We start from the raw sequence: 56605 nt of genomic DNA, 5'->3' as shown, positions 1-56605 counted from the left end.
TGCCCGCGAGGTGGCCGACCACGTGGTGTTCCTCTGCGACGGCCAGTTGATTGAAGAAGGCCCGCCCGAACAGATTTTCCGCCAACCGCGACATCCCCGCACTGTGGCCTTTCTCGGCAAGGTGCTGTAGTTCAAGGAGTGACTGCCCATGTTTATCTCTACTGCCCGCGTGGCCCTGCTGGCGCTTGCCGTCAGCACCGCGCAACACGCATTCGCCGTGCAACAGGTCGACCTCAGCCCCGACCGCCCGCGCATCCATGTGCCGCGTAACGAGGCGGCCATCGCACAGATCCCGCCGGGCTTCAAGTTCGCCCAGCCGGGCAAGTTCACCGTGGCCGTCTCCGGCGTGGCCGGGCCGCCCCTGGCGCTGCTGGCCAGCGACGACAAGACCACCATCGGCAGCGAGGCTGACACCGCGCAGCTTGTTGCCGATAGCTTGGGCCTGCAACTCAATGTGGTGCAGACCAGTTGGGAGGACTGGCCCCTGGGCGTCAGTTCGGGCAAGTACGACGCGGTGATCAGCAACGTCACCGTGACCGAGGCGCGCAAGAAGCGCTTTGACTTCGCCACCTACCGCCAGGATGTGCTCGGCTTCTACGTGAAGAGCACCAGCAAGATCAGCGAGATCAAGCAGGCGGCGGACATCGCCGGGTTGAAGATCATCGTCGGTTCCGGCACCAACCAGGAAAAAGTCCTGCTGGCCTGGAACGAGGCCAACGAGAAGGAGGGGCGCAAGCCGGCGCTGTTGCAATACTTCGACGACCAGGCTGCCGCCCAGTTGGCCGTGCAGTCCGGGCGCAGCGATGCGCTGTTCGGGCCTAACTCGGTGTATGCCTATTCGGCGGCAATCACCGGCGGTATCAAGCTCGTCGGCACGGTGAATGGTGGCTGGCCGTTGAAGGCCGATATCGCGGTGACCACGCGCAAGGACAACGGCCTGGTCAAGCCGATCCACACCGCCCTGGAAGGTGCGATTGCCGGCGGCCAATATGAGCAGGTGCTGCAACGCTGGGGCCTGGACATCGAGCGGGTCGACACGTCGCTGATCAACCCACCGGGCCTGCCGGATTAAGGAGCATCGAGCATGGGACTGACACGACGTGAAGCGCTGTCGAGCATCGCTGCGGTAGGGGGCGAGCTGGCGGTCAAGGACGCGCTGGCGGCATTGGGCCTGGGGCCGTCGTCACACCGCCGTCCGCAACCGTTGAAACTCAAGGAAGGCCTGGGGCAGGGCACGCGTGTGCTGGTGCTGGGCGCGGGGATCGCGGGGCTGGTCACAGCCCTGGAACTGACCCGCGCCGGCTTCGAGGTGCAAGTGCTGGAGGCCCGTGAGCGGGTGGGCGGCCGCACCTGGACGATCCGCAACGGCGACCGCGTGGACTACAAGGACGGCCGCACGCAAACTGCCGCGTTCGACCCGGGGCATTACTTCAACGCCGGGCCGGCACGGATTCCCAGCCAGCACCGCACGATTCTCGACTATTGCAATGAGCTGGGCGTGCCGCTGGAAGTGCTGGTCAACAGCAGTCATGGCGCCCAGGTACGGCCTGATGTGGGCAAGCCTGCATTCACGGTCGGCCAGGCCATCAACGATGCGCGCGGGCACCTGTCCGGCTTGCTCGCCAAAGCTGTGCAGCGCGATGCCCTCGATGATCTGTTGAGCGGTGAAGAGCGTACGCGCTTGCTGGCGTTCCTGCGGGTGTATGGCGACCTGTCCCAGGAGCTGGCTTTCGAGGGCACGATCCGTTCGGGGCACCTGGAATCGCCAGCGCACCCCGGCGCCTTGCCCGCCAGCCGCCGCCCGTTGGCGCTGGACCAACTGCTGCATCCGGAACTGTGGGGCGCGTTGCTGCACACCGAATTCCCGGAGTTCTCTGCCACCATGTTCCAACCGGTGGGCGGCATGGACCGCATCACCGACGCCTTCTACCAGCGCGTCAGCGGTCATGTACAACTGGGCGCCCAGGTGCGCCGTATCCGCCAGTTGGAAGACGGCGTGGCGGTGACCTATCACGACCAGCGCAGCGGCCGCGAGCAGGTCGTGCGCGCCGACTACCTGATCTCGACGTTGCCGCTGCCGTTGCTGGCCAGGCTCGACACCGACTTCAGCGACCCGATCAAGGCCGCCCTGCTCAGCACCCGCAGCGACCAGGCGACCAAAGTGGCGTGGCAGTCGCCGCGCTTCTGGGAGACCGACTACCGCACCTACGGCGGCCTGTCGTGGATCGAACACCCGGCGCGCCTGCTGTGGTACCCGAGCAATGACCTCAATACTCGCGAAGGCCTGCTGGTGGCGGGCTATGTGACCGGGGAGGGCGCCGATGTGTTTGGCGCGCAACCGTTCGACAAACAGTACGCCACCTCCAGGGAGGCCGTGGAACTGCTGCATCCCGGGTATTCCAAGCACCTGCGCAATCCGCTGGCGGTGTCCTGGGAGCAGATTCCCTACAGCGAAGGCCCGTGGCTGCAGCGCGAGCATTTCCCGGCCGACGCCAGCGCCTTGCTCGAAGCCGGGCATGGTCGGGTGTATTTCGCCGGCGACGGGCTGGTGCAAAGCGGCGTGGGTATCTGGCAGGAATCGGCGGCCAACTCGGCGCGCCATGTGGTGGGGCAACTGGCTGAACGGGTGACTCAACACCGTCATAGCGCGGCATTGGCCGCTTCATAAGGAGATTCATCATGAGCGACAGCATTCAACGTACCAGCGTCGGCGACTTCCCGATTTCCCAGACCGTCACGGTGCCGGCATCCGCCAGCCTGATCTTCATCAGCGGCACCTTGCCCGACCTGCACGATGCCAGCGCCCCGGCGGGCACACCGGCGGCCTATGGCAATACCGAAGTGCAGACGGTGTCGGTGTTCAATAAACTGCGCAAGATCCTGCGCCAGCAGGACCTGGACCTGGGCGATATCGTGCAGTTGCGGGTGTTCCTGGTGGGGGCCGATGAGACGGGTGGCAAGCTGGATTTCGCCGGCTTGCAGGCGGGGTACACGCAGTTCTTCGGTACACCTGAGCAACCGAACAAGCCGGCACGTACGGCGCTGCAAGTGGTGGCGTTGCCATTGCCTGGTGCGTTGATTGAGGTCGAGGCGGTTGCTGCAAGAGCGGTGTGAGGCTCAACGAGTCTTGGCAATCACACCGCTCATGTATTGATTCAAATCGCGGAAGTCGCTAACCCTCCATGCGAACGGCGCTAGCTTCACGCCGTTCTCTCGCAACGTCCTTGGGATCAGGTCGCCATTGGGGCGAAGTATGATTGAAGAGACGATAACGCCTGGGTAGTCATTCAGGCGTTTTTTGAACGCGGCGGTGGTCAGGTCAGGTGTGGGGGGATTGCTCTTGTTGGCCAGGGGGCCAGTGCCTTTGATATCGGCGCCGTGACACATCGCACACCGCTGGGAAAAGAGAGTTTTCCCGTTGAGGTTATCCGCGAAGGACAGTGAGGGTTGGGTCAGCGATAACAGGCCGAGCCAAGCGATAAGTGCCCGTTTCATATCCATATGACCTTGTGGCTTGAATCAGATTGGATCGAGGGAATAACCTGATGCCAGCGCGTTGAGTTTGAAAGGTCGCCATTCTCCTTGTTTTCTCATGACCGTGTCCAAAGCCGCTTCAACGGCCCGCGACAGCGCTGTTGTCTTTTATGCCTGTTGCGGAGTTTCTTGCTTGGTTTATATCAGTAATTTTAATAATTAGCATATATCTACAAAGCCTTTCACAAGCCCCGCTCGCGGGCATTAACGTCGATCTCTACAGGCCAGCACCGCGGCCACCCACGGAGGAATACCCTGATGCCCACCTCACCCCGGCAACTCAAATTCGGCGCCATTCTCACCGGTGTAGGCACTGCACAAAACGGATGGCTGCACCCGCAGATCCCCGGCGATGCCAGTGTGGATATCGACTGGTACCGCGCCCAGGCCCAGCAGGCAGAAGCGGCCAAGTTCGACCTGGTGTTCATCGTCGACAGCCCCTACATCACCCCGGATTCCGCGCCGCATTTCCTCAACCGCCTGGAGCCCTTGACGCTGCTCTCAGCCATCGCCGGGGCGACCTCGAAAATCGGCCTGGTGGCGACGCTCACAACCTCCTATACCGAACCCTTCAACGTGGCGCGGCAGTTTGCTTCCCTGGACCACATCAGTGGCTGCCGCGCCGGCTGGAACGTGGTCACCACCGGCTTGGAAGGCGCGGCCGGTAACTTTGGCCGCGCACAACACATCGACCACACCGAGCGCTATCGCCGCGCGGCCGAACATCTGGAGGTGGTGCAGGGCTTGTGGGACTCCTATGAAGACGACGCCTTTGTGCGTGACAAGCAAACCAAGGTGTTCCTCGACCCGCAGCGCCAACACCGCCTCGATCACCACGGCGAGTTTTTCTCGGTCACCGGACCGTTGAATATAGCCCGTTCAGCCCAAGGCCAACCGGTGATTTTCCAGGCGGGAATCTCCGAATCCGGGCGCAGCCTGGCGGCGAACTATGCCGAGGGGATTTTTGCCGGCGTGGGCAATTTCGAAGATGCCCAGGCGTACTACAGCGACATCAAGAAACGCACCGCCGCCGCTGGACGTAACCCTGACCACGTAACCATCCTGCCGGGTATTTCTCCAATCATCGCGGATACCGATGAGCAGGCCCAGGCCATCGACCGCGAGCGCAATGGCGAGCTGGATCTGCACAAAGCGCTGGTGCAGTTAGGCCGGCCATTCAATTACCACGACTTCAGCCAATATCCGTTGGATGAGCCGTTCCCGGAGTTGGGTGACTTGGGTAGCAATGGCTATCGTGGGCATGCGGAAAACATCAAGCAAGTCTCCCGTGAACAGGGTCTGACGTTGCGTCAGGCGGCGCTGCGGTTTGCCAAGCCGTTTTCCAGTTTCGTCGGCTCGCCCAAGACCGTGGCGGATGAGATCGAGCGCTGGTTTGTGGAGGGCGCGGTGGATGGGTTCAACATCCATGTGGGCGCGCCGGAGGACTTTGCGCGGTTTACCGATCAGGTATTGCCGCTGTTGCGCGAGCGCGGGTTGTTTCGCGGTGAGTACAGTCACAGCACGTTGCGCGGGCACCTGGGGTTGCCGGTGCCGGTGAATCGGCATACGGCGGCACGTGACGTCGCGGCATGACGGGTTACCACCACTTCCAGCGACCCTGTTTTTTCAGGGTCGCTTAGGTTTTTCATACCTCTTGTTTTTTCTGCTTGTTCAATCGATCAACTCTTCGTAAAGGCCGATCGCAAGTGTTTTGACGTTTCCGGACATAGCGCTACTGGTAAAGCTCAGAGTTGCTGCCAAGCTCTCCGTTAGGTGGTGAAGGGTGGTCTGATGCATTTCTGTAGCACTGATGCGTTTGGGCAGCCGGCCTGCCGCCTGTTCCAATTTGAGCAGTTTCGTTGTGAGTCGAGGGTCACGGATTCTGAGTAACTCGTTGTTCAGTTGTGCTCGCTCTGGTCGTGAAAGACCTCGCAGGACTTGGCGCAGTGATTTTCCTGTCACTCGCGTAGCAGTGCTAACCGCTCTGATTGTCACGAGTGTTGAAGTAACTACACCTAGCAGCGCAATGCTATCCAACACCACCATTGCCGCCTGGTACCAAGCTTCATTGTCCAGATTATCGTTAGATTGAGGGCTGTAAACCTCAAATGCCGTTCGAACAGTGCCAGCGATGCATTGAACTGTACTCGCTACTGCAGCAGCCTTTCCTACAAAGGAAATCACTGTACTTGCTCCCGCAGTGAAGGGCATGAACGCAATCCCGCTCCAGACTACCACCCAACTCAATAATGCCCCTGCACAAGTCATTGTGGTGTTGGTCGCCTCCGCGACCAACCTGGACTCCCGCGTCTCATGTTCCAGCATCCGCTTGAACTCCACTGGCCCCACGTACCTTGGCGCCTCCCGCAGTACTATTTTGATCGGCTGTACCCTGCAAATCGCCTGAAACTCACGCAGGACCACGACATTGAACTCCGCATCGATATACACCACGCCAGCACCAATCACTGACGGGTCGGCGTCGATGGCTGAGAACAATCGAGGCAGATCAATGCTGCTTTCAATACGTTGCCGTGTGGTGCGATGGGCCGAGGGAAATCCATCCTTGAGCAGTGAGGCCGTCATTCCTTAACTCCTGGTTTTGGAAGTCGAGAGAGTAAAGGCGCGGTTGCGCAAATTAATGTCGGATGTTTCGTCTTTTCGAGACAGGCGCGTCCCAATACCGGTTTTCAATCTTGTCGGCGCTTTGTCGAATAAGGAACAGTTCGCCCCGCGTCACTTCCGACGCTGACAAGGACAAGGAGCCAATATGGCCGTCGATATGTTTTTGAAACTGGGCGATATCAAGGGTGAATCACGCGACCACGCTCATCTCGACGAGATCGATATCACCGAGTGGGCGTGGGGAGTGTCTCAGGCAGGATCGATGCACTCCGGGAGAGGTGGCGGCGCCGGCAAGGCCGATTTTGCCAACCTCAATCTGACCAAGCCGCTGGATAAATCCAGCCCAAATTTGATGATGGCCTGCGCTAGCGGCAAGCATTACCCCGAAGCACGGCTTGTGGTGCGCAAGGCGGGTGGTTCCAGCCCTGTGGAGTATCTGGTGATCACCTTCAAGGAAGTGATGGTGGTGTCCTACGGCACGAGTGCCGGAAATAAGGATGATGTGCTTTACGACAGAGTTGCGCTGAATTTTGCCACCGTCGACGTCAGCTACCAGCCACAGAAAGCCGATGGTGCCAAGGACGGTGGCCCAGTGAAGTTCGGTTGGAATATCCGGCAGAACGTCAAGGTCTGAGGCTTCTAGGAGAAATGCTATGAGGCTGTCGGACAGCCGATCGCTTTGGTGTATCACAGCCGCTCTCATCTTTGTTGTAGGGCTTCATGGCTATCTCATTGTCGACGGGTTAATTCGCGGTGTGGCGATTTCTTACAGTCGCGTGGGGCCTTCCATCACCTACACGCTTGTAGGGCAGCCGAAGCTGTTCTGGTTCACGATCATCTGGAACGTAGTATGTGAAGCCGTATTCATTGCTCTGACCCTTGGTATGGCTTGGGCCGCCAGGGCGATGTCTAAAAACGAGCGCCCCAAAAAACGTTGATATCCAGGCACCATCGCTACTCCTGCAACTGCAACGCCCGCTGCTTGAGCTTGCGCTTTTGCTCGAACGGCAGCTTCTCATCATCCCCATACGGCGCGCTGTACCAGTTGCCATAGGTCGGGTTGGGCAACAAGAACCAGCGTTGCCCCAACCAGTTCACATAGGGCTCCACCGCCTTGCGCTGATCCGCGAGGGTGTTGTGCTCGGCCTGCACGAAATCCCCCAGGGAATCCCCGGCCATCAATAACACGCGGGCATGGGCGGCGACCCATTGGCGGCGGCAGTTCTTGCCGTAGCCGGCGCTTTCGCAGTGGCCGGTGGGAGTGCTGGCGGCCAGGACCTGTTGGTCGCTGTCAACCGGGAAACCGCGCAGGCGCAGGTTTTTCACGGTGGCGGCGACCTGGCTGTGTTCGCGGTTGGTCAGGTAATACACCTTGATGCCTTTTTGCCGGGCTGCCTGCAGGAACGCCACGGCACCGGGCAAGGCCTGGGCCCTGGCCTGGTCGACCCAGGTGTTCCAACGGTCGTAGGAATAGACCTGGTTGTTGACCACATCGCGGGCGTTGAGCGGTACGTTGTCCAGCAGGGTTTCGTCGATATCGACCACCACCGCCGGCGGTAACCCGTTCAGGTTGCGTGGGGGAAAGGGCAGGGCATCCCAGGTGGGATCGGCCAACGCCACGTCAAGTTGACGGGTGGCATTGGCGAAGAGCTGGCGGTAAATCAACTCATGCTCGATGGAGGTCTGGGTCCAGAGCACGGCATCGAGTTGGTCATTGGCCGGCGGCGTTTGTTGGCAGCCCGCCAGCAGAAGCAGGCTGGCGAAGATCAGGTTGCGCATGGGCAGTCTCGCAAGTGAGGGTTGAATGGGCAGCACGTTAGCGTAATCACGGGCGCCATACAGGCATGATGTGTTCATCAATCGCCCAGTGGGGTTGGCGAGGTCGCAGGCATATGCCACCCACCCATCGCACATGGCTGGCGTGATCCAGCCAGTTGGCGTCACCGTTCAACACGGCCTGCCCCAGCGCAGTCAACGCCAGCACCTGGCGTGGCCATTCCAGGTGCGTCTCGGTGGCTGTCAGTAAAGGGTTGTCGCCATCGATCAGCGGTCGCAACAGCACATGAAACATCATGTCCCCCAGGAACGGCAGCGGTTCACGCTTGGCCATCAGTTCGGCAAACACCCGACCGAATGGCGTTGGCCCGTTTTCGGCGAGGTACGTCAGGGCCAGGCGCTCGGTCAGCGACAGGCCGTCGTGCAGGCCGGGCAATTCCTGTAATTGACGCAACAACGCCGGGGCAAGCAACGGCAAGGCGGTGTGGCTGTCGTGGGCTATTTGCGCCCATCTGACTGGCGAGCTGTCGCAGTACGCCGACCAGGCCTGTTTGGCCAGTTGCACGGCGTCCTCCTCGAGCAAGCGCCGTTGCGGCCATAGCCACGCCAATACATCCGGCGCCAGTTGGCCGATGCCGATAAAACGCTGCACGCCGGGAATGCGGTCCACCTCGATGAGCTCCAGTTTGTGCGGCACCTGTTCAAGACCGGCGAGTGCGCGGATCAGGAACAGCTGGTCATAGGCATCCGCTTCGCACCACAGCACACTGTGGTCGGCGCTGGCCAATGCGTCGAGGTGGTCATATTCAACGTCGACGCGACGAGCTGCATCGGCTTCATCGATGGCGAAGGCCTGGCTGATAAAGGCACTGCGCAGGGCGCGGAACGCCTGGCGGGGCAAATCGCGGACCGGGCCCATGCACAGCGGGTCGGCGAGCATCCGGAACTGCCCTTTGAACCCTGCCAGTTGCAGGCTGTGGGCAATGTCATTGCCGCAGCGCCAATGGGTGGTACGGGCTTCATCACTGGCGGCAAAATCGGGGTGGCGGGCGGCGAAGTCGATGGCATCGATATGGGCCTTGAGCTTTGGCCAACTGCTGAAACCCAGCTGCCTGGCGATTTCCCATTGGGCCAGGGACAGGGTAGCGTTCGGGTTTTCGGCTTTCAGGCGTGGCAGCAGTTCCTTGGCACGCTTGCGCTGTTGCTCAAGGTTGAGACGGCCATCGGTGTTGAGTGGTTGGGACATACGATCTCCTTGCACAAACCTTTTCCGCTTCAAGGTGGGGAGTCGTAGAAAAAGAGGGTGTTGCAGTGTCCTGGGCGCAGCCCTTTCCGCGGAAGGTGGCGTAGAGAGCGCCAGGCGGGAAATATAGGCAGTGCCGCGCTCGTTTGCAAATCAGTGTTGCGCGTCTGGCGTGTGATCAACCCAATGGGTCTTGATCCCCTTCGCCCACGCCACCGTGTAGAAACAGCTCAGCAATACAATCCCCCACTGTTCGGCATTGATGGATGACCAGAACCAGAACGGCTGGCCCGCCATGCCGAACAGGCAGGCGTAGCGGCGCACTTTCAAGCGTTTGCTTTGGCTGAACCAGATGGCAACGACGCCGAGGGCGGCGATCATGATTTGGGCAATCACGGGGGCTCCTTGAATGGGAAAAGGCAGCCTTGGCGCAAGGCTGCCAAGGCATTACTTGTCCTTGCGCGCATCCATGGTCTTCTGATGCTCAGCCAAAAACGGCTGCTCCGCCGGATCAAAGCGGTCGATCCCGGCGGTAAAGCGATGCCAGTATGGGTATAACGGCTGGCGGCGCGTCACGGCTTCGATGCGTGAAGCTTGTTCCTGGGTCAGTTTCAACTCAGTCGCCGCGAGGTTGTCGCGCAGGTGCTCTTCGGTGCGGGCGCCGACGATCAGCGACGTGATGCCCGGTCGGTCCTTGAGCCACGCCAGACACGTGCGGGCTACCGACACGCCGTGTTCGTCACCGACGGCGGCAAGGGTTTCGATGATGTCGAGCGCACGCTCCTGATCGTGCACATAGGGTTCCGGCCAACCGCTGCCCTGGCGGGTGTTGGCGGGCGGCTTGTGACCCCGACGGGTAGACCCGGTCAACAGGCCTTCGCCCATCGGGCCCCACACCAGTGTGCCCACCGACTGGTCCAGTGCCAGTGGCAGCAGTTCGTACTCGGCTTCGCGGGATTCCGGGGTGTAGTAGATCTGCTGGGTGACAGGTTTGAGCATGCCGTGCAGTTCGGCCTTGCCCAGGGTCTTCATCATCTGCCAGGCGGTGAAATTGCTGGTGCCGAAGTAGCGTATTTTCCCCGAACCTACCAACAGCCGCAGCGCTTCGAGGGTTTCCTCGATGGGGGTCATGCCGTCCCAGTTGTGCAGTTGATAGAGGTCGATATGGTCGGTGCCCAAGCGTTTCAGGCTGGCTTCGCACGCGCGAATCAGATGGTAGCGCGAAGAACCGGAGTTGTTGGGGTTGTTGTCCACCGGGCTGCGGCCCTTGGTGGCCAGCAGGATATCGTTGCGTTTGGCGCCCAAGGCTTTGCCGACGACTTCCTCGGCCAGGCCATGGGAATAGAGGTCGGCGGTGTCGACCATGTTCACACCCGCGTCGAACGCGATATCGAACATGCGTTTGGCCTGGGGGACGTCCACCGATCCGCATTGTTCAAACTCGGCGCGACCGCCGAAGGGCACGGTGCCCAGGATGATTTCGGATACCAGCAGGCCGGAATGGCCCAGTTGTCGGTATTGCATGTCGCCTCCTCGGTAACGTTGAATCTAAAGCTCTGAGCCACACCGGATGCGATAGTTTGAATTTTTTGCATGAAATCCTGGCGAGTGTGCCTCACCATTGCATCATCCGGATTGAGAGGAACACCGCGTCCATGAGCGCACTGATTGAAACCCGCGCCCTCACGCGCCTGGACGAGCGTCGCCAGGTGCCGTTGCTCCAGCCCACCGATTTCAGCCTGCAGGCCGGCGACCGGGTGTCGATCACCGGCTCATCCGGCTCCGGCAAAAGCGTATTCCTGCGCGCACTGGCGCTGCTGGATGCGCCCACGTCCGGGCAGATCCTGTGGAACGGCGAGCCGATCGGCAACGCGCAGATTCCTCACTACCGCTGCCATATCAGCTACCTCTCCCAACGTCCGGCGCTGCTCGACGGTACGGTGGAAGACAACCTGCGTTTTCCCTACAGCCTCAAGACCTCGCGCAAGCGCAGCTTCGACCTGGCGACGGTGACCGCACTGCTGGGCCACGCCGGCAAGACGCCGGACTTTCTGGCCAAACACGCCGCCGACCTCTCAGGCGGTGAGTCCCAGGTGGTCTCGCTGATCCGCACCCTGCAACTCAAACCCGAAGTGCTGCTGCTGGACGAGCCCACTGCCGCCCTCGATCCCACCTCGTCCCGCGAAGTGGAAGCGCTGATCGACGCCTGGTTTGCCGAGGACAGTTCCCGTGCCTGCATCTGGGTCTCCCACGACCTGGACCAGGCCCGGCGCATGAGTGACATCCACTTGCAGATGAGCGCCGGTGTACTGAGCGGAGTGGCCCAGCCATGAATTACCAGAACCTCACCGCGCTGGACATGGGCATTGCCGCCTCGCTGATCCTGATCAATGGCGCGCTGTCGCTGCTGTTGCGCCTGGGCCTGGGCCGCCAATTGCTGTGGGCGGCGGTGCGCACGGTGGTGCAACTGCTGGCCATCGGTTACCTGTTGGGCTGGGTCTTCGAGTTCGCCTATTGGTACGTGGTGCTGCCGCTGATGTGCGCCATGACCCTGATCGCCGGTCTCTCCGCCGCCGGGCGAGGACGGCGGACTTACCGGGGCCAGCGGGTCGACAGCATCCTGTCGGTATGGGGCAGCTCATGGCTGGTCACCGCCGTGGGCCTGTTTGCGGTGATCCGCATCCACCCCTGGTACGAGCCGCAATACGCGATCCCGATCCTTGGCATGATCCTCGGCAACACCCTGACTGGGGTCTCCCTGGGTATCGAACGCATGACCCAGGAACTGACCTCGGGGCGCAACACCATCGAAATGATCCTGGCCCTCGGCGGCTCACGCTGGGAGGCCGCGCAGGATGCCATTCGCCAGGCGGTGCGCGCCGGGATGATCCCGACGCTGAACCAGATGACGGTGGTCGGCATCGTCAGCCTGCCCGGCATGATGACCGGGCAAGTGCTGGCGGGAGAAAGCCCGGTGGACGCGGTGCGCTATCAGATCGTGATCATGTTCCTGATTGCCGCGTCGTCGGCGTTGGGTACGGTGGGGGCGGTGTTGCTCACTTACCAGCGGTTGTTTTCTGCGAGCCATCGGTTTTTGCGGGACAGACTCGAGGAACGCTGAGCGGTATTGTTTCACTGGGTGAAATGCTCGATTGTAGAGCGTGGTGATTCCAACGTCAGGGGCCAGCGGTAGAGCATGTGCGGCGTTGCCATCCCATTCTCTTGGAGCCTTTCATGATCAAACTCTATGGTTTTCCGTTGTCCGGCCACTCTCATCGGGTCGAGCTGATGTTGTCCCTGCTGGGCTTGCCCACGGAATTTATCCTGGTGGATCTCAAGCAAGGCGCCCATAAGTCCTCGGACTATCTGGCCACGATCAACAGCTTCGGCCAGGTGCCGGCGATTGATGACAACGGCGTGGTGTTGGCCGACTCCAATGCGATCCTGGTCTACCTGGCCAACACCTACGGCAAGGGCCAGTGGCTGCCGGGTGATGCTGTGGGGCAGGCGCGGGTGCAGCGCTGGCTCTCGGCCGCCGCCGGTCAACTGCACGTCGGGCCCGCGTCGGCGCGGTTGGCCACGGTGTTTGGCGCGGATATCGATACCTGCGTCGCCATTGCCCGTTCCCACGCCTTGCTGAAACTGATGGAGACGCAACTGAGCCAAAACCGCTTCCTGGCCGGCGAGCAACCGACCATCGCCGATGTCGCTTTCTACACCTACACCGCCCATGCGCCGGAAGGCAATGTGTCCCTGGCCGACTACCCTCAGGTGCGTGCCTGGCTCGCCAGCATCGAAGCACTGCCGGGATTTGTCGGCATGCCACGCACAGCCGTGGGCTTGCAATCCCACTAACGCGAACCCCGGTTGTGGTCAGTGAGCCTGTTGTGGCAGGCGAGCTTGCCACAGGGGAATAGCAATATGCAGTTGCTCGAGAGGAGTGCCGATGGACCGATTTCATGAAATGCAGGTGTTCCTGGCGGTGGCCCAGGAGGAGGGTTTTGCCGCCGCCGCACGCCGCCTGAACACCTCGCCACCCAGCGTGACCCGGGCCATCGCCGCCATGGAGGAACGTATCGGCACCCAACTGCTGGCGCGCACCACCCGCAGCGTGCACCTGACCGAAGCCGGCCAGCGTTACCTGGAGGATTGCCGGCGTATCCTAGCAGACCTCGATGAAGCCGAAGAAGCGGCGGCCGGCAGTTACTCCATCCCCTGCGGCCACCTGACGGTCACGGCGCCAGTGCTGTTTGGCGAGCTGTATGTGGCGCCGGTGCTGGGGGAGTACCTGGACCGCTTTCCGTTGGTGAACATCAATGCCTTGCTGGTCGACCGCGTGGTCAATCTGGTCGACGAAGGCGTCGATGTCGCGGTGCGTATCGGTCATCTGCACGAGCCGGGTCAGCAGGCGATCAAGGTCGGCGAAGTGCGCCGGGTCGTCTGTGCAGCGCCAGCCTATCTCGACCAGCACGGGCGACCGGAGCACCCGTCGCAGTTGCGTGAGGCCAAGATCGTCACGTCATCGTCGAGCCAGCTGGTGAGTGGCTGGGAGTTTGTCGACGCCGGCCAACCCTTGTCCGTGCCCATCGAACCGCGCCTGGTCGTTACGGCAAACAATGCCGCGATCAACCTGGCGCGCCTGGGCTGGGGCATGACGCGGGTGCTGTCCTACCAGGTCGCAACGGCGGTGGCGGCGGGCGAGTTGGAGATCGTCCTTCAAGCGTATGAGGCTGAGCCGTTGCCGATCCAGGTGGTGTTCCAGAAAAGCGGCCGCGTGCCGGCCAAGATCAACACCTTTGTCGACTTTCTCAGCCATCGCCTGGGCCAGGACGCCGCCCTGAACCCTGCGATGAAACGGCGCGGTTGATGGAGCGCTATCGCGATATGCAGTTGTTCGCCGCACTGGCCGGACACTCGAGCCTGGCCGGCGCAGCGCGCAGTGCGCAGGTGTCCGGGCCGACACTGGTCCGTGCGGTGGCCCGCCTGGAAGCGCGCCTGCGCGTGCCATTGCTTGAACGCAGCACGCAGGGCGTGAGCCTGACCAACGCCGGCAACGCGTACCTGGCCGATTGCGTGCGCCTGCTCGCCGCCGTGGACGCCGCCGAAGCCTCGGCCAAAGGCTTGCATGTGCAGGCCCAGGGCAACCTGCGGGTGTTTTTGCCCTTTCTGTTCAGCGCTCATGTGATGGCGCCGGTCTTGGCCGACTACCTGGACCGTTATCCCGAGGTGAGCCTCGCGGCGCACTACCACGACTATTATCCCAACCTGCACGAAGAAGGGCTGGACGTGGCGATTCTCGTCGGTGAGTTGCCCGACTCGTCGTTGATCGCGCGGCCGGTGGGGCAGGTGCGGCATATCCTTTGCGCCAGCCCCGGTTATCTGGCGATTCACGGTGAGCCTCAACGCCCGGACGACCTCCAGCACCATCGGCTGATCGCCACTGCCGACCAGGTGCATTGGGATTTCCAGGGCTACCCACTCAAGGCCCGTGCGCGCCTGGGCTGCGCCACGGTGCAGGGCGCGATCAATGCGGCGGTGCATGGGGCGGGGGTGATTCGCTGCCTGAGTTACCCGGTTCACGAGCATGTGCAGAGCGGGCAATTGCGTCGCCTGTTGCCGGGTTTTGAACAGCCACCATTGCCCGTGCACGTGGTGTACCGCGAAGGCCGCAACGCACCGATGCGCGTGCGCAGCTTTGTCGACCACTGCGTGGCGGCGCTGCGTGAACACCCGGCATTTCAACTGGCGTAACAGTGGATTGCCTGGCGTGGTGATTCCCTCGGTGGCGGGCAGGGCGCAGCATCGGGCTATCCAACATGAGGTGCTTGCCATGAACCTGATCGAACCATCGCCCTGGCATGCCGGTGAACGGCACATGCAACAAGCAGTGGGGGTCGCCGAGCGCATGGCCGTGGTCGGGCCCAAGGTGATCCGTGATCATTTGCCCGAACAGCATCGGGATTTCTACCCTTTGTTGCCGTACCTGATGCTGGGTGTGGTGGACGAGCAAGGCATTCCCTGGGCGACGCTGCTTGAAGGCGCCCCGGGCTTTGCCCACTCGCCGGACCCGCAGACCTTGCAGGTCGACAGTCTGCCGTCGGCCAACGACCCGGCTCGCAACGGCTTGCGTGAGGGGGCATCCATCGGCCTGCTGGGCATCGACCTCAACACCCGCCGCCGCAACCGCATGAACGGACGTATCGGTGCGCTTGATCACGAAGGCTTTTCGGTCGACGTGGTGCACACGTTCGGCAACTGCCCCAAGTACATCCAATTGCGGCCGGTGGATGCCATCGCACGCAAACCCGGCAGCGTGGCCGAACGTTCCAGCAGCCTGGATGACGCGGCCCAAGCGCTGATCCGCAATGCCGACACCTTCTTCGTCGCCAGCTACGTCGAGGTGGATGGCCAGCGCTCGGTGGACGTTTCCCATCGCGGCGGCAATACGGGTTTTGTGCGGGTCGAAGGCAACGTGCTGACCATCCCTGACTTTGCCGGCAACCTGTTCTTCAACACCCTGGGCAATCTGCAGGTGAACCCGGTGGCGGGGTTGTTATTCATCGATTTTGAAGCGGGGGATGTGCTGCAGATGGCCGGGCGCACTTCATTGATCCTCGACGGCCCGCAAGTGGCGCTGTTCGAGGGCGCCCAGCGCTTGTGGACGGTCACCGTGGAACATGTGGTGCGGCGCCCGGCGGCGTTGGCGTTGCGGTGGCAGTTCGCGGAGTTTTCGCCGTTCAGTCTGGCGATGGGGAGTTGGTAGCCAACACCCCTCGATGATCCCGATATGTTGCGGGATGTTGAACCGCCGGATTGAACAATTGCTTTGGTGGGTTTTCTGTGGCGAGCGGGCTTGCCACAGTTGCAGTGTCCGCCCCAATTGGGAGGGTATCAGCCAGATATGGCCGGTTTTCAAAGGCCTTGAAAGAGCTGACCCTCAGTACCGAATCATCACCGACTTGAGCTCGGTGTAATCCTCGATGAATGCACTGCCAAACTCCCGGCCAACCCCCGAAGACCGACTGCCCCCAAACGGCACGGCCGGGTCGAGCAGTGTGTGCATATTCACCCACAATGTGCCGGCCTTGATCGCCGGCACCATGCGCAGGGCCTTGCCCAAGTCGTTGGTCCACAGGCTGGCGCTGAGGCCGTAGGGGCCGTTGTTCATCAGCGCGAGCAGCTCGTCTTCACTGTCGTAGGGCAGGAAGGTCGCGATGGGGCCGAAGGTTTCTTCGTTGAGCAGGGTGTCGTTGATGCTGTTGGCGAGGATCACCGTGGGCTCGACGTAGCAGCCGGGGCGGTCGATGAGTTTGCCGCCGTGGATGATCCGGTTGTTTTCGGCGCGGGCCTGGCTGAAATAGCCGAGCAGCTTGAGTTGGTGCTGATGGTGGGTGACCGGACCGAATTCGGTGCTTTCGTCCAGCGGCGAACCGATGGTGAGGCGGCTGAGGCGCTGGCTGAGTGTGTCCAGCACCGCGTCGATCTGCGAACGGTGCACGAAGAAACGTTCGGCCGCTGCGCAGATTTGCCCGGCGTGCAAAAAGCCGGCTTCGATGATGCCGTCCACCGCCTTGTCCACCTCCACGTCGCGCAGGAACCCGGCGGCGTTCTTGCCGCCCAGTTCCAGGGTCGCACGGGTGAGGCCGGCGCCCATGGCACTGCGGCCCACGGCGATGCCGGTGGGCACCGAACCGGTGAAGGACACCTTGTGCGTGCCGGGGTGTTCCACCAGGCCTTTGCCGACATGGCCGCCGCCTGTCAACACGTTGAGCACACCCGCCGGCAACCCCGCTTCGATGGCCAGCTCGGCGATGCGCAGGATCGTCAGCGGCGTGAATTCGCTGGGCTTGATGATAATGCTGCAGCCGGTCACCAGTGCCGAGGCGAGTTTCCAGATGGCGATCATGGTCGAGAAATTCCACGGCACGATGCCCACCACCACGCCCACCGGTTCGCGCAGGGTGAACGCGGTGTAGCGTTCGCCATTGAACGAAGGCAGCGACGGGGTGAGCGTCTGGCCGCTGATCTTGGTCGCCCAGCCTGCGTAGTAACGCAGGAAGTGCGCCGCCTGGTCGACCTCGAACGCGCGGGCAATCTGGATGATCTTGCCGGACTGACAGGTCTCGATCTGCGCCAGTTCTTCGCGGTTGCGCTCCAGCAGGTCGGCGAGTTTGTGCAGCACATTGCCGCGTGTCGCCGGCGCAGCCTGGGACCACAGTTCAAAGCCCCGGTTGGCGGAGTCCACCGCTGCATCGATATCCGCCAGGTCGGCCTCCGCCACGTGGGCGATCACTTCACCGGTGGCCGGGTTGGTCACCGCCAGCGTCTGGCTGGAATGGCCGTGGACGTTGACGCCGTCGATGAACAGCCCATGGGGGCGACGTAAAAACGCTTCGACGTGAGGCAACAGCGGGATATCACTCATGGCGGGTTCCTGGGAGTTCACAAAAGAAAACCCGAGGGTATCCAAGCCGCCCGCGCCTGGCTTGACTGTGCCTGCCAGGCGTCATGCCTGTGGCTGCCGCGCCTGTGAAAAGTACAACCTTGCCTGTGGAACGTGCATTTTCCACGCGCCCGACCCGTTCGATACTGGCCCTGCATCCAGCGCTGCTCCTCGACTTGGAGCGGCTGCCGGACTTCCAATAATAAGCAGGGCCGTCCATGAAAAAGCCAAATCCGCTCCTCGAAGACCTCAAGCCCCTCCTGCCCCAGATTGCGGCAAATGCCACGCGTGCCGAACAGCAACGCCAGGTGCCGGATGAGAACATCGCCTTGCTCAAAAGCATCGGCCTGCACCGTGCCTTTCAACCCAAGGCCTTTGGTGGCCTGGAACTGTCGCTGCCCGAGTTCGCCGACTGCATCGCCTTGCTCGCCGGCAGCTGTGCCAGCACCGCCTGGGCCATGAGCCTGCTGTGCACCCACAGCCACCAACTGGCGCTGTTTTCGGCCCGGTTGCAGCAGGAAATCTGGGGCGAAAACCCGGATGCCACCGCCAGCAGCAGTATTGCGCCGTTCGGGCGCGTGGTGGAGGGCGAAGGCGGTGTGCACTTCAGCGGTGAAATGGGCTGGAGCAGTGGCTGTGACCATGGCGAGTGGGCGATTGTCGGCTGCCGCCGACAGAACGCCGAAGGCACCCAGGATTACTGCTTTGCCGTGCTGCCGCGCAGTGACTACCAGATCCGCGATGACTGGTTCGCCGCCGGCATGAAGGGCAGCGGCACCAAGACCCTGGTCATCGACAATGCCTGGGTGCCCGAGCACCGGATCCAGAAGGCCAAGGACATGATGGAGGGCAAGTCCGCAGGTTTTGGCCTCTACCCCGATAGCCAGATTTTCTACGCGCCGTACCGGCCGTATTTCGCCAGTGGTTTTTCCACCGTCAGCCTTGGCGTGGCCGAGCGCATGCTGGAGGTGTTCCGCGAAAAAACCAAAACTCGCGTGCGCGCCTACACCGGTGCCGCCGTGGGCGCGGCAACGCCGGCGTTGATGCGCCTGGCCGAGTCCACCCACCAGGTGGCCGCTGCCCGTGCGTTCCTTGAAAAGACCTGGCAGGACCACGCCGAACACAGCGCCGCCCAGCGTTACCCGAGCCGCGAAACCCTGGCCTTCTGGCGTACCAACCAGGCCTACGCCACCAAGATGTGCATCGAGGCAGTGGACCGCCTGTTCGCCGCCGCCGGTGGCAATGCCTGGTTCGAACACAACGAAATGCAGCGCCTGTTCCGTGATTCCCATATGACCGGCGCCCATGCTTACACCGACTACGACGTCTGCGCGCAGATCCTCGGCCGTGAGCTGATGGGCCTGGAGCCGGACCCGAGCATGGTGTGACCCGTTCTTCCACTACAACAATCAGGGCGTCCGTTCGAGGGCGCCCGGGAGTCTTGCATGCCTGACAACAGCCTTTTCGACCCACGGGCCTTTCGTCGCGCCCTGGGCAACTTCGCCACTGGCGTGACCGTGGTCACCGCCGCCACCGCGTCCGGGCGCAAGGTGGGCGTGACCGCCAACAGTTTCAACTCGGTGTCCCTCGACCCGCCACTGGTGCTGTGGAGCATCGATAAACGCTCCAACAGCCACGAAGTGTTCGAGGAGGCCAGTCACTTCGCAGTGAATGTGCTGGCGGCGGATCAGGTGCACCTGTCCAACAACTTTGCGCGCCCGCGTGAAGACCGCTTCGCCCTGATCGAGTACGAACCGGGGGAGGGCGGTTCACCGGTGTTCGCCGATTGTTCGGCACGGTTCCACTGCGAAAAATACCAGCAGGTGGACGGTGGCGACCACTGGATCATGATCGGCAAGGTGGTGGCCTTCGATGATTTCGGGCGTGCGCCGCTGTTGTATCACCAGGGCGCCTATGCCGAGGTCCAGGCGCTGCGTCCCTGCGCGCCCGAGACGGTTCAGAACGGTACGGCGACCACCAACTGACTGTAGACATTGGTGCCGTTGCCACCGACCTGGTTGCCACCGGTCTCTGCATCCTTGTCGGGTGTGTAGAGACCCAGCAGCGGCGTGATGATCAGGTGCTCGTTCACCGCCCACTCGGCGTACAGGTCCAGCTCGCGACCGTCCAGGTTCAACTGGCCACGGGTGCTGACGGTCTTGTAGTCGAAGAACAGCGCACCCAGGGTGAGGTTCTCCAGCGGCTTGACCTTGAGCGCCAGGTGTTGCACGGAGGTGTTGGTGTTGTACGGGCCGGAGTAGTTGCCCGCCACTTCGCCCTGCACCCAGGTGCCGTAGCCACGGTTCAAACCGGCGAACATCGCATCCCAGTTCTTTGAATAGCGTGCGTAGCGGTAGGTCAGGTCCGGCGACCAGGGCAGGTCGGCGAAGGTGTAGCCGCCTTCGGCGTAGCCGGCATTTTCCTGGCTGTCGCGGCGGTCCTGGCGCGCCAGTTCAAAGGCGAAGTGCGCGTTGTCGATACCGGCATTGCCGGCGCCGCGCAGGCTGTACAGGTTCATGCCTTTGCGCTGGCGCTGCACGTCGCTGGCGAAGCGCTCGTCCACATCGATCCCATGAATATACGTGAGCCCCAGGGTGCCCGGCGCGGCGCTGTACTCCAGGGTGCCGGCGGCCATTTCGGTCATGGCCTGGGCGGGGTTGTCGGACTTGATCCACATCAGGCTGCCATGCACGCCGTCCTTGCCGCCGAGGCGGATCACCGCGGTCTTGTCGAAGGCATGGCGCGCGGCGATGTAGTAGGCGCCACCACGATTGAACTCGCCATCGCCCACGCCCTTGCCGAGATTGGGGCCATCGTCGTTGATCAGGAAACCGTCGCCCAGCATGATGATCTGCCGACCGAACGACAGGTCCACGCCGTCCTTGCCCAAGGCCGGGAACAGCTCGCCCGAGCGCCAGCCGGCGAAGGCTTCATCGAACTTGGTGGTGCGCTCCTTGCCTGTGGTGACCCCGGAGGCATCGCCATCGCCCCAGGTGCCGGAACTCACCAGGTTGGCCGTGCCATACACGCCACCAAAGCGGCCCAGGCTCTGGTCGACGCTCAGGCCGTACTTGATGAAGGCTTCGCGCCAAGTGGAACCGCCGCTGCGCCCATCGTAGTTCTTCGGGCTGTTGAACATCCCGTACACGGCGAGGAAGTTGCCGGTGACGTGGGTGTCGGCATCGGCGTACAGCTCGACCGCCTGGGCCTGGCCCACCAGCAACGCAATCCCCAGGCCGACCGCCTGGCGCAGGCCGCGATTTTTCAGTGTGTGCTCCATTGTCATTGTCCCCAGCTTGGTTAAGAGTGAGGGCGCATTAGGGCGAGTGACGGGGGCCTGAGTCTTTTCTCTGCGTGCCAGGGAATTGACCCTGGCCGCCACGCCGCCCGCTGTGGCAGGGAGCAACAAAAGCGGCGGCAGACAGGGGCAAGACGAGCAATTGGAGTGGGGCGCAGAGTACCGACACATTAAAAAAACCGTCTTCGAGGACCCCACCATGTCGATCAACGACCGACTCACCGCGCACCTCAACCGGGGCACGGTAGGTTTCCCCACCGCCTTGGCCAGCACCATTGGCCTGATCATGGCCAGCCCGGTGATTCTCACCGCCACCATGGGGTTTGGCATCGGCGGCAGTGCGTTCGCCCTGGCAATGCTGATCGCCGTGGTGATGATGCTGGCCCAGGCCACCACCTTTGCCGAGGCGGCGTCGATCCTGCCCACCACCGGCTCGGTGTACGACTACATCAATTGCGGCATGGGGCGGTTTTTCGCGATTACCGGCACCTTGTCGGCGTACCTGATCGTGCATGTATTTGCCGGCACCGCCGAAACCATCCTGTCCGGGGTCATGGCCCTGGTGAACTTCGAGCATCTCAACACCCTGGCGGAATCGGCGGGTGGCTCGTGGTTGCTCGGCGTGGGCTTTGTGATCGTCTTTGGCGTGCTGAACGCGTTTGGCGTCAGTGCTTTTGGCCGAGCGGAAATCATCCTCACCTTCGGCATGTGGATCACCCTGATGGTGTTCGGCGTGCTCGGCTTGATCGCCGCGCCCGCCGTGCAGTTGGACGGCTGGTTCGGCGAGTCGCTGGTAGGCACCGACCTGATCACCGTGCTGTCGCTGGTGGGCATGGCGATGTTCATGTTTGTCGGTTGCGAGTTCGTCACGCCCCTGGCGCCGGACCTGCGCCAATCGGCCAAGGTGATGCCGCGCGCAATGATGCTGGGGCTGATGGGCGTGGCCACCTGCATGTTCATCTATGGTGGGGCGATGAAACGCCAGGTGGAAAACGTGGTGCTCGACGCCACGTCAGGCGTGCACCTGCTGGACACGCCCATGGCCATCCCCAGGTTCGCCGAGCAGGTGATGGGGCAGATCGGCCCGCTGTGGCTGGGCATCGGTTTTCTGTTTGCCGGCGCGGCCACCATCAACACCCTGATGGCCGGTGTGCCACGGATCCTCTACGGCATGGCGGTGGACGGCGCGTTGCCCAAGGTTTTCACCTACCTGCACCCACGCTTCAAGACGCCGCTGCTGTGCATCCTGGTGGCGATGCTGATTCCCTGCCTGCACGCGTTGTACCTGGGGGGCAACACCGACAACATCATGCACCTGGTGCTGGCGGCGGTGTGTGCGTGGAGCTTTGCCTATCTGCTGGTGACGATCTCGGTGGTGAGCCTGCGTATCCGTCGGCCGGACTTGCCACGGGCCTACCGTTCGCCGTGGTTTCCGCTGCCGCAGATCGTGTCGAGCATCGGGATCCTGCTGGGCATGTGGTTCATCACGCCTCCGGGCATGAACCCGGCAGACATCTATGTGCCGTTTGGCGTGATGCTGGCGGGCACGGCGGCGTATGCGCTGTTCTGGACCCTGGTGGTGCAGAAGGTCAACCCCTTCAAGCCGGCCTCCGTGGAGGAAGTATTGGCAAAGGAGTTCAGTAACCAACCGGAGCAGGCTGATGACGGTTATGGCGACTTTGCGGCAAAGACTGTTTGAGCTGTGGCGTGCCGATCGTGCGCCATCGGGATATCGACCGGGGGTGACCCTGGCGCACCTGCGGCGCAACCTTGGGCTGGCAACGCTTGAAGTGGACGGCGTGGGGTTCGAGATTGTCGAGCGCACCGAATCGCAATGGTTGATGCATCTGGTGCTGACCGAGTTTGTCCTGTGCGTACCGGCAGCAACGGGGGGCACGGCGAGCTTCGCGGTGCACCATGGCGGCGCGATCCGGCGCCATGGAATTCGCGTGCGGCGCTGTGCCGGCAACCAGGCGCTGGGGCGTGAGTTGCAGGCACGCTTGCTGGCCGACGAGGCCTTGTTCCAGGCGCTGATGCCGCTGGATTTCAAGCGTCTGCGCATCGAGCTGCACGACCGGCAATGGTGCGTGCGCCTGGAGCATATGGGGGGCAGCGAGGTGGTCAATCGTCTGCCAGCGTTTCGACGTTATATCGTCCTGAGCCCGGTGCAGCGCAGTCATTTGCTCGCGGCGTTGGTCGGGTTGAATCGGGTGTTGTCGAACCTCTGATTGGCATCATTAGTGCTTGCGCAATGGGTACACAGGTTGTTGTTGCGTGCATATAGATAACATGTTAACTATTGCATCAGAACAACAAAAAGAAGCCATTGCGGAGACACCCCATGAGCATCCCACAGCATGCACACGACGGGCTGGACACTTGGAACCGCGAGCTGCGCGCGGCGTGCGGTTATTTCGAGACGGAACTGGCGTTCAACCGCTCGCTGTTCATCGGCGAGATCCGAGACTTGCCGCGCGGCGTGGCCATCCTGCGCACCAATGCCGGGCTGATCAAACGCCCGGCGCACCACGCCGACCATGACAACGACCAGGACTGTTTCCTGGTCAGCCAGCGCAGCGGCTATTCGCAGATCGCGCAGAACGGCCAGACCCTGCACCTGGCGCCTGGCGAGATGTTGTTGATGGACTCGGTGGGCTCCATCGAAATCACCCCCTTCGGTTTGATCGAACACGCCTCGTTGTCACTCTCGCGCCCGCAGGTGTGCAAGCACCTGGGCGGCGACGCACGGGCTTTCGCCAAGATCTCCTCGACCAAAGCCTGCGGACGCATGCTGCATGTGCTGATGGATCAACTGTGCAAGGACGACACCGCAGACGGCGCGGGTGAAGTGGAGGCGCTGCAAACGGCCTTCGTGTCACTGCTGGGTTCGGCCCTGGAGCAGGGCGACGAGTGTCGCGAGGGCCTGGCAGCGTTGCAGGGCAGTAACCTGCGCAGCTATGTGCAGAAGGTCATCGATGAATCCCTGAGCCAGCCGGGGCTCAGCCCGATCGGTCTGGCCAACCGGCTGAATATCTCGGTGCGCCACCTGTACCGTCTGTTCGAAGAACAGGACGACAGCGTGTGCCGCTACATCCAGCGTGCGCGGCTCAAGCGCAGCGCGGATGACCTGACCAACCCGTGCCTGCGCAGCGAGTCGATCACCTCGATTGCCTATAAGTGGGGCTTTACCGACTCGGCGCACTTCAGCCGGTCGTTCAAGAAGCAGTTCGAGGTGTCGCCGAAGGATTTCCGCTCAAGCCGGATGCAGGCGGTGGGGGCATAAACGGGATCTTCAAAACAAAGGAGATCAAATGTGGGAGGGGGCTTGCCCCCGATAGCGGTGGTTCAGCCAAGCCTGTGGTGACTGACACACTGTTATCGGGGCAAGCCCCCTCCCACATTTAGACCGTGCGCGGCTCAGTCTTCGGGGTACTCCGTGCGGTTGAGCACCTGGCAATACGAGCTGATGGGGAAGTTCGACAGCGCATCGAAGGATGCACCGGCATAGCCGAAAATCTTGCCGTCGCTGCGGTGCTGCTGCAGGTCGATCAGCACCAGGCCGAGGGTCGGTACGATCTTCTCCTGCCACACGAACAGGTACAGCTGGTCGGCGATCTTGTAGTAATGGCAGCGGTCGGTGTCGCACAGGCCTTGCTCCACGCCTTTGAGGCATTGCCAGGCGTAGAAGCGCTCGTTGAGGTAGATGTGCTCGTAGACTTCGCTGGGGCTGTAGCGGTATTGGTTGCGCAGGCCCACCAGTTCGGCGGTGGGCGCATGCAGGCAGTGGCCGGCCTGCCACGGGCGGTCGAGGCTGCCGTGGAGGAAGTCGACCTCCACCGAGCTCAGCGGCTTGCCGGCCAGGGCGCGGTGGTAGAGGCCTTCGTGGGTCTGGGCCTGATCCGGCAGGCGCCCGATCACGGCAGTGAACGAGGCGTTCGGTGTGTCCAGCACCAGGCTGATCGACCAGCTAGGCCCGGCCTCGTGCTTGATGAAGTCCACCAGGTACAGGCCCGGGCGAATCGAGGTGGCGCGGTAAGGCGCGTTGCCGCTGGAGTGGCCATCGGTGGCGTGCCAGGCCAGGCGTTCCTGCTCGAAACGATGCTCGATCTGCCAGCCATTGGCGAAGTACAAGGTGAAGGCCTGGCCCGCCAGCTCGGCCAGGTTGGGCAGGATAAAGGCGTCCGGGGCGAAACCGTCAGCCAGTGCGCCTACGGTGATCCAGTCGGGAGAACTTGTCATGCCAACCCCTCCCTTACACGACGGCGAAGTAATGTTTGACGAAGCTTTCGCTGAGCACTTCCCACAACACCGGCGTGCCCTTGGTCACGAACCAGCTGTCACCGGCCTTGTAGCGCGTGGACTGGCCGGTGGATTCGTCGGTGAGCAGCACTTCGCCGGTGACCACCGTGGCCTGCTCGGCGAACGGGTAGACCATGCGGAACTTGCCCTGGGTGGTGCCGAAGTAAGCGCTGCTGACCGGGTCGGTGGGCGCGCCGAAGGTCATCTTGCCGAAAGCACGCACTTGGCCTTCGAGGATCTCGGAGCCGAGGTCGGCCACGGTGCCCCAAGGGTCGAGTTCCGAGAGTTGGACGTTATGCTTGAGGGTGGTAAGGGGCATGGCAGTTCTCCAGTTGAGTAAATAATGCGGTTAGCGGCGCCCGTTCCAGTAACCGGAAAGCTGGTGCCAGGATTTGCCCGCCGTCAGCAGCAAGGGGCGGATCGCGTCCTTTCCGATGATGGTCGGGCGATGAATCGAGCTGACCAGGTCGTAGCGCGCCGAGCCTTCGCTCATGCCTTCGGCCAGGACCTTGCAGATGATGTGGCTCGGGGTCACGCCAAAACCGGAATAGCCCTGCACGAAAAACGCGTTGCTGCGCCCCGGCAAGGTGCCGATCTGCGGGAACAGGTTGGGGCTGCACGCCATGGGGCCGCCCCAGGCCAGGTCGATTTTCACGTCCTTGAGGTAGGGGAAAATCTTCAGCATCAGTCGACGGTTCCAGGCCTTGAGGTCACCGGGAATATGCTCTACCAAGGGTGTGGCCGCGCCGAACAACAGGCGGTTTTCCTGGGTGACGCGGTAGTAATCGATCACCGGGCGAATATCGCTGTAGGCCCCGCGAATCGGGCTGATGCGCTGGATAAGCTCCTCTGACAACGGCTCGGTCATCATCTGGAACGCGTAGGTGTTGATGGTCGAACGGTGCAGCTCCGGCTCCAGCTTGTTGAGGAAACTGTCGCAGGCCCACAGCAGCTTGCTCGCGCGCACCGAGCCACGGCCGGTGCGCACGGTGATGCGTTCGCCGTAGCTGACTTCCAGCGCCGGGCTGTTCTCGAAAATCCGCACGCCATGACCGGCCAGCGCGGTGGCTTCGCCCAGCAGCAGGTTGAGCGAATGCACATGTCCGCCGCCCATGTGCAGCAGGGCACTGCTGTAGGCCTTGGAGCCGATGATCTGTTGCACGTCGGCGCCGCCGAGAAAGCGGATTTCGTGCTGGCTGTTGATCGACTTGAAGTCCTTTTCCCAGGCGCGCAGGGTTTTTTCCTGGCGGGCATTGAAGCCCATGTAGCCGTAGCCGTGGCAGAAGTCTGCGTCGATGTTGTACTTGGCGATGCGGTTCTTGATGATGTCTGCGCCCAGGTCGCTGATCTCGAACACCTGGCGCAGGCCGTCTTCGCCCACGTCCTTCTTGATCTTCTCCAGGTCATGGCCGATACCGGCCATGATCTGCCCGCCGTTGCGGCCGGTGCCGCCGAACCCCAGGTAGCGCGCTTCAAGCACCACGATGTTGGTGATGCCTTTTTCCGCCAGTTCCAGGGCCGTGTTGATGCCGGAAAAACCGCCGCCGATCACCACCACGTCGGCGTCGATGTCCTGTTCCAGGGTGGGGAAGCTAAGGTTGTATTTCTTGGTGGCGGTGTAATACGTAGGGGTTTCGATGTTGATCATGGCGCAGCCTGAAAAAGTGAAGGAAGGCTCTGAAGCGGATGCCTCCATTAGGGGCCATGGCAGGATGGAAGTCTTGACCCTGCGTGCCCAGGCATTTGATTCAGCGCGCCATGGGCGGTGCGCTCGACAAGTTATAGCGCGCTCGCCGGCAGGGAATGTTAGAGTTTCGTTAAATTATTAACTAAATACTTCGTGACCCTGATCCCTATGTCCAAACCTCGACAATCCCTGACCCTGGCCTTGCTGCAAGCCCGCGAAGCCGCCATGAGTTTTTTCCGTCCGTCCCTGAATGAACACGGCCTGACCGAACAGCAATGGCGGATCATCCGCATCCTCGAGCAATACGGTGAACTGGAGATTTACCAGTTGGCGGAACTGGCCTGCATCCTCAAGCCGAGTATGACCGGCGTGCTGGTGCGCATGGAAACCGCCGGCATGGTGCACCGGCGCAAGGCCGAGCAGGACCAGCGCCGGGTACTGGTGACGTTGGCTGACAAGGGCAAGGCCAGCTTCGAGTCGATGAGCCAGTGCATGGAGGCCAACTACCAGCGGTTGCAGGATCAGTTTGGCGAAGAGAAGTTGCAGACCCTGCTGGGTCTGCTGGATGACTTGAAGAACATCAACCGCTGAGGTAACAGCTGAGTCCCCACCGAGCAAAATGTGGGAGGGGCTTGCCCCCGATGGCGGTGTGTCAGTCACCAGATGTTTGGCTGAACCACTGCTATCGGGGCCAGCCCCCTCCCACATAAGATCTCAGTAGACGCCACTACTGTGGCCGGCCGTGGGCGTGCCTTTGAATTTCCCCGCCAGCGCCTGCAACCCACGCATCAATACAGTGGTATCCACGCCCACCGCGACAAAGGTCGCGCCCAGCTCAATGTAGCGCCGCGCCAGGTTTTCATCTGCGCTGAGTATCCCCGCCGCCTTGCCCGACTGCACGATGCGTGTGATCGCATCCTCGATCGCCGCCTGCACATCCGCATGCCCGGGATTGCCCCGGTGCCCCAGCGACGCACTCAAATCCGCCGGGCCGATAAACACACCGTCCACGCCCTCGACGGCGGCAATTTCATCCAGGTTCGCCAGGCCTTCGCGGTTTTCGATCTGCACCAGCAGACACATCTGTTCATCCGCCCGGTCGAGGTAACCGGCAATGCTGTTCCAGCGCGAAGCACGCGCCAGGGCACTGCCCACACCGCGCAGGCCCTGGGGCGGGTACCGCATGGCACGCACCAGGTCACGAGCCTGGGCGGCGCTTTCCACCATGGGCACCAGCAGCGTCTGGGCGCCGATATCCAGCAGTTGCTTGATCAATGCACTGTCGCCGATGACCGGGCGGATCAGTGCCTGGCTGGCGTAGGGCGCGATGGCCTGCAACTGGCCGAGCATGCCGTGCAGGTGATTGGGCGCGTGTTCGCCGTCGATCAGCAGCCAGTCGAAACCGGCATTGGCGGCCAACTCTGCGCAATAGGCGTCGGCCAGGCCGAGCCACAGGCCAATTTGCACCTCGCCACTGTGCAAGCGTTGTTTGAAGCGGTTGATGGGCAGGTCCATGGCAATCCTCCAGGGTTCAGATGAAGCGGCAGGCAATCGACCCAAGCAGGTCGTAGTCGACATGGAACGTATCGCCAGGGCGGGCCGCGACCGGTCGGGTGAAGGAGCCGCCGAGGATCACTTGCCCCGGCAGCAGGGTCACGTCATACGGCGCCAGTTTGTTCGCCAGCCAGGCCACGCCTTTGGCCGGGTGGTTGAGCACCGCCGCCGACACGCCGGACTCTTCGATCACGCCATTGCGGTACAGCACCGCCGGCACCTTGCGCAGGTCGATCTCGGTCGGCCGCACGGCACGGCCACCCAGCACCACGCCGGCGTTGGCGGCGTTGTCGGAGATGGTGTCGAACACCTTGCGCGTCGCGTTGGTCTGCGGGTCTACCTGCTGGATGCGCGCGTCGATGATCTCCAACGCGGGGATCACCCACTCGGTGGCGTCGAGCACATCGAACACCGTGCAGTTGGGCCCCTTGAGCGGTTTGCCGAGGATAAACGCCAGCTCCACTTCCACTCGCGGCACGATGAAGCGTTCGAAGGGAATGTCGCTGCCTTCGTCGAAAAACATGTCATCGAGCAGGGCGCCGTAGTCGGGCTCGGTGATGTTCGACGAGACCTGCATGGCCCGTGAGGTGAGACCGATCTTGTGGCCTTTGAGAGTGCGCCCGCCCTTGATCTTCAGTGCGACCCAGGCGCGCTGGATGGTGTAGGCATCTTCGATCGTGATATTCGGATAGTCGAGGGAAAACTGGCGCACTTGTTCGCGGCTGCGTTCGGCGCGGTCCAGGCGGAGGGCGGCATCAAGGATCTGCTGGGAGTCGAGCATGGCAACGGTCTCTAGTCTGGGTTGACGATGGCGGCGTGGGTGCGCAGCACCAGCAGGCCGCCGAGGGCGATGAACAAGGCAAGTACGTACAGCGCCAGGCTGGCGCTCTGGGTGGCGTCGCGCATCCAGCCGATCAGGTACGGCGCGAGGAACGCGGCGACGCTGCCGAAGGAGCTGATCATGGCAATGCCGGCGGCCTGGGTGGTGGTGGATAGATACGCCGGTGGCAGTTGCCAGAACATCGGCAGGGCGGCACTGGCGCCCATGCCGGCAACCACCAGCCCGCCCATCACCAACAGCGGATTGCCCGGCGCCAGGCCGGCCACGGCGATCCCGACCGCCGCCATCAGCAGTGGCACGCACAGGTGCCAGCGGCGTTCGCGATGGCGGTCGGAGGAACGCCCGCAGCCAATCATGAAGAAGCACCCGGCCAGGTAGGGCACGGCGCTGAGCAGGCCGACCTGGCTGTCGCGGCCGATGCCGGCGCCGTGGATCAGGGTGGGCATCCAGAACGCCAGGGTGTTCACTGCCAGCATCACGGCGAAGTACACCGCTACCAGTAGCCATACCTGCGGGTCGCGCAGGATGGCGCCGAACGAGGTGATGGTCTTGCGCTGTTCCTCGCTGCGCAGTTGGTCGCGCAACTGGTGTTTTTGCTCGGCGGTCAGCCAGTGCACCGCGTCGAAGCCGTCCGGCAGCCACTTGAGCACCACCAGCCCCAGCAGCACCACGGGCAGGCCTTCGATCAGGAACATCCACTGCCAGCCACGCATCCCGCCGACATCGTGGAAGTGTTCGAGGATCGCCCCGGACAACGGCCCGCCCAACACCCCGGCCATGGGCACCGCGATGGCGAACAACGCGGTGACCTGGCCGCGGCGGCGAGCCGGGTACCAGCGGTTGAGAAACACCAGGATGCCCGGGAAAAAACCGGCCTCGGCCACCCCCAGCAAAAAGCGCAGCACATAGAAACCACGGGCGCTCTCCACCCACAGCATGCCGGTGGACAACAGGCCCCACACCACCATCAGGCTGGCGATCCAGCGCCTGGGGCCGACGCGGTCCAGGGCCATGTTGCTCGGCACGCCGAACAGCGCATAGGCGATGAAAAACAGCCCGGCGCCGAAGCCGTAGACCGTGTCGCTGAACTGCAGGTCGCTGCTCATCTGCATCTTGGCGAAGCCGATATTGATGCGGTCCAAGTGGGCGAACAGGTAACACACCAGCAACAGCGGCAGCAGGCGCCACGTCACTGAACGATGGGTACGGTCGTGCTCGGCCAGCACGCGGCTGGCGGTGGAGTGGGCTGTGCTCATGATGTTGTACTTTTTGTCTGAGAGGCCGTGAGGAGAGCAGCGGGTTTTACCCCGCCGGGTTGTTCAGGAACGCATGCACATTGTTCTGCTTGAAATTGAGTTGCGGGTGCAGCTCGACCATCTCGAATGACAGCGCCAGCAAACGTTGCGCCTGCAACTCGGCAAAGTGCGCGGTGATCACCGCGAACACCGTTTCGGCCACTGCCTGGCGCGTGGCCAGGTCGCGGCCATGGCCGACCTTGAGGGTCATGTGCACAAAGGCGTAGTCGTGCTTGCCATCGGCCATGCGCCAGGTGTCCAGGCGTACGCCACGGCTGCGAATACCCCCGAGGGGGAACACGCCACTGTCGCCCAGCACGCGGTGGATTTTTTCAAACAGACCGGGCAGGTCGGCCTGTGGTTCGAGGTTGTCGGTGTACTCGGCGATAAAGTGCGGCATGGGGTGCTCCCGGTTCTACAGGGGGAAAATCGCATTGACCTGGCCGGTGCCCGAACTGCCGAACGGCGGCGTGATGATCTCGGCGGGCCTGGCGTAATCCGGCCCACCGAGCAGCCCCAGGAGCATCGCGGTGTCGTGCATCTTGCCTTCGCCGAAGCAGTGCTCGGCGTAGTCCGGCAGCATCGCGCAGAACTCCTTGAAGCGGCCCTGCTTCCACATCTCCACTACGTGCAGGTCCACTTGCTTGTCGAACTCGCGGGTCCAGGTGTGGATATTCGCCTCCGCCTGGCGGTCGTCCGAGAAACGGTGCGACAAGGAGCCTGAGGCCAGCACCAGCACCTTGCGGTCACTCTTTTCAATTGCCCGGCGTACGGCGGCACCGAATGCGAAGCTGTCTTCGAGGCGGTGCCAGGCGCACCAGGCGGCGATGGAAATGACCTTGAATTTCTCATCCTCCGGCACGTCCATGTGCATGTAGCGCATGGGCACCAGCGTGCCGTATTCCAGCTCCAGGCTCGGGATGTCATGGGCCATGCTGCGCACGCCGGCCAGGTTGGCCTCGGCGGCGATCAACGCGCCCAGCTCGGGGCAGCCGGGGTAGGCGTATTCCATGTTCTTGATGAAGTGCGGCAGCTCGTTGCTGGTGTAGGTGCCCTGGAACCGCTCGCCGCAATTGACGTGGTAACCGCTGTTGACCAGCCAGTGCACGTCGAACACCACCGCCGTGTCGGCGCCCAATTCGCGGGCGCGCCGGCCGATCTCCTTGTGACCGGCAATCGCCGCTTCGCGACAGCCGTGATGCTTGCCGGGCAGTTCCGACAGGTACATCGACGGCACGTGGCAGATCTTCGCTGCCAGGACCACTTCGCCCATGATGATTCTCCAGGTTCATTATTGTTGTTGGAGCGCCTTGGCGGGGGTTAAACACCCCAACGCGGAATGTGATGGCTGCCCATGGAAATGCACACGTTCTTGATCTCGGCAAACACTTCGAAGCTGTACTGGCCGCCTTCACGCCCGGTGCCGGAACCTTTCACCCCGCCAAATGGCTGGCGCAGGTCGCGCACGTTCTGGCTGTTGATAAATACCATGCCGGCTTCGATCCCGCGCGCCAGGCGATGGGCCTTGCCGATGTCCTGGGTCCAGATGTAGGAGGCCAGGCCGTACTCGGTGTCGTTGGCCAGTTGCAGGGCCTCGGCTTCGTCCTTGAAGGGGATCAGGCACACCACCGGGCCGAAGATTTCTTCCTGGGCAATGCGCATCCGGTTGTTCACATCGGCAAACACGGTCGGCTGGATGAACTGGCCTTTGCTCAGGTGCGCCGGCAGGTTGGCCGGGCGTTCCAGGCCGCCGGCGAGCAGGGTGGCGCCTTCCTCGATACCGATCCTGATATAGCCGGTGACCTTGTCGTAGTGGGCCTGGGTGATCATCGAGCCGACCTGGGTCTTCGGATCCTGCGGGTCACCGACGATCAAGCGTTTGGCGCGGGCGGCGAATTCGGCGACAAACTGCGGGTAGACGCTTTCCTGGATAAAGATGCGGCTGCCGGCGGTGCAACGTTCGCCATTCAGGGAGAAGATGGTGAACAGCGCCGCATCAAGGGCGCGCTCAAGCTCGGCATCCTCGAAGATCAGCACCGGCGACTTGCCACCCAGTTCCATGGAGTATTTTTTCAGGCCGGCGGTCTGCATGATCTTCTTGCCGGTAGCGGTGCCACCGGTGAACGAAATGGCACGCACATCCGGGTGCCGCACCAGCGCGTCACCGGCGGTGGCGCCGTAGCCCTGGATCACGTTGAGCACGCCGTTGGGAATCCCGGCTTCCACCGCCAGGCGCCCCAGTTCATTGGCGGTCAGCGGCGACAGCTCCGACATCTTCAACACCGCCGTATTACCCAACGCCAGGCACGGCGCGGTCTTCCAGGTGGCGGTCATGAACGGCACGTTCCACGGCGACACCAACCCGCACACGCCCACCGGCTGGTACAGGGTGTAGTTGAGCATCTGATCGTCCACCGGGTAGCTGTGGCCATCCATGCGCGTGCAGACTTCGGCGAAGAAATCGAAGTTGTGCGAGGCGCGGGGGATCAACACGTTCCTGGTCTGGTGGATCGGCAGGCCGGTGTCGAGGGTTTCCAGTTCGGCCAGGTGCGGCACGTTCTGTTCGATCAGTTCGCCGAGCTTGCGCATCAGGCGTGCGCGTTCCCTGGCCGGGGTGTTGGCCCACTTCGGGAATGCCGCTTTGGCGGCCGCTACGGCCTGGGCCACTTCCTCGGCACCGCCGCTGGCGACTTCGCCAATCGCCTCGCCGGTGGCCGGGTTGTAGTTGATGAAGGTGTCTTTGCTTTCGACCTCACGGCCATTGATCCAGTGTTTGATCATGCTGCTCACGCCTCTTTCCGGGCGGAGAAAAACTCCGCCTCGCTGACAATCCGGTTGACCAGGCGGCCCACGCCTTCGACTTCCACCACCACTTCATCGCCGGGCACCACGTCGGCCAGGCCTTCGGGCGTGCCGGTGGCGATCATGTCGCCGGGTTGCAGGGTCATGAAACTGGACAGGTATTCGATGAGGTACGGGATGTCGAAAATCATGTCGCGGGTGCTGCCTTCCTGGCGCAGTTCACCGTTGATCCAGGTGCGCAGGGTCAGGTTGCCCGGGTCGGGCACATCGGCCACATCGACGATCCACGGGCCGACCGGGGTGGTGGCATCGCGGTTTTTCACGCGCAGGTTGGGGCGGTAGTAGTTTTCCAGGTAGTCGCGGATCGCATAGTCGTTGCACACGGTGTAGCCGGCCAGGTAGTCCAGGGCGTCGGCGCGCTTGACGTTGCGCGCGGTCTTGCCGATCACCGCCACCAGTTCGCACTCGTAGTGCATGTAGGCGACGTCGTCCGGGCGCCAAGTGACCTGGCGGTGGCCGGTGTAGGTGCCGACGGACTTGATGAAGGCCAGGGGTTCGGTGGGTGGGGTGAAGGCCAGTTCAGCCGCGTGGTCGGCGTAGTTCAAGCCCAGGGCGAACATGCTGCCGGTGGCCGGTGGCAGCCATTGCACCTGGTCTTCGGCGAGCAGGCGACCATCGCTCAGGCGCACGGCGTTGTCGGCTTGCACCTGTACGGCGTGCACGTCACCTTCAAAGCGGATACGGGCGTGTTTCATGCTTGAGTCTCCGCTTGAATGTGATTGAGCAGACGGCCCACGCCGTCGATCTCGACTTCTACCCTGTCGCCCGGCAGCACATCCACGCGGCCTTCGGGGGTGCCGGTGATCAGCACATCGCCGGGGAGCAGGGTCATGAATTCGCTGATTTCGGCGAGCAGTTGCGCAATATCGCGCACCCAATTCGCCGTGGTGTTTTCCTGGCGCAGTTCGCCGTTTACCCACAGCTTAAGGCTCAGTTGACCGGGGTTGGCGACTTGGTCCCGAGGGATCAACTGCGGTCCGAGGACACAAAAACCATCGCGGCACTTGGCTTTCACGGCGGGGCGGTAGTAGCTGTCTTCCGGCAGGCTGAATTCATTCACCACCACATAGCCGGCCACATGGGCCATGGCATTTTCCAGGCTGACACGACTGGCGAGCTGGCCGATCACCACGCCTAGAGCGGGGCCGGGTTGCAGGCGCTCACCCTGGGGGTGCAGCACCACGCCACCCTGCTCGTTGCGCGTATTCGGGGTCTTGATAAACAGCACCGGCTTGCTCGGCGGCTTCTGGTAGGGCGCCTGCTGGAAGGCGGCGAGATGCTGGTCCAGCAGGCCCTGGTAGTTCAGCGCAACGCCGAACAGGGTGCCGCTGGCAACATCATGCAGGGTACGGCTCATGCGTTTCTCCTGGCGGTGGCGACTGCTGCATAGGCAGTTCGTTAATGTGTTAACGTTATAATTAATATGTTAACTACCGTCAAGCGTGGCAAAATCAGGCAGCATCAAAACAACAAGAAGAGGGCACCGTGCAGCCGATCCCCAACATCAACATCGGGCAGGTCTACGACCAGCGTTACAGCGATGCCGAGGTGCATTACGACAAGCTCGGCAACCTGGCGGGTTTTTTCGGGCGCAACATGCCCGTGCATCGGCATGACCGGTTTTTCCAGGTGCATTATGTGAAAAGCGGCGCGGTACGGGTGTACCTGGATGACCGCCAGTTCGTGGAGTCCGGGCCGATGTTCTTCCTCACGCCGCCCACGGTGCCCCACGCCTTTGTCACCGAGGCGGATGCCGATGGGCATGTGCTGACCGTGCGCCAGCAGTTGGTGTGGGGATTGATCGACGCCGATCCCAGCCTGGCCTCCGGCGCAGCCTGCGTGGCGCTGAACGCAGGTGACCAAGGCCTGGATCAGCTGTTCGAAGAACTCAACGATGAGATCAACGCCGAGCGGGCAGGGCGCGCCGCCGCATTGGACAGCCTCACGCGCCTGATCATGATTCGCCTGCTGCGCCTATGCGTCCACTCACTGCCCGCGCGCCCGACCCGGCACGAAGACCTGCGCATCTTCCATCGCTTCAATGAACTGATCGAGGCCCACTATCTGGAGCACTGGCCGCTGGCGCGTTACGCCGAGGGGATTGGCGTGACCGAGGCGCGCCTCAATGAGGTGTGCCGGCGCCTGGCCGACCTGCCGTCCAAGCGCCTGATCCTGGAACGTGTGATGCAGGAAGCCAAGCGCCTGTTGCTGTTCACCGGCAGTTCCGCCAACGAGATCTGCTACCAGCTGGGCTTCAAGGACCCGGCGTATTTCAGCCGGTTTTTCCTTCGGTATGCGCGGGTGACGCCGGGGGAGTATCGGCTGCGGCAGTCGGGCTTGCGCTGACGTCCCACGCGCCGCCCAGCGCTGTATACAACTTCACTTCCGCCACCAGTTGCGCCAGGCGGTCGACGATCAACGCCTGTTGCGAGCTGAACAACGTACGTTGCGCATCCAGGAAGGTGAGGTTGCTGTCGACGCCACTGCGGTAGCGATGCTCGGCCAGGTTGTAATACTGCTGGTTGGCCGCGACGAAATCCCGTTGCGCCTCCAACTGGTCGGTATAGGTCTGCCGCGCCGCCAGGCCATCGGCGACTTCCTGGAAGGCGGTCTGGATCGATTTTTCGTACTGCGCCACGCCGATGTCTTTTTGCAGTTTGGCGTAGTCGAGGCTGGCGCGCAGGCTGCCGGCGTTGAAGATCGGCAGGTTGATCTGCGGCTGGAACGTCCAGCTGCCCGAGCCGCCCTTGAACAGCCCCGACAGTTCGGTGCTGGCGCTGCCGGCGTTGGCAGTCAGGCTCACCGACGGGAAAAACGCTGCACGTGCCGCGCCGATATTGGCGTTGGCGGCGCGCAACTGGTATTCGGCCTGGAGGATATCCGGGCGGCGTTGCAGCAAGTCCGAGGGCAGGCCGGCCGGCACGCGGGCCACCAGGTCGGCGGCGAGTGGACGCGACGGCAATTGTTCGTCCACCGGGCCGCCCACCAGCAGGGCGAGGTTGTTGAGGTCCTGGGCGACCTGGCGCTCATAACGGGCCACGCTGGCGCGGGTGCTTTCGACGCTGGTGGTGGCTTGCACCACGTCCAGCGCCGAGGCTTTGCCGGCGGTTTTGCTGCGGCTGGTGAGGCGCAGGCTATGCTCGTTGGCCACCAGGGTTTGCCGCGCCAGGGCCAGCAATTCCTGGTCGGCACGCCAGGTCAGGTAGGCATTGGCGACGTTGGCGACCAGGCTCAATTGAGCACTGCGCCGCGCCTCTTCGGTGCCCAGATAGGAGAGCATGGCCTGTTCGCTGAGGCTGCGGATGCGGCCGAACAGGTCCAGCTCATAGGCGCTGATGCCCAGGGTCGCGGAATAGCTGGAGGTGATGGCGGCCTTGCCGGTGCCGGTCACGTCCCCGGGCACACGCCGACGCTGGCCGGCGCCGGTAGCGGACACCGCCGGGAACAGATCGGCACGCTGGATACGGTACTGCGCCTGGAACGCCTCGACGTTCAACGCAGCCACGCGCAAGTCGCGGTTATTGACCAGCGCATCGCCAATCAACCCTTGCAGCGCCGGGTCGTGGAACAGCTGCTGCCAGTCCGATGTGCCGGACTGCGCCAGCGCATACACGCCAGCCTGGGGATACTGCGCAGGCACGGGCGCCGCAGGCCGGTGGTAGTCCGGGATCAGCGAACAGCCGCCAAGCATCCAGGCCATCGCAAAGGTACTCAATTTATGCATCAGGCGCCCACCATCCACTTGGCCAGACCGTGCCTTCCACTCACGCCCAACTTGGCGGCGGCGCGCTTGAGGTAGGTTTCGATGGAGCTGTTCTTCACGCTGAGTTTCTCCGCGATCTGCGGCACGGTGCCGCCGGTCAGCAAGCCGAGGCACACCTCTTGCTCGCGCGCCGACAAGGTGATGTCGCCCAGGGACAGGCGCTTGTAGAACTCACGTTGCAATTGCGATTGCTCCAGCAACGTGTGGGCCGGTTCGACCTCGGTGTGCGGTGCCTGGCGCAGGCTCTGGGCGTGGCACTCGATCAACGGCAGCAGGGTGTCCGACAGGCACTTGAGAAACGACAACTCGGCCAGGGAAAACCCGCGCTGGGTCGGCGGGCGATAAAACGAAATCACACAGCGCCGGTTGCCCTGGCGCGACACCAGATTGCACTGGTGTGAGGTGTCACGCGGGTCTGTGCTGTTGGCCTTGGCTTTCAACTGGATCAGCAGCGGGTCCTGCATGCCGAGCATTTCGCGCAACAGCGGATGGTCGTCCATGGAGTTCAGGGCCAGGGGCGGCAGGTCCTGCGTCTGGCCGGCGCTGCCCAGCAGCTTGATATCGAGCACACGGTCGCGTAGCTCGTCGAGGGTCCATTCGCTCAGATCCACCAGGTGGATCGGCACCCACTTGTCCACCAGGTGCAGCATGTGGGCGGCAAAGCCCGGGTGGCCACTGCTGGCAATCAACTCGCCCATTTCGGCGTAGAAATGGGGGCTTTGGGTGTTGGCAATACTGCTGGTCAAACTCATAGCCTTCTCATCCTTGATATCGAAAACCGTGTACAGACCCTCTGGGCCTCTGCGGGGCGATCCGTTGCTCACACACCAGAGTCGGTATTCGAAAGTGTATTTAGCCAGTGGATTTGTCCTACGTATGTAGCGGAAACGAGGGACATAACCTGCCATAAAAACCACGTCATTAATTCGACGTTTCTGAGAGGTAATTCCCACTACGAATAGCCAATGGAGATTTTTAGGTTTAAGTAACTCTTTGATAGATAAGTAAAATATTATCTTTAGAAAGCGTTCGCACAAAAAAGCATCGGCCAGATATAGCCAATGTCCTACAGCTCTTTAATCGTTTCAGCAATGAACCATCAGCCAAGCCCGGTCTATCCATTCGGATGTCCGGGTTTAGGGTGACAGACAGCCCCTGGCCCCCATGCTCCAATCCGGCCCATTCGTCGTAATGGGCACCCCTGCGCGGCCAGTGCCTGACCTCCATGAGAAGGATCTTATGAAGCATTCACCCAGCTTCCCCCTTACCGCCGCCCAGCAGGACATCTGGCTCGACCAACTGCGCGCAGGCGACTCGCCGCTGTACAACATCGGTGGTTATGTGGACTTTGCCGGCGCCATTGACCCCGGCCTGATGCAGCGCGCCGTTGAATGCCTGGTGGCCAGGCACGACGCGTTGCGCACGCAACTGCACAGCGACGCCGACGGCCTGCCTCGCCAGACCTTCGCTGCCACCCTGGCTGTGGACCTGGCGCTGCATGACGTTTCCAAGGCTTGCGACCCGCAGGCCGCGAGCCACGCCCTGATGCAGGCGCAAATGGCCCTGCCTTATGCGATGCAGGGTGCGCCGTTGTTCCGCTTTTTCCTGGTCAAGCTCGACGACGATCACTACCGCCTCGGCACCCAGGCGCATCACCTGATCCTCGATGGCTGGGGCTTCGGTCAGATGCTGCAATCCCTCGCGCAGCTGTACACGGCCCTGGCGCAAGGCCTACAACCGGACTCGCCGGCGCCTTCCTACATCGATTTTATCGACGCAGACCAGCACTACCACGCGTCAGCCCGTTATGCCCGCGACCGCGCCTATTGGCTGGACAAATACCGCTTGATTCCGGAGCCGCTGCTGACCCCACGGCACACGGCCAAGGCCGCGAGCAATACCTTGGCGCAGGCGTTTCCGGTGGCACTGCTCAACCGAATGGAACAGGTGGCCAACCGTTACCAGGCGTCGGCGTTTCATGTACTGCTGGCGGCCCTGTATGTGTATTTCACCCGCACCGCCCAACGCGAGGAATGGGTGGTGGGGGTGCCGATTCTCAACCGTTCCAATGCACGGTTCCGCTCCACCGTCGGGTTGTTCACCCAGGTCAGCGCCGTGCGCTTGCAGTTTGATGAGCAGTCGCCGTTCAGCGCGGTGGTGCGTGGGGTGCGCGACCAGCTCAAGCAGGACTTCCGCCACCAGCGTTTCCCCCTCAGCGAGATGAACCGTGAGTTGGGCCTGCGTCGCAGCGACCGCGGCCAGTTGTTCGACCTGTCGGTGTCCTTCGAGCAGGACGACCATGAACTGCGCTACGGCACGACAGTGGCCCGTGCGGTCAAGGTGTCCAACCATCACGAGCCGCTGCCCCTGGCCCTCCACCTGCGCAGCAACCGTTACCAGGACACCGCTTGCCTGCATTGCGTCTACAACGAGGCGTACTTCCAGCACGATGAAGTGGCGGCCCTGGCGCAGCGCCTGACCTGGCTGCTGGAACAGGGGCTGGAAGACACCGCGCTGACGATCAGCGATTTTTCCCTGGTGACACCCGCCGAGCAGGCGCGGTTGCAGCAATGGAATGCCACCGCCCAGCCTGTCACCCAGCCACACACCCTGCACGCGCGTATCGAAGCCCAGGCCGCGCGCGCACCGGACGCCGTGGCGGCGGTGTACCAGGGGCGGCACCTGAGCTACGCCCAACTCAACCAGCAGGCCAACGCGCTGGCCCATCAACTGCTGGAGCGCGGCGTGCAGCCTGACGACCGGGTGGTGATCCTGGCGCGGCGTGGTCTGGATACGCTGGTGGGTTTGCTGGCGATCCTCAAGTCCGGCGCCTGCTACGTGCCAGTGGACCCGGCCCATCCCGCCGAGCGCCTGAATTACCTGCTGCAAGACAGCGACCCGGTGGTGGTGCTGACCCAACACGATTTGCTGCATCGTTTGCCTCAGTTGACGGTGCCGGTGATCCAGCTCGACCGCCCGACCTTCCACCTGGGCACCAACCCCCGCGTCGCGGTCAGCCCCTCTCACCTGGCCTACGTGATCTACACCTCCGGCTCCACCGGTTTGCCCAAGGGCGTGATGGTCGAGCACCACAGCGTCTCGAACCTGGTGGACTGGCACTGCCGGGCCTTCGACCTGCATGCCGGCAGCCACACCGCCAGCGTCGCCGGTTTCGGTTTTGATGCGATGGCCTGGGAGGTCTGGCCGGCGTTGTGCGTGGGCGCCACGCTGCACCTGCCGCCGGCCCATGATGGCGCCGAAGACATCGACGCGCTGCTCGGTTGGTGGCGGGCACAGCCGCTGGACGTCTGCTTCCTGCCGACGCCCGTGGCCGAATACGTCTTCAGCCAGGGCCTGCACCACCCGACCCTGCGCACTCTGCTGATCGGCGGCGACCGACTGCGTTCTTTCTCCCAGGCGCAGTCCTTCGCCGTGATCAACAACTACGGCCCTACCGAAGCCACGGTGGTCGCCACCTCCGGCCCCATGGCCGTCGGCCGGCCATTGCATATCGGCGCGCCTGTCGCCAATGCCAGGGTGTATGTGCTGGACGCGCAGCAACGGCCGCTGCCCATCGGGGTGGCAGGGGAGCTGTACGTGGGCGGCCAGGGCATCGCGCGGGGTTACCTCAAGCGTCCCGAGCTCAGTGCCGAGCGATTCCTCGACGACCCCTTTACCCAGGGGCGTATGTACCGCACCGGCGACCTGGTACGCTGGCTGCCGGACGGCAACCTTGAGTACCTGGGGCGCAATGACGACCAGGTGAAAATCCGTGGCGTGCGCATTGAGTTGGGCGAAATCGAAACGGCCCTGGCCACGCATCCGCATATTCAGGACGCCGTGGTGCAAGCCCGCGAAGGGCAGTTGCTGGCCTGGTTCGTCCCCCGTGAAGCGGTGCCGATAGAAGCCTTGCGCGCCCACCTGCAAGCATCGCTGCCCGACTACATGCTGCCGGCCGCCTACATGCAGTTGGACGCGTTGCCCCTGACCGCCAACGGCAAGCTTGATCGCAAGGCGTTGCCCGCACCGACCCAAGAGGCGTTCGTCACCCGTTTGTATGAGGCGCCGCACCTCGGCGTGGAAAGCGTACTGGCGCAGATCTGGGCCGAGCTGTTGCAGGTGCAGCAGGTTGGGCGCCACGACCACTTCTTCGAACTGGGCGGGCATTCGTTGCTGGCCGTGCAATTGGTGCAACGCATGCGCCAGGTCGGGTTGCATGCCGATGTGCAGGTGCTGTTCGGCCAGCCGACCCTGGCGGCCCTGGCGGCGGCAAGTGAGCTCAGCGACGTGGACGCCCCCGACCTGGCCGAACTCGACCCTGCCAGCTTTGATCTGATCGTCGCGAGCATTCCCGGCGGCGTGGCCAACGTGCAGGACATCTACCCGCTGGCGCCGCTGCAGGAAGGTTTGCTCTACCACCACATCACCGATGAGCGCGATCCGTATCAGCAGCAGGCGCTGTTCAGCTTTGCGCAGCGCGAGCAGTTGGACGCGTTTGCCCAGGCCCTGCAACAAGTGATCAACCGCCACGATATCCTGCGCACCAGCCTGGTGTGGGAGGCCCTGGAGCAACCGATGCAAGTGGTGTGGTGCCAGGCGCAATTGCGCGTTGAACCGCTGCGCGAGGACCCCGCGCCGCTGGATTTGCGCCAGGCGCCGCTGATGGCCCTGGACTATGCCGAAGAGCCGCAGCACTCGCGTTGGGTTGCGCGGCTGCGTTTCCATCACCTGGTCAATGACGCCACCTCGACCACCCTCCTGATGCAGGAAATCCGCGCTCACTTGCTCGGCCAACAGGCGCAACTACCGGCGTCGGTGCCGTATCGCAATGTGGTGGTGCAAGCTCGTTCGCCGGCACGTCAAGCGGCGCACGAGGCGTTCTTTCGCGAGCAGTTGGGCGATGTCGACGAGCCGACCCTGGCCTTCGGTCTCCAGGAGCGCCAGGCGGATCGGGCGCACACCGAAGAAGCCGAGCGTGGCTTGAGTGACAGCCTCAATCAACGTTTGCGTGCCCAGGCGCGTGGTATGGGAGTGAGCACCGCCAGTCTGTTCCACCTGGCCTGGGCCCAGGTGCTCAGCCGTATCGCCGGCCGCGATGACGTGGTCTTCGGCACCGTGCTGCTCGGCCGTTTGCAGGCGGGCGAGGGTGCCGATCGCGCCCTGGGCATGTTCATCAACACCCTGCCGCTGCGGGTGCGCCTGGCCGGGCGCACGGTGACCGAAGCCCTCACGCATACCCACGCACGCCTCAGTGCCTTGCTTGCCCATGAACAAGCCTCCCTGGCGCTGGCCCAGCGTTGCAGCGGTGTGTCGCCATTGTTCAACAGCCTGCTCAACTACCGCCACACCGACGCCGAGCGTGACCTGACCCTGGTGCCGGGCATTGCCTTGCTCAGCAGTGAGGACATCCTCAGCTACCCGCTGATGCTGACCGTGGACGACACGGTCAACGGTTTCCGGATCAAGGCCAAGGCGCCGCAGCAAATTGGCGCCGGTCGGCTGCTCGACTACCTCGAAACCACACTGATCAACTTGGCGGACACGCTGGACCAGGCGCCACAGACACCTTTGCGCGACGTTCAGGTACTGCCCGCCCGCGAGCTGAAAACCCTGCTGGTGGACTTCAACGCGACCGACACCGACTACCCCGACACCCTCACGGTGCAGGCGCTGTTCGAAGCCCATGCGCGGCATATCCCCCATGCCATCGCCGTGCAGGCCGGCGAGTTGCAACTGACCTACCGCGAACTCAACGAACGCGCCAACCAACTGGCCTTCCACTTACGTGAGCGCGGTGTGCAACAGGACGCCCGCGTGGCGCTGTGCGTCGAGCGTGGATTGGAGCTGGTGGTGGGCCTGTTGGCCATCCTCAAGGCCGGTGGCGCCTATGTGCCGCTGGACCCGGGTTATCCGCGCGAGCGCCTGGCCTACATGCTCCACGACAGCCAACCGGTGGCGCTGCTGGTACACGCCGCCACCCGTGACGTGCCGGGTGACGTGTCGATCCCGGTGATCGACTTCGACCACTGCGCGTGGAGCCAGGCACCTGTCGGCAACCCGCTGGTGCCAGGGTTGAGCGGGGCCAACCTGGCCTACGTGATGTACACCTCGGGCTCCACCGGTACGCCCAAGGGCGTGATGATCGAACACCGTGGCCTCGGCAACCTGATGCACTGGGGCTCGCAGCTGTGCCCCAATGCCGAGGGCGGCGCGCTGTTGCAGCGGGCGCCGTTCAGCTTCGACGGTTCCGTGTGGGAGCTGTTCTGGCCGCTCACCAACGGCATGCGCCTGGTGTTGGCACGGCCCGATGGCCATCGCGAACCGGCCTATCTGGCGCAGGTGATTCGCGAGCAGAAGATCACGGTGATCAAGTTCGTGCCGGCGATGTTGCAGCAGTTCCTTGAGCTGGAAGAGTCCGCGCTGTGTACCAGCCTCACTGATGTGCTGTGCGGCGGTGGCGAACTCACCGAAGCCCTGGCTCGTGGCGTGCAGGCGCGCTTGCCCAAGGTGCGCCTGCATAATGTCTACGGCCCCACCGAAGCCACGGTGGACAGCAGCGCCTGGACCCTGGAACCCGGCGCGCCGGTGCCGGCATTGCAGTTGCCGATCGGGCGGGCGATCAACAACACACGCCTGTATGTGCTGGATGAGCACGATGCGCCGGCGCCCATGGGCGTGAGCGGTCAGTTGCACATCGGTGGGGTCGGCGTGGCGCGGGGTTACCTGGGGCTGCAGCAGATGACCGCCGAGCGTTTTATCGACAGCCCGTTCGTGGTCGGTGATCGCCTGTATCGCACTGGCGACCTGGTGCGCTACCTGCCTGACGGCAATCTGGAGTTCCTCGGGCGTAACGACTTCCAGGTCAAACTGCGCGGCGTACGCCTGGAGCTGGGAGAGATCGAGTCACGGCTGCTGGTGCATCCGGCGTTGCGTGAAGTGGCGGTGTTGATTCGCGATGAACGCCTGGTGGCGTACTTCACCGTGCGTGCCGAGGCGCCGAGCCCGGATGCGTTGCGCGCCCATGTGCTGGAGCAATTGCCGGAATACATGGTGCCGGCGGCGTTTGTGCAGCTCGACGAATTACCGCTCAACCCAGCGGGCAAACTCGACCGCAAGGCCTTGCCGGAGCCGGGGTTGGGGGCGGTGGTGAGCCGAGCCTATGCCGCGCCGGTCGGAGCCGTGGAGAGCTTGATGGCCGGGATCTGGGCTGAGGTGCTGAAGTTGGAGCGGGTGGGGCGACACGATCATTTCTTTGAGCTGGGGGGGCATTCGTTGTTGGCGGTGAACCTGGTGGCGCGGATGCGCAAGGCGGGGGTGGAGGTGGATGCGCGAGCGTTGTTCAGTCATCCGACGGTGGCGCAACTGGCTGGGTGTGTGTTGACGCAGGTGCAGCGGGTGGAGGTGCCTCAGGCGGCTATTCCGCAGTTGGGGCGGCGGCGGCGGATTTGACGGGGCGCCTCAGATCAAAAGCAAGATCAAGAGCGACTCGCTTCGCATCGTAGATACGCTGCTTTTGTCGTCATTACATGGATGAGCGAATTCGGCGTTAGCGTCGCGCAGAGAGCAGGTCTTTAGCATTATGCAGTGCCGTTTGTCGGGTTATTTTTTTCACGTCTGTAGGAATAAGTTCCGTTTTGCAAAATATACCTGCGATGGTGTTGGATTTTTCGATTAGTTGGATAATTTCTAAGGTGTTAAATTTACATGGAATGATTTTTTGAAGCGCGGCTGGTGAGGGTCCTGATGTTTTTGGCAATGGTTGATCTTCCGAAGTTCGTGAGTGAAATTTCCTAAATCTAGTAGTTATGTTTCCCACATAAGATTTTTATTGTTGTTGCGATATTCTCACGCTGGACTAGATTTGGTTTTATTGCTTGATGAAGGGCAGCTTAAAGTCAATGTATGCACAAAGCTGGAGATTTGAGATGAACAGTGAAGTGTTCGGAGCGCTTGTTTATAGTTTCGAAAGTGAAGAAAGGTTCAACCCGTACTCCGGTAATGCAGGTGCGTCAGGCATTCAAGGCGGGTGCGGTGGTAATGGAGGATGTGGTGGGGCGGCAGGTGTAATGGGGGAGGCGGGGCCTGCCATAACTCCATAATAGAGCCTCCATCGACAGAAAAGTAAATTCAGTATTCGCAGAAGCTTGAGTCGTCGATGCTCAGCTCTAGACTAGGCATGATGGTCCCGTTTTCGTGAGGTCAATCATGGACTTTTATTTCGTATCGAGGCCGGCTTTGCTAGCGGCGTTATTCATAAAGGAACAACTCAGAGAACCTGTTGCATTATTTTGGACAGTGGTATCTCCAGTGGTTACCTATTATTTGCTTACCTACGCGCGTGCGCCACTGAGTAGTGAGGCTGTGGATTACCTGTCGAAGACTTCATGGTTTTACGCCTTTGTATCCTCGAATGTTGCACTGTTCGGGCTTGCCTTTTACATAGTTGGTCGAAGGGAAAGTGGTTTTCTTCGGTCTTTTGTTTACACGGATCGTACGAAGGTTGTTTTTTTGATTGGGCAGTTTTCTGCATATTCAGTTGTTTCAATATTGTATTGCTCCGTATTTTATATGCTCACCCGAATTTTTTCAGGGGGGTTTGATGTCGCGGAGTATCTTGTGATCGTAGGGCGGTTTTATGTTTGCTTTCTTCTTTTTTCTATACCCGCGCTGTTGCTGACGCTTGTCCCATTAGGCTTTCAAAATACGAGCACCCTCTTTTCAATTTTGTCCCTTACGATGTTGGCTCTTGGGATCATCAGTATGGGTCCAGTCAGTCCCGCCTTAGCTATAGTCGGTTTTTTTAACCCGATGTGGTGGGCGAATAAGATTATGTTGGACGGCGTGGTTGAATGCGGTTTGGTTTTCTGGGTTGTTGCCATTTCACTTGTGTTTTTGTTTTTAGTGATGTGTCGTTATTTATTAATTAATCCTGTTTGGAGTCGTTATTGATGGCAAGGCTTCTCGTAGACTCTCTTGACGTCAGATATGGAACTCATATCGTGTTTCATAAGGCTTCTCTGACAGTCACTGCCAGCTCCATATCAGGCCTTCTTGGCCCAAACGGCTCCGGCAAAACCACCTTTTTTGATGTGCTGTGCGGCCTGAAGAAAAGAGAGGGTGGTGAAATAAACAGCGCCTTTTCCAAGCTGCTGTACCTGTCACAGATCATCAGCACGCCCCCTGTATTTCGCATGTTCGACATCTTCAAAATGACCATGCTGTTTTGCTCCGACACCAGGGTCACCCAACAACATGCACTCGACAAAATCGAAAAATGGAGCCCCGGCATCGCAGAGCGTTACTGCGAGATCTGGAACAAAAAATCCGCACTCTGCAGCTATGGGGAAAAGCGCTGGTTTTTTACGTTGTCCCTGCTCTGCGCCAACGCGGACCTGGTGATACTGGATGAACCCACGGCGGGTGTGGATCCAGAGTTTCGTTATCACATCTGGCGTTGTCTGGAGGGGGCGGCGGCAGAGGGTGTCGCGGTGTTGGTTTCATCACACAACGTCGATGAAATCGTCGCGCATTGCGATGACTTTTACATGCTGAGCCAAAGGCGCTTCAACCGTTTCACTGATGCGCAAGGCTTCATGGGCGCCTACGACGCCCAAAGCCTGGATGAGGCATTTATCCATGCCGCCAGCCTGCCAAAAGGATAAGACCGCTTCTATTCAGGCAAGGGAACGAACGCCACGTTGCCGTCCTGCCGTTTTTGAAACAAACGCTCGCCATTGTCCGGCTGGGTGGTGATGACCTGGTGATCCGTGCCCAGGTACGCCAACGGCGTCGGATCATCCTTGGAATACTGCGTGACGATGATCGTGCGCTGCGGGTCGAAGGCCTTGCCGCTGGTTTTCTGCAGCCAGGCCATGAACGCCGCGCTGTCGCCCTGGCGCGGGAAGTCCTGGGTCTCGGCCACGTAGTAGAACGGCTCGCCACTGTTTTGCAGGTACATCGGCACCTTGTTGTCCACTTCCACCAGCACCATTTGCCACTTATCCCAAGGCGCGCTTTTGATTGCTTCGGTGCGCACATCCTCGGCCAGGCGGGTGACGCCGCCATTGCCGTTGCTCCATGGATAGGCCACGCCAATGACCAGCAGCATCAACACGGCGGCGCAGGCGAACCCTTTGTACCAGCGCGGCCGGCTGGCGGGCCTGGCTTGCAGGCGTTCGCTGAGCCACCAGGCGCCGAGCAACTGAGCGAAGGGCACCAGTGGCAACACGTAGTAGCTGCGCCGGCTGCCACTGGCGGTGAAGAACACAAACAACAGGCCCAGGCCCCACACCAGCCATCGCACGTTGGGCGGGGTCTGGCGCCAGTGCCGCAGCGCCAGCCACAGGCCGAGCAGCCAGCACGGCAGCCACGGCAGGGTGTAGGCGGGCAGGTAGATCAGGTAGGTGTAGATCGGCCCCATGTGGTCGAAGGGGTCGAAGAATCGCACCACGTTTTCGCGGAATACCAGGGCCAGGCCGCTTTGCCCATAGGTCGGCGCACCGTAGACATGCGACAGCACGAACGGCACGGCATACACCGCGGCGGCGATCAGCAGGGCGAGCACCAGGCGCAGGTTGAGATGCTGCTTGTAGCGCTGCTCGCCGAGCAGGTGCGGCAGCAGGACCAGGCCTGGCAGCACAAAGCCGATCAAGCCCTTGAACAGCGAGGTCACGGCCAGCAACAGGAAAAACACGGTATAGCGACCCAGCCGGGTGTCCTCTGGTCCACGCCAGTACCACCAGACCGCGGCCAGCACGCCACACACCGTCAGCACATCCGCCGTGGCCACCCGCGCCCAGAACAGAAAGTAGAAGGTGGTGGCGAGCATCCAGCCGGCGATCAGCCCGGTGCCTTTGCGCATCAGTTGCTCACCGAGCAGGTAGACCAGCCACACGCTCAGCCAGGCGCCGATCACCGAGGGCAAGCGCAGTGACCACGGCCCGAGGCCACCCATCAGGTGGGCCGTGGCGGTGATCAGCCAGTAGGAGGGCAGGGGCTTGTCGTAATAGGGGGTGCCCTTGAGATAGGGGTCGAAGTAGTCACCGCTTTGCAGCATCTGCAAGGCGATGTTCGCCCAGCGGGTCTCCGGGCCCCACAGGTCGCGTGCGCCGAGGCCGGTGAGCAGCAGCAGCGCGGTGACGCCCAGCAATAGCAGCAGGGCGCCGCGTTCGCTCTTCCACACAGTCGTCATCAGGGCAGGCTCGGATAGATGATCAGCTCGAGATAACCCTTGTAGTAACGTTTACCGCCTGGCGGCAGTTGCCCGGCTTCACGCATTTCACTGGTGCTGTTGACCCGCAGCAGCACGCCCACCGAGCCGTGCTGGCGCGCGTCCTTGAGCCAGGCCTGGACCCCGTCCAGTTCCACTTTGCGCTGCACCGAGCCTGCGTACTGCAAGCCGTAGCGCAGCTCGCCCTCGGTGTCATACAACGCGACTTCCGGTCGTTTCAAGCGCCAGGCCAGGGCGCTGGCACCGCCCAGTTCGTTGCTGAGCAGGGCGTGGGTCTGTTGCAGTTCTTCCAGGTGTTCAAGCACAAACTGGTCGGGCATTTCGTTGTCCGCGATCCATGACGGCATGCTCGCCGGCAACAGGATCACCAGCAGGCCGATGCCCAGTGCAGGCATCGCCCACAGCGTCAGCGGGCGAATCACTTGCAGCAGGTTGGCGAGAATCCACACCAGCAGCACAATGAAGGCCAGGGACAAGCTGAACATCTCGGCGTGGCTGTTGCTGTACAGCGGCCGGGCGATTTGCAGGTAGATCAGGCCGATCATGGCCGCCATGCCGATCATGAAGTTGAACAGGCCATTGAGGCAGATCGTGCGGGCTTTACCCTGCTTGACCAGGTCGATCAGCGTATGGCCCATCAGCAAGGCCAGGGGCAGCAGGCACGGCATGATGTAGGTCGGCAGCTTGCCTCTGCTCAAGCTGAACAGGCCCAGGGGCAGCAGCAGCCACAACGCCAGGAACGTGATCGCCGGCTGGCGCTTTTCCTGCCAGGTCTTGCGCAGAGTCGTCGGCAGCAGTCCCGCCCACGGCAGGCTGGACACGGCGATAATCGGCAGGAAGAACCACCAGGGCCGCACATGCTGCGCGTTGTCGGCGCTGAAACGGCGAATGTGTTCATTCCAGAAAAAGAAGCGCCAGAAGTCGGGTTCCTGAAGATGGATGGCCAGCACCCACGGCAGGCCCACCAATACCGCGACCGCCATCGCCAGCGGGCCATAACGCAGTAGCTCTCCCAGGCGGCGTTGCCAGAGCATGTATGGCACGGCAATCAGCACCGGCAACACCAGGGCCAGGAAACCCTTGGTCATGAAACCCATGGCGCAGGCGAGGCCCACGATGACCCAGGCCCCGAGGCGGCCGCGCAGTGTGGTGCTGTCGAGCGCAAACCACAGGGCTACCAGACTCAGGTTGACCCAAAGCGTGAATTGCGGATCGAGGTTGGAGTACCCCGCCTGCCCGGCCACCAGGCCGAAGCTCAGGTAGAGCAGGGCACAGGCGAAGCTCTTGCGCGGGTCGTTCCACAGGCGACGGGCGATCAGGTAGGCCAGCAGCACGCTCAAGCCGGTGGTCAGCGCCGAGGCGATGCGCACGCCGAACAGGTTTTGACCAAACACCGCCTGGCCCAGGGCAATCAACCAGTAGCCGCCGGCGGGTTTTTCGAAGTAGCGGATGCCCATGAAGTGCGGCACCACCCAGTTACCGCTCTGGAGCATTTCCTGGCTGATCTGGGCGTAGCGGGTTTCGTCCGGGGTCCACAGGCCGTGCAGGCCCAGGGGCAGCAGGTAAAACGCAACGAAGGCCAGCAGTAATACCGTCAGGGATTTTAGTCGGGTCATGCAAACGTCGCTCCCTGACGCTCAGTGATGTAGGTTTCAAGTAATGAATTAATAGTTGGAAAAGTCACAGCGTTCACGCAATTGCAGAAAATATTCATGATGTCCTTATTTAAAAGGCGCAACTAAACATGCCAGAACAGGGCTGTCTTTTTGCTGAACAGGGCGGCGGGTAAGTTAGTGAGTCTGTTTTAGCGCGGCAGGCCAATCCGGGTTGTTGACGATGCCCAGGATCTTCAATTTACCGTTGGGCAATGCCTGCACGAACAATGCGCTGCCGTATTCGGGGAACGCGGCATGGGGGAAGCCCTGGGTTTTTTCGAAGTCGGCGATGCAACCACTGTGGGTGACGAACACCAGGTTGCGGCCGGGGGTCTTTTGACTGAGCAATTCCTCGCCCATGGCCGTGCCGCAGATGGCCTGTTGGCCCGAGGTCAGCTCGTTTTTGTCGAACATGAAACGCAGGGTCTGCGCCGTGCGGATAGCCGGGCTGGCAAGCACATCGCTGGTGTCCATCCCCATGGATTTAAAGGCGTTGCCGAGCTTTTCGGCCTGTTGGCTGCCGTGCACTGTGAGGCCTTCCACCGGGCCCAGGCACGGGTTGGTGGAGCGGTCGCAGCGCTCTTCATGGCGCACCAGTACGATCAGGTCGCCGTCGCGCCACAGCGGCATCACTTGCGAGGTCAGCAGGCGGTCGCCGATGCCCAGGTCCCGTGGCGATGCCGGCCAGAACAGGCTGCAAACCAGCAGCAGGCCAACCACCGCAAGTCCCAGCCAGAGTCGTTGCAAACGCTTGAAAAAGTCCCGGGGCGAGCGCGGTTTGGTCAGGGTAAGGTCAACCACTTCATTCACCATGGGCATTGTTGGCAGTGTTGTATTAGTTAGGCGCAACGTTTTAGCGAATGTCCTTAGTGGGACCAGAGGCTGTCACACGACGGCTGTCTTTTCGCTGAACACCTTGCATGTAAAAAGTTGTGAAAAAGGGCAACTAACAAGTTGCCGACAAGTGATGCTTGGTGGGTAATTTAAAGAGGCGCGGGTGGGCAGCCGGTGAAATCCATGTGAAAAATTTGCGTGGCCTTGGGCGGTAGCCGTTATTCTCGATGGCCGCCCATCAAACGAGTGTTGTCATGTTGCAGGTGCAAGGTGTGACCAAAAGCTATGCCACCCCCCAGGGGCCTTTGGCAGTGTTGGCCGGTGTCGATCTGCACCTGGGCCGGCGCAGCAGTCTGGCGCTGATGGGCGAGTCGGGCAGCGGCAAGAGCACTTTGCTGCACCTGGTGGCCGGGCTCGACCGTGTGGATGGCGGCAGCATCCAGGTGGGCGAGCAGCGCCTTGACCAACTGAGCGAAGCGCAACTGGCCCATTGGCGACGTACCGAAATCGGTCTGGTGTTCCAGCAGTTCAACCTGATCGGCAGCTTGCGGGTCGAGGATAACCTGGCGTTCCAGGCGCGGCTGGCGGGGCGCTTTGACCCGCAGTGGCAGGCGCAATTGGTCGAGCGCCTGGGCCTGGGGGATTTGCTCAAGCGCTACCCGGAACAACTCTCCGGCGGCCAGCAGCAACGGGTGGCGGTGGGGCGCGCATTGGCGTCACGCCCGGGCCTGTTGTTGGCCGACGAGCCCACCGGCAACCTGGACGAGGCGACCAGCGACGAAGTGCTGCAACTGTTGCTGGACCTCTTGCGCGACAGCCCCACCAGCCTGTTGATGGTCACCCACAGCCCGCGCATCGCTGCACGACTGGACCGCCAGGTGGTGTTGCAGCGTGGGCGCGTCCTAGCCGCAGGCGCCGCCTGAGATGGCGGTATTTCAGTGGACCTTGCGCGCGTTGCTCAGCCACTGGCGACGGCATCCCGTGCAGTTTTTCAGCGTGCTCACCGGCCTCTGGCTGGCGACCGCACTGTTGATCGGCGTGCAAGCCCTCAACAGCCAGGCGCGTGACAGCTATGCCCGCGCCAGCCAATTGATCGGCGGCGAACCCCAGGCCAGCCTCGGTGCGCCGGACGGGGCGAGTTTCCCCCAGGCGGTCTTCGCTCAATTGCGCCGCGCTGGTTGGCCGGTGTCTCCGGTGGTACAGGGGCGGGTACAGCTCAAGGGGCAGGAGGATGTACGCCTGCAGTTGATGGGCATCGATCCGTTGTCGTTGCCCGGCAGCGGCGCCGTGGCAGGGCAGCGCTTGAGCCAGGCGCAGATGCTCGCGTTTTTTGATCCGCCGGGGCGTACCTGGATCGCGCCGCAGACCTTGCAGGCCTTGGGGCTGCGCGAAGGCCAGCAACCAACCACCCTGAGCGGTCACCCCCTGCCGCCGCTGCAAGCCCAAGCAGACATGGCGCCCGGCCTGTTGCTCACCGACATCGGTTTCGCCCAGCCCGTGCTGCAGATGCCTGAGCGCCTGTCGCGGCTGCTGGTGGAAAAGGCGTTCGCGGCCAGCCAACCCACGCCGCCCGCCGGGTTGCAACTCAAGCAAGGCGAGGACAATAACCTCGCTCGCCTCACCGAGAGCTTTCACCTGAACCTCGACGCGCTGGGCTTCCTGTCCTTCGTGGTGGGGCTGTTCATCGTGCATGCCGCCATCGGCCTGGCTCTGGAGCAACGGCGCGGGCTGCTGCGCACGTTGCGCGCGTGTGGGGTCAGCGTGCGCCTGCTGATTGTGAGCTTGAGCGTGGAATTGGGCGTGCTCTCGCTGCTCGGTGGTGTGCTGGGCGTCGCCAGCGGCTACCTGTTGGCCAGTCTGCTATTGCCCGATGTGGCCGCCAGCCTGCGTGGCTTGTATGGCGCTGAAGTACCGGGACAGTTGAGCCTCAGCCCGTGGTGGTGGGGCGCGGGGCTGGGCTTGAGCCTGCTCGGTGCGGTGCTCGCCGGTGCCGGCAGCCTGTGGCGGGCGGCGCGCCTGCCCTTGCTGGCGCTGGCCAACGCCCAGGCCTGGCATGAAGCTCACGGTCGCTGGTTGCGTCGTCAAGCGTGGGTGGCCGCCGCTGCGTTGCTGATCGCCGTGCTGGCGCTGTGGCTGGGTAACAGCCTGGCTGCCGGCTTTGTACTGATGGCGGCATTGCTGCTTGGCGCCGCCCTGGGGTTGCCGGTGCTGCTCAACGGCCTGCTCAAGGCCGTGTTGGGGCGTAGCCGTTCGGTGCTCGGCCAGTGGTTTCTCGCCGACTGCCGCCAGCAGTTGCCGGCCTTGAGCCTGGCCCTGATGGCGCTGCTCTTGGCCCTGGCCGCGAACATCGGCGCAGGCTCCATGACCTCGGGTTTTCGTCATACCTTCAACAACTGGCTGGAGCAGCGCCTGACTGCCGAGTTGTATCTCAACCCACAAAGCCCTGCCCAGGCCGAACAACTCGGCACCTGGCTGACGCAACAGCCGTTAGTGCAGGCCGTGCTGCCCACCTGGCAGGTCGCCGTGCAAGTGCAGGGCTGGCCGGCGGACCTGTTTGGCGTGGTCGACGATCCCACCTACCGTCAGCATTGGCCGCTGCTGGAGGCCACGAGCGAACCCTGGGACCAGTTGCAGAAGGGCGACACCTTGATGCTCAGCGAGCAACTGGCGCGCCGGCTCGGGGTGAAACTGGGCGATGCCGTGAACATCCCCACGCCCCAGGGTGTGTGGTCACCGAAGGTGGTGGGGATTTACGCCGACTACGGCAATCCCAAGGGGCATGTGCTGGTCAGCTCACAACATCTGCTGGCGCACTGGCCGACGCTGTCACCGGCGCGTTTCAACCTGCGGGTGTCACCGTCGGACGTGGCGCCGCTGGTACGTGAGGTGCAGCGCGCCTTTGCCCTGGACGACAACCGTATCGTCGATCAGCAACAACTCAAGGGCTGGTCGAGCCAGGTGTTCGAGCGCACCTTCGCCGCCACCGCTGCCCTGAACAGCCTGACCTTGGGCGTGGCCGGCGTGGCGTTGTTCATCAGCCTGTTGACCCAGAGCCAGAGCCGCCTGGGCCAGCTCGCACCGCTGTGGGCATTGGGCGTCACGCGTCGGCAATTGATGCTGCTCAACCTCGGCCAGACCTGGCTGCTGGCGGTGCTCACGTTGGTGCTGGCCGTACCGCTCGGCCTGCTGTTGGCGTGGTGCCTGGATGCAGTGATCAACGTGCAGGCGTTTGGCTGGCGCCTGCCATTGCAGGTGTTCCCGTGGCAGCTGGCGCAATTGCTAGGGCTGGCGATGCTGGCGACCTTGCTGGCGTCGGCCTGGCCGTTGTGGCAGTTGTACCGCAGCCGTCCTGCGGATTTGTTGAGGACGTTTGCCCATGAAGATTAAGCCCCTGTTGGTGGTGTGTCTGTTACTGGCCGCTTGCGACAAAGTGCCCGCGCCACAGGAAAGCTTTGCCGGCCTGGGCAGCGACGCGGCGGACTTTGCCCAGGTGGTACCGGGCAAGGTGTTCAGCTTCCCCGAGGATCATGGCTCCCATGCGGACTTCCGTATCGAATGGTGGTACGTCACGGCCAATCTCAAGGACGCGCAGGGCAATGTATTTGGCGTGCAATGGACGTTGTTTCGCAATGCACTCAAGGCCGGGCCGGTGCAAGCAGGCTGGCATGACTCCACCGTGTGGCTCGGCCACGCGGCCGTCACGTCCGCCACCCACCATTACGCCGCCGAGCGTTACGCACGCGGTGGCGTCGGCCAGGCCGGAGCCCAGGCAGTGCCGTTCAACGCCTGGATCGATGATTGGAATTTCGCCACCCGTCCGGGTGCAATGGGCGCCTTGTCGGACATGCAACTCAAGGCCAGCGGTGCGCAATTCGCCTACGACCTGCACCTGACATCCAGCCGTCCATTGGTGCTGCAGGGCGACAGCGGTTACAGCCGCAAATCCGACCAGGGCCAGGCCTCGTACTACTACAGCCAACCGTTTTTCAACGCCAGCGGCAGCGTCAGCCTTGATGGCCGGGTGTATCAAGTCAGCGGCCCGGCCTGGCTCGACCGCGAATGGAGCAGCCAACCGCTGACCGCCAGCCAGACCGGCTGGGACTGGTTTTCCCTGCACCTGGACCGGGGCGAGCAATTGATGTTGTTCCGAGTACGGCAAACCGATGGCGCGTCCTACCTGACCGGCACCTGGATTGATCGAGAGGGCCATACACAAACCCTGCACAACGCGGATATCCAACTGATGCCGCTGGAAACGACGGCCATAGAAGGGCGCAAGATCCCCACCCGCTGGTCGCTGAAAATCCCCGGCAAGCAGCTGGATATCACCACGCAAGCAGTCAACCCGAATGCCTGGATGAACCTGAGTATCCCGTACTGGGAAGGCCCGGTGCAGTTCGAGGGTGGGGTGGGTTACCTGGAAATGACCGGGTATTAGGGTTGTTTCCGTAGGCTGTATTTCTTTGCTGCGTAGGCAGCTTCCCAAATGTAAATCGCCCCCCCTGGACGTGTGTCCGGGGCCTAGGCGCTTGCTTATATTTCGACGCCATCTTCATTGCTCACCGGATGTGAGGCATGGCGCAAAGCTTTATCAACGACCGCGCGACGGACTATCAGAGCTTGAAAAACCGACTGATGGGCGGTGCCCCGGGCCGCCAGCGTTCCGCTCATTTTGACGTGCTGAATAGACACCTGCGCCCCGGTTTGGTGGCGCCGGGACAACTGGTGATTATTCCCGACAGCCACAGCGTGAATTGCTCGGTCGAGGAGGCCTGGTTGATGCGGCATGCCGAGGAGGTAAGTCGTCACTTGCAGAGGCGTGCAGCGGTCGGTACGGCGGTGATCGACAACTATGACTTGCTGCAGAGTTTCATGGCGACGGGCTCGATAGGCATCGGCAGTGCGACGTCGGCCTGGGCGCGACATCTGGATGACGTGGCGCAGACGCTGGAGGAGATCGAGCGGTTGCATCAGCGCTTGAAGGACGGTGCGTTGGACAGGACGGCGTTTATCCAGCGGCGCCAGGCGTTGTTCCGGCGGTTGGAGGTGCAACTGCAAGGCGCGGCGCGGTTGGGGACGGGGTTGCAGGGTAATGAGTCGTTGAAAAAGGTGTTGGGCCTGTCGACCAGGAGCTATCTGCATAAAGGTGAAATTGCGGGGTATGCGAAGCGGATGCGGGAGATTGCGCAGATGTCGAAGTGGTTGGGCAAAGGGACTTATGTGGGGTTGGCGCTGGACGTGGGGGTGGCGGGGTTGGAGATCAAGGAGGCGTGTGTGGAGGGGCGGGAGGCGCAGTGTAGACGGGCGAAGTATGTGGAGGCGGGGAGGTTGGTGGGGTCAGTGGCGGGGGCCGCGACTCTGGGAGCTTGGGGCGCAAAAGTTGCTGGTCGGGCATGCAAGTTGTTTTTAGGTGTTCGTCTGAAAGGGAATGGTGAACTCGCATGTGGAGTTGTTGGAGGTGTAGCGGGGGGGACGACGGGAGGTGATGCGTTAGGTGATTTCGGTTCATTTCTGGGGGGGGCGGTTATAGAGATCGATGGGGATTTGATATTTCAACCTGAAGGGGCCTGACAGTGGACTTTTTTCTCGTTTACTCAGTCGTGCTGTTTGTTTGGTTGTTTTTTTCCTTAGGGGTGCTGATTTTTGCAAAATACATAAAGCTCGAC

At 62.3% G+C, this 56605-nt stretch carries 51 protein-coding genes and 1 pseudogene (2 of these 52 running past the window's edge); 28 read left to right on the top strand and 24 right to left on the bottom strand.

The annotated features are described in order from the left end of the window. The 4 genes in view from BM026_RS08925 to BM026_RS08910 are tightly spaced (at most 18 nt apart) and all read left to right on the top strand, a layout consistent with a single transcriptional unit that may run on beyond the window. Window positions 1-130, top strand: the final stretch of a protein-coding gene (locus BM026_RS08925; RefSeq protein WP_092244447.1) for an amino acid ABC transporter ATP-binding protein. It extends 644 nt beyond the left edge of the window; 130 of the gene's 774 nt are visible here — the last part of the coding sequence; the start codon falls outside the window, past its left edge; the stop codon is at window positions 128-130. Between the two features lie 18 nt (window positions 131-148). Beyond that, window positions 149-1072: an ABC transporter substrate-binding protein gene (locus tag BM026_RS08920; protein WP_071492149.1), complete on the top strand. Its 924-nt coding sequence runs from the start codon at window positions 149-151 to the stop codon at window positions 1070-1072. Window positions 1073-1084: 12 nt separating this feature from the next. Further along, on the top strand, window positions 1085-2668 hold the full coding sequence (locus tag BM026_RS08915; RefSeq protein WP_071492148.1) for a flavin monoamine oxidase family protein: 1584 nt from the start codon (window positions 1085-1087) through the stop codon (window positions 2666-2668). An 11-nt stretch (window positions 2669-2679) separates the two neighbouring features. Continuing rightward, window positions 2680-3114: a RidA family protein gene (locus tag BM026_RS08910; RefSeq protein ID WP_093528148.1), complete on the top strand. Its 435-nt coding sequence runs from the start codon at window positions 2680-2682 to the stop codon at window positions 3112-3114. A gap of 3 nt (window positions 3115-3117) precedes the next feature. Here BM026_RS08910 and BM026_RS08905 read toward each other — a convergent pair whose 3' ends face one another. Beyond that, window positions 3118-3495 carry a c-type cytochrome gene (locus BM026_RS08905; RefSeq protein ID WP_092244456.1) on the bottom strand — a complete coding sequence of 126 codons (378 nt, stop codon included), beginning with the start codon at window positions 3493-3495 and terminating at the stop codon, window positions 3118-3120. 297 nt (window positions 3496-3792) lie between these two features. On the opposite strand from BM026_RS08905, the gene BM026_RS08900 reads away from it, so the two are divergent. Beyond that, the gene (locus BM026_RS08900; RefSeq protein WP_139217547.1) at window positions 3793-5127 is read left to right on the top strand and encodes an LLM class flavin-dependent oxidoreductase; all 1335 of its coding nucleotides are present in this window, start codon (window positions 3793-3795) and stop codon (window positions 5125-5127) included. Window positions 5128-5205: 78 nt separating this feature from the next. On the opposite strand, the gene BM026_RS08895 is transcribed toward BM026_RS08900, so the two are convergent. Next, window positions 5206-6120, bottom strand: a complete 915-nt coding sequence (locus BM026_RS08895) for an Ssp4 family T6SS effector (RefSeq protein WP_093528145.1) — start codon at window positions 6118-6120, stop codon at window positions 5206-5208. 184 nt (window positions 6121-6304) lie between these two features. Between BM026_RS08895 and BM026_RS08890 the strand changes: the two genes are divergently transcribed. After that, window positions 6305-6793: an Hcp family type VI secretion system effector gene (locus BM026_RS08890; RefSeq protein ID WP_093528142.1), complete on the top strand. Its 489-nt coding sequence runs from the start codon at window positions 6305-6307 to the stop codon at window positions 6791-6793. Between the two features lie 19 nt (window positions 6794-6812). Further along, window positions 6813-7097, top strand: coding sequence for a hypothetical protein (locus BM026_RS08885; RefSeq protein ID WP_092244463.1), 285 nt, complete (start codon window positions 6813-6815; stop codon window positions 7095-7097). Window positions 7098-7113: 16 nt separating this feature from the next. Here BM026_RS08885 and BM026_RS08880 read toward each other — a convergent pair whose 3' ends face one another. From BM026_RS08880 to BM026_RS08865, 4 genes are all read right to left on the bottom strand, one after another. After that, window positions 7114-7938 carry a 5'-nucleotidase, lipoprotein e(P4) family gene (locus BM026_RS08880; RefSeq protein WP_092244466.1) on the bottom strand — a complete coding sequence of 275 codons (825 nt, stop codon included), beginning with the start codon at window positions 7936-7938 and terminating at the stop codon, window positions 7114-7116. 46 nt (window positions 7939-7984) lie between these two features. Further along, the gene (locus tag BM026_RS08875) at window positions 7985-9181 is read right to left on the bottom strand and encodes a DUF1835 domain-containing protein (RefSeq protein WP_093528139.1); all 1197 of its coding nucleotides are present in this window, start codon (window positions 9179-9181) and stop codon (window positions 7985-7987) included. Between the two features lie 150 nt (window positions 9182-9331). Beyond that, complete coding sequence (locus BM026_RS08870) at window positions 9332-9574, bottom strand: hypothetical protein (protein WP_058426121.1); 243 nt, start codon at window positions 9572-9574, stop codon at window positions 9332-9334. A gap of 51 nt (window positions 9575-9625) precedes the next feature. Further along, window positions 9626-10702, bottom strand: coding sequence for an aldo/keto reductase (locus tag BM026_RS08865; RefSeq protein ID WP_093528136.1), 1077 nt, complete (start codon window positions 10700-10702; stop codon window positions 9626-9628). A 131-nt stretch (window positions 10703-10833) separates the two neighbouring features. On the opposite strand from BM026_RS08865, the gene BM026_RS08860 reads away from it, so the two are divergent. The 6 genes from BM026_RS08860 to BM026_RS08835 all read left to right on the top strand — a co-directional run bounded on the left by BM026_RS08860 (window position 10834) and on the right by BM026_RS08835 (window position 15941). Continuing rightward, the gene (locus BM026_RS08860; protein WP_093124496.1) at window positions 10834-11511 is read left to right on the top strand and encodes an ABC transporter ATP-binding protein; all 678 of its coding nucleotides are present in this window, start codon (window positions 10834-10836) and stop codon (window positions 11509-11511) included. Next, a complete protein-coding gene (fetB, locus tag BM026_RS08855) occupies window positions 11508-12299 on the top strand; it encodes an ABC transporter permease (protein WP_071492141.1) in 792 nt (263 codons plus the stop codon). Before BM026_RS08860 ends, fetB begins: the two co-directional genes overlap by 4 nt. Window positions 12300-12412: 113 nt before the next feature. Next, window positions 12413-13033, top strand: coding sequence for a glutathione S-transferase family protein (locus BM026_RS08850; RefSeq protein WP_092244478.1), 621 nt, complete (start codon window positions 12413-12415; stop codon window positions 13031-13033). Window positions 13034-13124: 91 nt separating this feature from the next. Next, complete coding sequence (locus BM026_RS08845; protein WP_093528133.1) at window positions 13125-14045, top strand: LysR family transcriptional regulator; 921 nt, start codon at window positions 13125-13127, stop codon at window positions 14043-14045. Continuing rightward, the gene (locus BM026_RS08840; protein ID WP_093528130.1) at window positions 14045-14929 is read left to right on the top strand and encodes a LysR family transcriptional regulator; all 885 of its coding nucleotides are present in this window, start codon (window positions 14045-14047) and stop codon (window positions 14927-14929) included. The genes BM026_RS08845 and BM026_RS08840 overlap by 1 nt, the downstream gene beginning before the upstream one ends. A 79-nt stretch (window positions 14930-15008) precedes the next feature. Then, window positions 15009-15941, top strand: a complete 933-nt coding sequence (locus BM026_RS08835) for a pyridoxamine 5'-phosphate oxidase family protein (protein WP_093528127.1) — start codon at window positions 15009-15011, stop codon at window positions 15939-15941. A 174-nt stretch (window positions 15942-16115) separates the two neighbouring features. Here the strand turns inward: BM026_RS08835 and BM026_RS08830 are convergent, their stop codons facing one another. Continuing rightward, a complete protein-coding gene (locus BM026_RS08830; RefSeq protein WP_093528124.1) occupies window positions 16116-17603 on the bottom strand; it encodes an aldehyde dehydrogenase family protein in 1488 nt (495 codons plus the stop codon). Between the two features lie 236 nt (window positions 17604-17839). On the opposite strand from BM026_RS08830, the gene BM026_RS08825 reads away from it, so the two are divergent. Both BM026_RS08825 and BM026_RS08820 read left to right on the top strand, forming a co-directional pair. Next, window positions 17840-19009, top strand: coding sequence for a p-hydroxyphenylacetate 3-hydroxylase oxygenase component (locus BM026_RS08825; protein WP_093513024.1), 1170 nt, complete (start codon window positions 17840-17842; stop codon window positions 19007-19009). A gap of 57 nt (window positions 19010-19066) precedes the next feature. Continuing rightward, window positions 19067-19546, top strand: a pseudogene (locus tag BM026_RS08820) (flavin reductase family protein); the annotation flags it as partial. Between the two features lie 32 nt (window positions 19547-19578). Here BM026_RS08820 and BM026_RS08815 read toward each other — a convergent pair. Continuing rightward, window positions 19579-20901 carry an alginate export family protein gene (locus BM026_RS08815; protein WP_093528121.1) on the bottom strand — a complete coding sequence of 441 codons (1323 nt, stop codon included), beginning with the start codon at window positions 20899-20901 and terminating at the stop codon, window positions 19579-19581. Between the two features lie 217 nt (window positions 20902-21118). On the opposite strand from BM026_RS08815, the gene BM026_RS08810 reads away from it, so the two are divergent. The 3 genes from BM026_RS08810 to feaR all read left to right on the top strand — a co-directional run bounded on the left by BM026_RS08810 (window position 21119) and on the right by feaR (window position 24202). After that, window positions 21119-22618, top strand: a complete 1500-nt coding sequence (locus BM026_RS08810; protein WP_092244502.1) for an APC family permease — start codon at window positions 21119-21121, stop codon at window positions 22616-22618. Beyond that, entirely contained in the window at window positions 22581-23147 is a 567-nt protein-coding gene (locus BM026_RS08805; protein ID WP_093124466.1) for a DUF3156 family protein, read from the top strand. Before BM026_RS08810 ends, BM026_RS08805 begins: the two co-directional genes overlap by 38 nt. Before the next feature lie 113 nt (window positions 23148-23260). Continuing rightward, window positions 23261-24202, top strand: coding sequence for a transcriptional regulator FeaR (gene feaR, locus BM026_RS08800; protein WP_092244508.1), 942 nt, complete (start codon window positions 23261-23263; stop codon window positions 24200-24202). Between the two features lie 134 nt (window positions 24203-24336). On the opposite strand, the gene BM026_RS08795 is transcribed toward feaR, so the two are convergent. Genes BM026_RS08795 through BM026_RS08785 form a run of 3 tightly spaced genes read right to left on the bottom strand, consistent with a single transcriptional unit; the run spans window position 24337 to window position 26866 of the window. Further along, window positions 24337-25158, bottom strand: coding sequence for a molybdenum cofactor biosynthesis F family protein (locus tag BM026_RS08795; protein ID WP_093528118.1), 822 nt, complete (start codon window positions 25156-25158; stop codon window positions 24337-24339). Between the two features lie 13 nt (window positions 25159-25171). Beyond that, on the bottom strand, window positions 25172-25537 hold the full coding sequence (locus tag BM026_RS08790) for a cupin domain-containing protein (RefSeq protein ID WP_093124459.1): 366 nt from the start codon (window positions 25535-25537) through the stop codon (window positions 25172-25174). Window positions 25538-25567: 30 nt separating this feature from the next. Further along, complete coding sequence (locus tag BM026_RS08785; protein WP_093124456.1) at window positions 25568-26866, bottom strand: NAD(P)/FAD-dependent oxidoreductase; 1299 nt, start codon at window positions 26864-26866, stop codon at window positions 25568-25570. A gap of 207 nt (window positions 26867-27073) precedes the next feature. On the opposite strand from BM026_RS08785, the gene hpaR reads away from it, so the two are divergent. Continuing rightward, window positions 27074-27496 (top strand): homoprotocatechuate degradation operon regulator HpaR, encoded by a 423-nt coding sequence (gene hpaR / locus BM026_RS08780; protein ID WP_092244522.1) that lies wholly within the window; start codon window positions 27074-27076, stop codon window positions 27494-27496. Between the two features lie 123 nt (window positions 27497-27619). Here hpaR and hpaI read toward each other — a convergent pair whose 3' ends face one another. Genes hpaI through BM026_RS08740 form a run of 8 tightly spaced genes read right to left on the bottom strand, consistent with a single transcriptional unit; the run spans window position 27620 to window position 34814 of the window. Then, on the bottom strand, window positions 27620-28420 hold the full coding sequence (hpaI, locus tag BM026_RS08775; RefSeq protein ID WP_093528115.1) for a 4-hydroxy-2-oxoheptanedioate aldolase: 801 nt from the start codon (window positions 28418-28420) through the stop codon (window positions 27620-27622). A 16-nt stretch (window positions 28421-28436) separates the two neighbouring features. Next, the gene (hpaH, locus tag BM026_RS08770) at window positions 28437-29240 is read right to left on the bottom strand and encodes a 2-oxo-hept-4-ene-1,7-dioate hydratase (RefSeq protein WP_092244528.1); all 804 of its coding nucleotides are present in this window, start codon (window positions 29238-29240) and stop codon (window positions 28437-28439) included. 11 nt (window positions 29241-29251) lie between these two features. Continuing rightward, window positions 29252-30556 (bottom strand): MFS transporter, encoded by a 1305-nt coding sequence (locus BM026_RS08765; RefSeq protein WP_092244531.1) that lies wholly within the window; start codon window positions 30554-30556, stop codon window positions 29252-29254. Between the two features lie 46 nt (window positions 30557-30602). Beyond that, window positions 30603-30995: a tautomerase family protein gene (locus BM026_RS08760; RefSeq protein WP_092244535.1), complete on the bottom strand. Its 393-nt coding sequence runs from the start codon at window positions 30993-30995 to the stop codon at window positions 30603-30605. 15 nt (window positions 30996-31010) lie between these two features. After that, complete coding sequence (hpaD, locus tag BM026_RS08755) at window positions 31011-31868, bottom strand: 3,4-dihydroxyphenylacetate 2,3-dioxygenase (RefSeq protein WP_092244538.1); 858 nt, start codon at window positions 31866-31868, stop codon at window positions 31011-31013. A 47-nt stretch (window positions 31869-31915) separates the two neighbouring features. Further along, window positions 31916-33376 carry a 5-carboxymethyl-2-hydroxymuconate semialdehyde dehydrogenase gene (hpaE, locus tag BM026_RS08750; RefSeq protein WP_093124948.1) on the bottom strand — a complete coding sequence of 487 codons (1461 nt, stop codon included), beginning with the start codon at window positions 33374-33376 and terminating at the stop codon, window positions 31916-31918. Window positions 33377-33381: 5 nt separating this feature from the next. Continuing rightward, window positions 33382-34152 carry a fumarylacetoacetate hydrolase family protein gene (locus BM026_RS08745; protein ID WP_092244541.1) on the bottom strand — a complete coding sequence of 257 codons (771 nt, stop codon included), beginning with the start codon at window positions 34150-34152 and terminating at the stop codon, window positions 33382-33384. Next, window positions 34149-34814, bottom strand: coding sequence for a fumarylacetoacetate hydrolase family protein (locus BM026_RS08740; RefSeq protein WP_093528111.1), 666 nt, complete (start codon window positions 34812-34814; stop codon window positions 34149-34151). Before BM026_RS08740 ends, BM026_RS08745 begins: the two co-directional genes overlap by 4 nt. Before the next feature lie 128 nt (window positions 34815-34942). Between BM026_RS08740 and hpaA the strand changes: the two genes are divergently transcribed. Further along, on the top strand, window positions 34943-35803 hold the full coding sequence (gene hpaA / locus BM026_RS08735; RefSeq protein WP_093528108.1) for a 4-hydroxyphenylacetate catabolism regulatory protein HpaA: 861 nt from the start codon (window positions 34943-34945) through the stop codon (window positions 35801-35803). On the opposite strand, the gene BM026_RS08730 is transcribed toward hpaA, so the two are convergent. Together BM026_RS08730 and BM026_RS08725 are read right to left on the bottom strand one after the other, a co-directional pair. Beyond that, the gene (locus tag BM026_RS08730) at window positions 35730-37181 is read right to left on the bottom strand and encodes an efflux transporter outer membrane subunit (protein ID WP_093528105.1); all 1452 of its coding nucleotides are present in this window, start codon (window positions 37179-37181) and stop codon (window positions 35730-35732) included. The genes hpaA and BM026_RS08730 overlap by 74 nt on opposite strands. Further along, window positions 37181-37972 (bottom strand): helix-turn-helix transcriptional regulator, encoded by a 792-nt coding sequence (locus tag BM026_RS08725; protein WP_093513005.1) that lies wholly within the window; start codon window positions 37970-37972, stop codon window positions 37181-37183. Before BM026_RS08725 ends, BM026_RS08730 begins: the two co-directional genes overlap by 1 nt. 487 nt (window positions 37973-38459) lie before the next feature. Here BM026_RS08725 and BM026_RS08720 point away from each other — a divergent pair, with 487 nt between their 5' ends. From BM026_RS08720 to BM026_RS08710, 3 genes are all read left to right on the top strand, one after another. After that, window positions 38460-44669, top strand: a complete 6210-nt coding sequence (locus BM026_RS08720; protein ID WP_093528102.1) for a non-ribosomal peptide synthetase — start codon at window positions 38460-38462, stop codon at window positions 44667-44669. A 756-nt stretch (window positions 44670-45425) separates the two neighbouring features. Beyond that, on the top strand, window positions 45426-46169 hold the full coding sequence (locus BM026_RS08715) for an ABC transporter permease (RefSeq protein WP_093528099.1): 744 nt from the start codon (window positions 45426-45428) through the stop codon (window positions 46167-46169). Then, window positions 46169-46882 carry an AAA family ATPase gene (locus BM026_RS08710; protein ID WP_093528097.1) on the top strand — a complete coding sequence of 238 codons (714 nt, stop codon included), beginning with the start codon at window positions 46169-46171 and terminating at the stop codon, window positions 46880-46882. The genes BM026_RS08715 and BM026_RS08710 overlap by 1 nt, the downstream gene beginning before the upstream one ends. Window positions 46883-46890: 8 nt before the next feature. Here BM026_RS08710 and BM026_RS08705 read toward each other — a convergent pair whose 3' ends face one another. The 3 genes from BM026_RS08705 to BM026_RS08695 all read right to left on the bottom strand — a co-directional run bounded on the left by BM026_RS08705 (window position 46891) and on the right by BM026_RS08695 (window position 50918). Continuing rightward, window positions 46891-48411 (bottom strand): ArnT family glycosyltransferase, encoded by a 1521-nt coding sequence (locus BM026_RS08705; RefSeq protein WP_093528094.1) that lies wholly within the window; start codon window positions 48409-48411, stop codon window positions 46891-46893. Continuing rightward, window positions 48411-50066 (bottom strand): lipid IV(A) 4-amino-4-deoxy-L-arabinosyltransferase, encoded by a 1656-nt coding sequence (gene arnT / locus BM026_RS08700; protein ID WP_093528091.1) that lies wholly within the window; start codon window positions 50064-50066, stop codon window positions 48411-48413. Before arnT ends, BM026_RS08705 begins: the two co-directional genes overlap by 1 nt. 174 nt (window positions 50067-50240) lie before the next feature. Beyond that, complete coding sequence (locus tag BM026_RS08695; RefSeq protein ID WP_071492128.1) at window positions 50241-50918, bottom strand: lipopolysaccharide core heptose(II)-phosphate phosphatase PmrG; 678 nt, start codon at window positions 50916-50918, stop codon at window positions 50241-50243. A 275-nt stretch (window positions 50919-51193) separates the two neighbouring features. Here BM026_RS08695 and BM026_RS08690 point away from each other — a divergent pair, with 275 nt between their 5' ends. The 5 genes from BM026_RS08690 to BM026_RS08670 all read left to right on the top strand — a co-directional run. Further along, window positions 51194-51862, top strand: coding sequence for an ABC transporter ATP-binding protein (locus BM026_RS08690; RefSeq protein ID WP_092244575.1), 669 nt, complete (start codon window positions 51194-51196; stop codon window positions 51860-51862). 1 nt (window position 51863) lies between these two features. Further along, window positions 51864-54326: an ABC transporter permease gene (locus tag BM026_RS08685; RefSeq protein WP_093528088.1), complete on the top strand. Its 2463-nt coding sequence runs from the start codon at window positions 51864-51866 to the stop codon at window positions 54324-54326. Continuing rightward, entirely contained in the window at window positions 54316-55377 is a 1062-nt protein-coding gene (locus BM026_RS08680) for a lipocalin-like domain-containing protein (protein ID WP_093528085.1), read from the top strand. The genes BM026_RS08685 and BM026_RS08680 overlap by 11 nt, the downstream gene beginning before the upstream one ends. 137 nt (window positions 55378-55514) lie before the next feature. After that, window positions 55515-56510, top strand: a complete 996-nt coding sequence (locus BM026_RS29185) for a hypothetical protein (RefSeq protein WP_093528082.1) — start codon at window positions 55515-55517, stop codon at window positions 56508-56510. Window positions 56511-56512: 2 nt separating this feature from the next. Continuing rightward, window positions 56513-56605, top strand: partial view of a hypothetical protein gene (locus BM026_RS08670; protein WP_093124398.1) — the start only. Its footprint extends 288 nt past the window's final position; the window shows 93 of its 381 coding nt (coding positions 1-93); its start codon is at window positions 56513-56515; the stop codon falls past the right edge of the window.

Origin of the sequence: Pseudomonas sp. NFPP24, assembly GCF_900112095.1 — a bacterium.
Lineage (GTDB): Bacteria > Pseudomonadota > Gammaproteobacteria > Pseudomonadales > Pseudomonadaceae > Aquipseudomonas > Aquipseudomonas extremorientalis.
The sequence above is the reverse complement of the archived record's forward strand: the minus strand, read 5'-3'. Positions and strand labels throughout refer to the sequence as shown.

Bases quoted from the DNA above. Each gene is read 5' to 3' on its own strand.
- BM026_RS08720 (WP_093528102.1), top strand. From the start codon at position 38,460: ATGAAGCATTCACCCAGCTTCCCCCTTACCGCCGCCCAGCAGGACATC.
- BM026_RS08710 (WP_093528097.1), top strand. From the start codon at position 46,169: ATGGCAAGGCTTCTCGTAGACTCTCTTGACGTCAGATATGGAACTCAT.
- BM026_RS08915 (WP_071492148.1), top strand. From the start codon at position 1,085: ATGGGACTGACACGACGTGAAGCGCTGTCGAGCATCGCTGCGGTAGGG.
- BM026_RS08920 (WP_071492149.1), top strand. From the start codon at position 149: ATGTTTATCTCTACTGCCCGCGTGGCCCTGCTGGCGCTTGCCGTCAGC.
- arnT (WP_093528091.1), bottom strand. From the start codon at position 50,066: ATGACCCGACTAAAATCCCTGACGGTATTACTGCTGGCCTTCGTTGCG.
- BM026_RS08850 (WP_092244478.1), top strand. From the start codon at position 12,413: ATGATCAAACTCTATGGTTTTCCGTTGTCCGGCCACTCTCATCGGGTC.
- BM026_RS08905 (WP_092244456.1), bottom strand. From the start codon at position 3,495: ATGAAACGGGCACTTATCGCTTGGCTCGGCCTGTTATCGCTGACCCAA.
- BM026_RS08715 (WP_093528099.1), top strand. From the start codon at position 45,426: ATGGACTTTTATTTCGTATCGAGGCCGGCTTTGCTAGCGGCGTTATTC.
- BM026_RS08760 (WP_092244535.1), bottom strand. From the start codon at position 30,995: ATGCCGCACTTTATCGCCGAGTACACCGACAACCTCGAACCACAGGCC.
- BM026_RS08705 (WP_093528094.1), bottom strand. From the start codon at position 48,411: ATGACGACTGTGTGGAAGAGCGAACGCGGCGCCCTGCTGCTATTGCTG.
- BM026_RS08830 (WP_093528124.1), bottom strand. From the start codon at position 17,603: ATGAGTGATATCCCGCTGTTGCCTCACGTCGAAGCGTTTTTACGTCGC.
- BM026_RS08895 (WP_093528145.1), bottom strand. From the start codon at position 6,120: ATGACGGCCTCACTGCTCAAGGATGGATTTCCCTCGGCCCATCGCACC.
- BM026_RS08795 (WP_093528118.1), bottom strand. From the start codon at position 25,158: ATGACAAGTTCTCCCGACTGGATCACCGTAGGCGCACTGGCTGACGGT.
- BM026_RS08825 (WP_093513024.1), top strand. From the start codon at position 17,840: ATGAAAAAGCCAAATCCGCTCCTCGAAGACCTCAAGCCCCTCCTGCCC.
- BM026_RS08765 (WP_092244531.1), bottom strand. From the start codon at position 30,556: ATGAGCACAGCCCACTCCACCGCCAGCCGCGTGCTGGCCGAGCACGAC.
- BM026_RS08840 (WP_093528130.1), top strand. From the start codon at position 14,045: ATGGAGCGCTATCGCGATATGCAGTTGTTCGCCGCACTGGCCGGACAC.
- BM026_RS08695 (WP_071492128.1), bottom strand. From the start codon at position 50,918: ATGGTGAATGAAGTGGTTGACCTTACCCTGACCAAACCGCGCTCGCCC.
- BM026_RS08890 (WP_093528142.1), top strand. From the start codon at position 6,305: ATGGCCGTCGATATGTTTTTGAAACTGGGCGATATCAAGGGTGAATCA.
- hpaI (WP_093528115.1), bottom strand. From the start codon at position 28,420: ATGGACCTGCCCATCAACCGCTTCAAACAACGCTTGCACAGTGGCGAG.
- BM026_RS08805 (WP_093124466.1), top strand. From the start codon at position 22,581: ATGACGGTTATGGCGACTTTGCGGCAAAGACTGTTTGAGCTGTGGCGT.
- BM026_RS08835 (WP_093528127.1), top strand. From the start codon at position 15,009: ATGAACCTGATCGAACCATCGCCCTGGCATGCCGGTGAACGGCACATG.
- feaR (WP_092244508.1), top strand. From the start codon at position 23,261: ATGAGCATCCCACAGCATGCACACGACGGGCTGGACACTTGGAACCGC.
- BM026_RS08810 (WP_092244502.1), top strand. From the start codon at position 21,119: ATGTCGATCAACGACCGACTCACCGCGCACCTCAACCGGGGCACGGTA.
- BM026_RS08885 (WP_092244463.1), top strand. From the start codon at position 6,813: ATGAGGCTGTCGGACAGCCGATCGCTTTGGTGTATCACAGCCGCTCTC.
- BM026_RS08860 (WP_093124496.1), top strand. From the start codon at position 10,834: ATGAGCGCACTGATTGAAACCCGCGCCCTCACGCGCCTGGACGAGCGT.
- BM026_RS08900 (WP_139217547.1), top strand. From the start codon at position 3,793: ATGCCCACCTCACCCCGGCAACTCAAATTCGGCGCCATTCTCACCGGT.
- BM026_RS08745 (WP_092244541.1), bottom strand. From the start codon at position 34,152: ATGAAACACGCCCGTATCCGCTTTGAAGGTGACGTGCACGCCGTACAG.
- BM026_RS08680 (WP_093528085.1), top strand. From the start codon at position 54,316: ATGAAGATTAAGCCCCTGTTGGTGGTGTGTCTGTTACTGGCCGCTTGC.
- BM026_RS08845 (WP_093528133.1), top strand. From the start codon at position 13,125: ATGGACCGATTTCATGAAATGCAGGTGTTCCTGGCGGTGGCCCAGGAG.
- BM026_RS08740 (WP_093528111.1), bottom strand. From the start codon at position 34,814: ATGAGCCGTACCCTGCATGATGTTGCCAGCGGCACCCTGTTCGGCGTT.
- fetB (WP_071492141.1), top strand. From the start codon at position 11,508: ATGAATTACCAGAACCTCACCGCGCTGGACATGGGCATTGCCGCCTCG.
- BM026_RS08785 (WP_093124456.1), bottom strand. From the start codon at position 26,866: ATGATCAACATCGAAACCCCTACGTATTACACCGCCACCAAGAAATAC.
- BM026_RS08730 (WP_093528105.1), bottom strand. From the start codon at position 37,181: ATGCATAAATTGAGTACCTTTGCGATGGCCTGGATGCTTGGCGGCTGT.
- hpaE (WP_093124948.1), bottom strand. From the start codon at position 33,376: ATGATCAAACACTGGATCAATGGCCGTGAGGTCGAAAGCAAAGACACC.
- hpaR (WP_092244522.1), top strand. From the start codon at position 27,074: ATGTCCAAACCTCGACAATCCCTGACCCTGGCCTTGCTGCAAGCCCGC.
- BM026_RS08880 (WP_092244466.1), bottom strand. From the start codon at position 7,938: ATGCGCAACCTGATCTTCGCCAGCCTGCTTCTGCTGGCGGGCTGCCAA.
- BM026_RS08875 (WP_093528139.1), bottom strand. From the start codon at position 9,181: ATGTCCCAACCACTCAACACCGATGGCCGTCTCAACCTTGAGCAACAG.
- BM026_RS08910 (WP_093528148.1), top strand. From the start codon at position 2,680: ATGAGCGACAGCATTCAACGTACCAGCGTCGGCGACTTCCCGATTTCC.
- BM026_RS08690 (WP_092244575.1), top strand. From the start codon at position 51,194: ATGTTGCAGGTGCAAGGTGTGACCAAAAGCTATGCCACCCCCCAGGGG.
- BM026_RS08790 (WP_093124459.1), bottom strand. From the start codon at position 25,537: ATGCCCCTTACCACCCTCAAGCATAACGTCCAACTCTCGGAACTCGAC.
- BM026_RS29185 (WP_093528082.1), top strand. From the start codon at position 55,515: ATGGCGCAAAGCTTTATCAACGACCGCGCGACGGACTATCAGAGCTTG.
- hpaH (WP_092244528.1), bottom strand. From the start codon at position 29,240: ATGCTCGACTCCCAGCAGATCCTTGATGCCGCCCTCCGCCTGGACCGC.
- BM026_RS08725 (WP_093513005.1), bottom strand. From the start codon at position 37,972: ATGAGTTTGACCAGCAGTATTGCCAACACCCAAAGCCCCCATTTCTAC.
- BM026_RS08865 (WP_093528136.1), bottom strand. From the start codon at position 10,702: ATGCAATACCGACAACTGGGCCATTCCGGCCTGCTGGTATCCGAAATC.
- BM026_RS08685 (WP_093528088.1), top strand. From the start codon at position 51,864: ATGGCGGTATTTCAGTGGACCTTGCGCGCGTTGCTCAGCCACTGGCGA.
- hpaD (WP_092244538.1), bottom strand. From the start codon at position 31,868: ATGGGCGAAGTGGTCCTGGCAGCGAAGATCTGCCACGTGCCGTCGATG.
- BM026_RS08815 (WP_093528121.1), bottom strand. From the start codon at position 20,901: ATGGAGCACACACTGAAAAATCGCGGCCTGCGCCAGGCGGTCGGCCTG.